Annotated in this window: 59 protein-coding genes, 1 tRNA gene and 2 pseudogenes (1 of these 62 only partly in view); 16 read left to right on the top strand and 46 right to left on the bottom strand. The window is 64.3% G+C overall.

Translation table 11 applies throughout. From position 1 onward, the window contains the following. Positions 1 to 533: the final stretch of a serine hydrolase gene (locus BEN49_RS03805; RefSeq protein ID WP_070740984.1), read on the top strand. The gene continues 1,069 nt to the left of window position 1, outside the view; the window shows 533 of its 1,602 coding nt (coding positions 1,070-1,602); its start codon lies off the left edge, out of view; the stop codon is at positions 531 to 533. Positions 534 to 546: 13 nt separating this feature from the next. Here the strand turns inward: BEN49_RS03805 and BEN49_RS29210 are convergent, their stop codons facing one another. The 3 genes and pseudogenes from BEN49_RS29210 to BEN49_RS03795 all read right to left on the bottom strand — a co-directional run bounded on the left by BEN49_RS29210 (position 547) and on the right by BEN49_RS03795 (position 3,701). Beyond that, positions 547 to 822, bottom strand: a complete 276-nt coding sequence (locus BEN49_RS29210; RefSeq protein ID WP_158022736.1) for a T9SS type A sorting domain-containing protein — start codon at positions 820 to 822, stop codon at positions 547 to 549. Positions 823 to 1,183: 361 nt separating this feature from the next. Next, positions 1,184 to 1,675 (bottom strand): annotated as a pseudogene (locus BEN49_RS30765) (matrixin family metalloprotease); the annotation flags it as partial. A 1,045-nt stretch (positions 1,676 to 2,720) separates the two neighbouring features. Further along, the gene (locus BEN49_RS03795; protein WP_070740977.1) at positions 2,721 to 3,701 is read right to left on the bottom strand and encodes a glycoside hydrolase family 43 protein; all 981 of its coding nucleotides are present in this window, start codon (positions 3,699 to 3,701) and stop codon (positions 2,721 to 2,723) included. Between the two features lie 299 nt (positions 3,702 to 4,000). Here BEN49_RS03795 and BEN49_RS03790 point away from each other — a divergent pair, with 299 nt between their 5' ends. Next, on the top strand, positions 4,001 to 5,815 hold the full coding sequence (locus BEN49_RS03790) for a M61 family metallopeptidase (RefSeq protein ID WP_239691804.1): 1,815 nt from the start codon (positions 4,001 to 4,003) through the stop codon (positions 5,813 to 5,815). Positions 5,816 to 6,358: 543 nt separating this feature from the next. Here BEN49_RS03790 and BEN49_RS03785 read toward each other — a convergent pair. After that, positions 6,359 to 6,640 carry a hypothetical protein gene (locus tag BEN49_RS03785; protein WP_125916486.1) on the bottom strand — a complete coding sequence of 94 codons (282 nt, stop codon included), beginning with the start codon at positions 6,638 to 6,640 and terminating at the stop codon, positions 6,359 to 6,361. 102 nt (positions 6,641 to 6,742) lie between these two features. Between BEN49_RS03785 and BEN49_RS27550 the strand changes: the two genes are divergently transcribed. Next, entirely contained in the window at positions 6,743 to 6,898 is a 156-nt protein-coding gene (locus BEN49_RS27550; RefSeq protein WP_158022735.1) for a hypothetical protein, read from the top strand. A gap of 343 nt (positions 6,899 to 7,241) precedes the next feature. On the opposite strand, the gene BEN49_RS28775 is transcribed toward BEN49_RS27550, so the two are convergent. Then, a complete protein-coding gene (locus tag BEN49_RS28775) occupies positions 7,242 to 7,805 on the bottom strand; it encodes an EamA family transporter (RefSeq protein ID WP_204376045.1) in 564 nt (187 codons plus the stop codon). A 60-nt stretch (positions 7,806 to 7,865) separates the two neighbouring features. Then, positions 7,866 to 8,111, bottom strand: a complete 246-nt coding sequence (locus BEN49_RS28770) for a DMT family transporter (RefSeq protein ID WP_204376044.1) — start codon at positions 8,109 to 8,111, stop codon at positions 7,866 to 7,868. 258 nt (positions 8,112 to 8,369) lie between these two features. Here BEN49_RS28770 and BEN49_RS26550 point away from each other — a divergent pair, with 258 nt between their 5' ends. Beyond that, complete coding sequence (locus BEN49_RS26550; protein ID WP_125916484.1) at positions 8,370 to 8,864, top strand: hypothetical protein; 495 nt, start codon at positions 8,370 to 8,372, stop codon at positions 8,862 to 8,864. 127 nt (positions 8,865 to 8,991) lie between these two features. Here BEN49_RS26550 and BEN49_RS03775 read toward each other — a convergent pair whose 3' ends face one another. Further along, entirely contained in the window at positions 8,992 to 9,441 is a 450-nt protein-coding gene (locus BEN49_RS03775) for a GNAT family N-acetyltransferase (RefSeq protein WP_070740971.1), read from the bottom strand. A 98-nt stretch (positions 9,442 to 9,539) separates the two neighbouring features. Then, on the bottom strand, positions 9,540 to 9,869 hold the full coding sequence (locus BEN49_RS03770) for a hypothetical protein (protein WP_125916482.1): 330 nt from the start codon (positions 9,867 to 9,869) through the stop codon (positions 9,540 to 9,542). Positions 9,870 to 10,498: 629 nt separating this feature from the next. Between BEN49_RS03770 and BEN49_RS03765 the strand changes: the two genes are divergently transcribed. Continuing rightward, positions 10,499 to 11,269, top strand: a complete 771-nt coding sequence (locus BEN49_RS03765) for an SDR family NAD(P)-dependent oxidoreductase (RefSeq protein WP_070740967.1) — start codon at positions 10,499 to 10,501, stop codon at positions 11,267 to 11,269. A 209-nt stretch (positions 11,270 to 11,478) separates the two neighbouring features. Next, positions 11,479 to 12,309, top strand: a complete 831-nt coding sequence (gene kduI, locus BEN49_RS03760) for a 5-dehydro-4-deoxy-D-glucuronate isomerase (protein WP_070740964.1) — start codon at positions 11,479 to 11,481, stop codon at positions 12,307 to 12,309. 90 nt (positions 12,310 to 12,399) lie between these two features. Here the strand turns inward: kduI and BEN49_RS03755 are convergent, their stop codons facing one another. The 19 genes from BEN49_RS03755 to BEN49_RS03665 all read right to left on the bottom strand — a co-directional run bounded on the left by BEN49_RS03755 (position 12,400) and on the right by BEN49_RS03665 (position 30,652). Next, complete coding sequence (locus BEN49_RS03755; protein WP_070740961.1) at positions 12,400 to 12,891, bottom strand: TOBE domain-containing protein; 492 nt, start codon at positions 12,889 to 12,891, stop codon at positions 12,400 to 12,402. After that, complete coding sequence (locus tag BEN49_RS03750) at positions 12,876 to 13,403, bottom strand: ABC transporter ATP-binding protein (protein ID WP_070740958.1); 528 nt, start codon at positions 13,401 to 13,403, stop codon at positions 12,876 to 12,878. Before BEN49_RS03750 ends, BEN49_RS03755 begins: the two co-directional genes overlap by 16 nt. A 499-nt stretch (positions 13,404 to 13,902) precedes the next feature. Continuing rightward, positions 13,903 to 16,290: a multicopper oxidase family protein gene (locus BEN49_RS03745; RefSeq protein WP_070741010.1), complete on the bottom strand. Its 2,388-nt coding sequence runs from the start codon at positions 16,288 to 16,290 to the stop codon at positions 13,903 to 13,905. A 358-nt stretch (positions 16,291 to 16,648) separates the two neighbouring features. Next, a complete protein-coding gene (locus tag BEN49_RS03740; protein WP_070740956.1) occupies positions 16,649 to 16,888 on the bottom strand; it encodes a heavy metal-binding domain-containing protein in 240 nt (79 codons plus the stop codon). A gap of 79 nt (positions 16,889 to 16,967) precedes the next feature. Further along, positions 16,968 to 18,452 carry a heavy metal-binding domain-containing protein gene (locus tag BEN49_RS03735; RefSeq protein WP_070740952.1) on the bottom strand — a complete coding sequence of 495 codons (1,485 nt, stop codon included), beginning with the start codon at positions 18,450 to 18,452 and terminating at the stop codon, positions 16,968 to 16,970. Further along, positions 18,445 to 19,854: a heavy metal-binding domain-containing protein gene (locus BEN49_RS03730; RefSeq protein ID WP_070740949.1), complete on the bottom strand. Its 1,410-nt coding sequence runs from the start codon at positions 19,852 to 19,854 to the stop codon at positions 18,445 to 18,447. The genes BEN49_RS03735 and BEN49_RS03730 overlap by 8 nt, the downstream gene beginning before the upstream one ends. Continuing rightward, positions 19,832 to 20,317, bottom strand: coding sequence for a TolC family protein (locus tag BEN49_RS03725; RefSeq protein ID WP_125916480.1), 486 nt, complete (start codon positions 20,315 to 20,317; stop codon positions 19,832 to 19,834). The genes BEN49_RS03730 and BEN49_RS03725 overlap by 23 nt, the downstream gene beginning before the upstream one ends. Beyond that, positions 20,245 to 21,087 carry a TolC family protein gene (locus BEN49_RS03720; protein ID WP_083325732.1) on the bottom strand — a complete coding sequence of 281 codons (843 nt, stop codon included), beginning with the start codon at positions 21,085 to 21,087 and terminating at the stop codon, positions 20,245 to 20,247. The genes BEN49_RS03725 and BEN49_RS03720 overlap by 73 nt, the downstream gene beginning before the upstream one ends. 13 nt (positions 21,088 to 21,100) lie before the next feature. Beyond that, on the bottom strand, positions 21,101 to 22,993 hold the full coding sequence (locus BEN49_RS30035) for an efflux RND transporter permease subunit (RefSeq protein ID WP_070740940.1): 1,893 nt from the start codon (positions 22,991 to 22,993) through the stop codon (positions 21,101 to 21,103). Beyond that, the gene (locus tag BEN49_RS30030) at positions 22,986 to 24,350 is read right to left on the bottom strand and encodes an efflux RND transporter permease subunit (RefSeq protein ID WP_262490172.1); all 1,365 of its coding nucleotides are present in this window, start codon (positions 24,348 to 24,350) and stop codon (positions 22,986 to 22,988) included. The genes BEN49_RS30035 and BEN49_RS30030 overlap by 8 nt, the downstream gene beginning before the upstream one ends. A gap of 148 nt (positions 24,351 to 24,498) precedes the next feature. Further along, positions 24,499 to 24,885 carry an HYC_CC_PP family protein gene (locus BEN49_RS03705; RefSeq protein ID WP_070740938.1) on the bottom strand — a complete coding sequence of 129 codons (387 nt, stop codon included), beginning with the start codon at positions 24,883 to 24,885 and terminating at the stop codon, positions 24,499 to 24,501. Positions 24,886 to 25,059: 174 nt separating this feature from the next. Continuing rightward, positions 25,060 to 25,530, bottom strand: coding sequence for a DUF305 domain-containing protein (locus BEN49_RS03700; RefSeq protein ID WP_070740935.1), 471 nt, complete (start codon positions 25,528 to 25,530; stop codon positions 25,060 to 25,062). A 35-nt stretch (positions 25,531 to 25,565) separates the two neighbouring features. After that, complete coding sequence (locus tag BEN49_RS03695) at positions 25,566 to 26,087, bottom strand: hypothetical protein (protein ID WP_070740932.1); 522 nt, start codon at positions 26,085 to 26,087, stop codon at positions 25,566 to 25,568. A gap of 45 nt (positions 26,088 to 26,132) precedes the next feature. Further along, entirely contained in the window at positions 26,133 to 26,921 is a 789-nt protein-coding gene (locus tag BEN49_RS03690; protein WP_070740929.1) for a hypothetical protein, read from the bottom strand. Between the two features lie 42 nt (positions 26,922 to 26,963). Further along, positions 26,964 to 28,301 (bottom strand): hypothetical protein, encoded by a 1,338-nt coding sequence (locus BEN49_RS03685; protein ID WP_070740926.1) that lies wholly within the window; start codon positions 28,299 to 28,301, stop codon positions 26,964 to 26,966. A 200-nt stretch (positions 28,302 to 28,501) separates the two neighbouring features. After that, a complete protein-coding gene (locus BEN49_RS03680) occupies positions 28,502 to 28,711 on the bottom strand; it encodes a heavy-metal-associated domain-containing protein (RefSeq protein ID WP_070740923.1) in 210 nt (69 codons plus the stop codon). Between the two features lie 138 nt (positions 28,712 to 28,849). Next, positions 28,850 to 29,182: a four-helix bundle copper-binding protein gene (locus tag BEN49_RS03675; RefSeq protein ID WP_070740920.1), complete on the bottom strand. Its 333-nt coding sequence runs from the start codon at positions 29,180 to 29,182 to the stop codon at positions 28,850 to 28,852. A gap of 48 nt (positions 29,183 to 29,230) precedes the next feature. Beyond that, positions 29,231 to 29,800, bottom strand: coding sequence for a helix-turn-helix transcriptional regulator (locus tag BEN49_RS03670; RefSeq protein WP_070740917.1), 570 nt, complete (start codon positions 29,798 to 29,800; stop codon positions 29,231 to 29,233). Between the two features lie 375 nt (positions 29,801 to 30,175). After that, positions 30,176 to 30,652 (bottom strand): hypothetical protein, encoded by a 477-nt coding sequence (locus BEN49_RS03665; protein WP_070740914.1) that lies wholly within the window; start codon positions 30,650 to 30,652, stop codon positions 30,176 to 30,178. Positions 30,653 to 31,073: 421 nt separating this feature from the next. On the opposite strand from BEN49_RS03665, the gene BEN49_RS03660 reads away from it, so the two are divergent. The 6 genes from BEN49_RS03660 to BEN49_RS03635 all read left to right on the top strand — a co-directional run bounded on the left by BEN49_RS03660 (position 31,074) and on the right by BEN49_RS03635 (position 38,478). Continuing rightward, positions 31,074 to 33,338, top strand: a complete 2,265-nt coding sequence (locus tag BEN49_RS03660) for a heavy metal translocating P-type ATPase (protein WP_070740911.1) — start codon at positions 31,074 to 31,076, stop codon at positions 33,336 to 33,338. A gap of 12 nt (positions 33,339 to 33,350) precedes the next feature. Beyond that, on the top strand, positions 33,351 to 33,728 hold the full coding sequence (locus BEN49_RS03655; RefSeq protein WP_070740908.1) for a cupredoxin domain-containing protein: 378 nt from the start codon (positions 33,351 to 33,353) through the stop codon (positions 33,726 to 33,728). A gap of 11 nt (positions 33,729 to 33,739) precedes the next feature. After that, positions 33,740 to 34,363, top strand: a complete 624-nt coding sequence (locus tag BEN49_RS03650; RefSeq protein WP_070740905.1) for a helix-turn-helix domain-containing protein — start codon at positions 33,740 to 33,742, stop codon at positions 34,361 to 34,363. A gap of 120 nt (positions 34,364 to 34,483) precedes the next feature. After that, on the top strand, positions 34,484 to 34,801 hold the full coding sequence (locus tag BEN49_RS03645) for a hypothetical protein (RefSeq protein ID WP_070740902.1): 318 nt from the start codon (positions 34,484 to 34,486) through the stop codon (positions 34,799 to 34,801). Positions 34,802 to 34,915: 114 nt separating this feature from the next. Beyond that, on the top strand, positions 34,916 to 37,138 hold the full coding sequence (locus BEN49_RS03640) for a TonB-dependent receptor (protein WP_070740899.1): 2,223 nt from the start codon (positions 34,916 to 34,918) through the stop codon (positions 37,136 to 37,138). 89 nt (positions 37,139 to 37,227) lie between these two features. Next, positions 37,228 to 38,478, top strand: coding sequence for a type II restriction enzyme NmeDI-related protein (locus BEN49_RS03635; protein ID WP_070740896.1), 1,251 nt, complete (start codon positions 37,228 to 37,230; stop codon positions 38,476 to 38,478). A 56-nt stretch (positions 38,479 to 38,534) separates the two neighbouring features. On the opposite strand, the gene BEN49_RS26545 is transcribed toward BEN49_RS03635, so the two are convergent. The 11 genes and pseudogenes from BEN49_RS26545 to BEN49_RS03575 form a co-directional block, all read right to left on the bottom strand. Continuing rightward, positions 38,535 to 38,807 (bottom strand): hypothetical protein, encoded by a 273-nt coding sequence (locus tag BEN49_RS26545; RefSeq protein WP_125916474.1) that lies wholly within the window; start codon positions 38,805 to 38,807, stop codon positions 38,535 to 38,537. Positions 38,808 to 38,834: 27 nt separating this feature from the next. Beyond that, entirely contained in the window at positions 38,835 to 39,626 is a 792-nt protein-coding gene (locus BEN49_RS03630) for a ZIP family metal transporter (RefSeq protein ID WP_239691803.1), read from the bottom strand. Between the two features lie 24 nt (positions 39,627 to 39,650). Beyond that, the gene (locus tag BEN49_RS03625; protein WP_083325730.1) at positions 39,651 to 40,328 is read right to left on the bottom strand and encodes a DUF305 domain-containing protein; all 678 of its coding nucleotides are present in this window, start codon (positions 40,326 to 40,328) and stop codon (positions 39,651 to 39,653) included. A gap of 788 nt (positions 40,329 to 41,116) precedes the next feature. Then, positions 41,117 to 42,403 carry a sodium/calcium exchanger protein gene (locus BEN49_RS03615; protein ID WP_070740886.1) on the bottom strand — a complete coding sequence of 429 codons (1,287 nt, stop codon included), beginning with the start codon at positions 42,401 to 42,403 and terminating at the stop codon, positions 41,117 to 41,119. A 55-nt stretch (positions 42,404 to 42,458) separates the two neighbouring features. Further along, the gene (locus BEN49_RS03610) at positions 42,459 to 42,695 is read right to left on the bottom strand and encodes a cation diffusion facilitator family transporter (RefSeq protein ID WP_070740884.1); all 237 of its coding nucleotides are present in this window, start codon (positions 42,693 to 42,695) and stop codon (positions 42,459 to 42,461) included. Continuing rightward, positions 42,695 to 43,687 carry a nucleoside hydrolase gene (locus tag BEN49_RS03605; protein WP_070740881.1) on the bottom strand — a complete coding sequence of 331 codons (993 nt, stop codon included), beginning with the start codon at positions 43,685 to 43,687 and terminating at the stop codon, positions 42,695 to 42,697. Before BEN49_RS03605 ends, BEN49_RS03610 begins: the two co-directional genes overlap by 1 nt. Positions 43,688 to 43,738: 51 nt before the next feature. Beyond that, positions 43,739 to 43,921, bottom strand: a complete 183-nt coding sequence (locus BEN49_RS30025) for a PfkB family carbohydrate kinase (RefSeq protein WP_070740878.1) — start codon at positions 43,919 to 43,921, stop codon at positions 43,739 to 43,741. Next, positions 43,921 to 44,598, bottom strand: a pseudogene (locus BEN49_RS30020) (PfkB family carbohydrate kinase). Before BEN49_RS30020 ends, BEN49_RS30025 begins: the two are co-directional and overlap by 1 nt. Positions 44,599 to 44,689: 91 nt before the next feature. Beyond that, positions 44,690 to 45,094, bottom strand: coding sequence for a response regulator (locus tag BEN49_RS03585; RefSeq protein ID WP_070740868.1), 405 nt, complete (start codon positions 45,092 to 45,094; stop codon positions 44,690 to 44,692). 1 nt (position 45,095) lies between these two features. Then, complete coding sequence (locus tag BEN49_RS03580) at positions 45,096 to 45,620, bottom strand: sensor histidine kinase (RefSeq protein WP_070740865.1); 525 nt, start codon at positions 45,618 to 45,620, stop codon at positions 45,096 to 45,098. Positions 45,621 to 45,644: 24 nt separating this feature from the next. Then, positions 45,645 to 47,309, bottom strand: coding sequence for a PAS domain-containing protein (locus BEN49_RS03575; RefSeq protein WP_070740862.1), 1,665 nt, complete (start codon positions 47,307 to 47,309; stop codon positions 45,645 to 45,647). Positions 47,310 to 47,864: 555 nt separating this feature from the next. Between BEN49_RS03575 and BEN49_RS03565 the strand changes: the two genes are divergently transcribed. Further along, the gene (locus tag BEN49_RS03565) at positions 47,865 to 48,059 is read left to right on the top strand and encodes a transposase (protein ID WP_070740855.1); all 195 of its coding nucleotides are present in this window, start codon (positions 47,865 to 47,867) and stop codon (positions 48,057 to 48,059) included. A gap of 412 nt (positions 48,060 to 48,471) precedes the next feature. Further along, positions 48,472 to 49,035 carry a DDE-type integrase/transposase/recombinase gene (locus BEN49_RS03560; protein WP_070740852.1) on the top strand — a complete coding sequence of 188 codons (564 nt, stop codon included), beginning with the start codon at positions 48,472 to 48,474 and terminating at the stop codon, positions 49,033 to 49,035. A 121-nt stretch (positions 49,036 to 49,156) separates the two neighbouring features. On the opposite strand, the gene BEN49_RS03555 is transcribed toward BEN49_RS03560, so the two are convergent. From BEN49_RS03555 to BEN49_RS03525, 8 genes are all read right to left on the bottom strand, one after another. Further along, positions 49,157 to 49,230: transfer RNA gene (locus BEN49_RS03555), tRNA-Asn, on the bottom strand. 101 nt (positions 49,231 to 49,331) lie between these two features. Further along, complete coding sequence (locus BEN49_RS03550; RefSeq protein ID WP_239691802.1) at positions 49,332 to 49,790, bottom strand: Rieske (2Fe-2S) protein; 459 nt, start codon at positions 49,788 to 49,790, stop codon at positions 49,332 to 49,334. Between the two features lie 54 nt (positions 49,791 to 49,844). After that, entirely contained in the window at positions 49,845 to 50,822 is a 978-nt protein-coding gene (gene ftsY / locus BEN49_RS03545) for a signal recognition particle-docking protein FtsY (protein WP_070740846.1), read from the bottom strand. A gap of 141 nt (positions 50,823 to 50,963) precedes the next feature. After that, positions 50,964 to 51,128, bottom strand: coding sequence for a DUF4295 domain-containing protein (locus BEN49_RS25260; RefSeq protein ID WP_071889711.1), 165 nt, complete (start codon positions 51,126 to 51,128; stop codon positions 50,964 to 50,966). An 8-nt stretch (positions 51,129 to 51,136) separates the two neighbouring features. Continuing rightward, positions 51,137 to 51,319 (bottom strand): 50S ribosomal protein L33, encoded by a 183-nt coding sequence (gene rpmG, locus BEN49_RS03540; protein WP_068227398.1) that lies wholly within the window; start codon positions 51,317 to 51,319, stop codon positions 51,137 to 51,139. 250 nt (positions 51,320 to 51,569) lie between these two features. After that, positions 51,570 to 51,809 carry a 50S ribosomal protein L28 gene (gene rpmB / locus BEN49_RS03535; RefSeq protein ID WP_070740843.1) on the bottom strand — a complete coding sequence of 80 codons (240 nt, stop codon included), beginning with the start codon at positions 51,807 to 51,809 and terminating at the stop codon, positions 51,570 to 51,572. Positions 51,810 to 51,891: 82 nt separating this feature from the next. Next, entirely contained in the window at positions 51,892 to 52,092 is a 201-nt protein-coding gene (locus BEN49_RS03530; RefSeq protein ID WP_070740839.1) for a C1orf53 family protein, read from the bottom strand. Next, on the bottom strand, positions 52,082 to 52,471 hold the full coding sequence (locus tag BEN49_RS03525) for a RidA family protein (RefSeq protein WP_070740836.1): 390 nt from the start codon (positions 52,469 to 52,471) through the stop codon (positions 52,082 to 52,084). Before BEN49_RS03525 ends, BEN49_RS03530 begins: the two co-directional genes overlap by 11 nt. A gap of 159 nt (positions 52,472 to 52,630) precedes the next feature. On the opposite strand from BEN49_RS03525, the gene BEN49_RS03520 reads away from it, so the two are divergent. Together BEN49_RS03520 and rocD are read left to right on the top strand one after the other, a co-directional pair. Next, positions 52,631 to 53,149 carry a DUF2314 domain-containing protein gene (locus BEN49_RS03520; RefSeq protein WP_070740833.1) on the top strand — a complete coding sequence of 173 codons (519 nt, stop codon included), beginning with the start codon at positions 52,631 to 52,633 and terminating at the stop codon, positions 53,147 to 53,149. Positions 53,150 to 53,214: 65 nt separating this feature from the next. Next, complete coding sequence (gene rocD, locus BEN49_RS03515; RefSeq protein WP_070740830.1) at positions 53,215 to 54,471, top strand: ornithine--oxo-acid transaminase; 1,257 nt, start codon at positions 53,215 to 53,217, stop codon at positions 54,469 to 54,471. Positions 54,472 to 54,630 lie beyond the last annotated feature (159 nt).

Here is a 54,630-nt window from a genome sequence, read left to right as displayed (position 1 = left end):
TGGTGCCCGAGCAGCACCTGGGCATCATCGTGCTCACCAACCAGGAAAGCGGGGCCGCTTTCCTGGCCGTCAATAATTTCATTGAGGACCAATACCTGGGCCTGCCCGCCCACGACCCGGTGGCGGAAATGGTTGAGCGCATGAAAGGCTACGGCGGCGGCTACGACCGCGACCTGGCCACCGCCATGAAGCAGGTGGCCCTGGCCCAAAAAGCCACCCCCAAGCGCCCGGACTACAAGCCGTACCTCGGCCGCTACCACGACGCCTGGTTTGGCGACGTGACCCTCGCCGCCCAGGGGCCCCAGCTGTGGCTGCGGGCCGCCCGCTCGCCGCGCCTGGTGGGCCAGCTGCTGCCCTACCGCGGCAATACCTACGTGGTGCGCTGGCGCGACCAAAGCTTCCACGCCGATGCTTTTGCCACCTTCACGCTGGACGAGCAGGGCAAGGCCACGGGCCTGAAAATGAAGCCCGTTTCCGAGCAAACTGACTTCAGCTACGACTTCCAGGACCTGGACTTGCAGCGCGTGCCGTAGGGCCCCGGTGGCCTTACAGCCGCAGGAATTTGCGGCTTTGGTTGTTGCCCTGCCCATCCTGCCAGCGGAAAATGTAGAAGCCCCGCGGCAGGGCCCCCACGTCAAACGTCAGCACGTTGAGGCCGGGCTGCACGGCGGCGGCGGCTAGCCGGTAGCGGCGGCCCAACTCGTCGTAGATGCTGTAAGTGAGGGCCGTAACGTTGGCCGCGGCCGGGTACTGGAGGCTGAGCTGGGTGCCGGTGACGGGGTTCGGGAACAGGTCGGCTACCGGGGCGGCGTCGGGGGCCACGGGCAGGGGCGCGGCGTAGTCGCGGGTGCCGTCGGGGCGCAGCAGGGCCAGGCGGTAGTACACGAGGCGGGTGGCGGGCCGGGCGTCGGTTACCTGATAAATGCCGCCGGGGGCCCCCAGCGCCACGGTGGCCACGGGCTGCCAGCCGGCGGTGGCCGCGGCGGTGTCGAGGCCGGCGCTGCGCTCCACCACGAAGCCGGCGAGGAAGCACTCGGCCTGGGTGGTCCAGCGCAGCACGGGGCCCCGCCGGTTTCCACGGCGGCGCTGAGGGCCGTGAGCGGGGCCGGCAGCAGCGCCGGCCCGCCGCAGCCGCGGTGCGGAAGCTGCGGGTGCGCAGCACCTGGCGGCCGCCGGCCACGTCGCTTTCGGGGGCCAGGCGGCGCGAGTTTTGGCCCCGGGCCACGGCGTAGTGCATGATGGCCCCCGGCCGGATGAGGTGGCTGAGCTGCTGGGCGTGGCCCAACTCGTGCACCGCTACCGTCTCAAAATCAATGGCCAAGCCCACCGCCAGCGCCGGCCCAAACTGAAACGCTGCCGCGGTGCTGAACTGCATGTCCACCTCGCCCACGTAGAACACCACCGAGCGGTCGGCCGCAAAACAGCCCTGGTAGTAGCTGGTGGTGCGGCCCAGCACGCCGGCCGGCAGCGCGGCGCTGGCCAGGTCGAAGGCCACGGTGCTACGGCCGTCGCTGGCGATGTCGTTGGACGGGGCGGCGTCGCCCAGAGCCCAGTTCATGCCGGTTTGGCAGCGCCAGTTGGCCAGGGCCCGCTGCCAGGCCGCGCCGGCGGCGGCGTTGTCGCCAAAGTTGGGGGCGAGGCGGAACGTCAGGCCGCCCAGGCCGTTGGTGGCCACATGGTTGGGGCGCTGCACGGTGGGCACGGCGTCGGTGCTCTTCACGTTGCTAAGGGCGTACACCACCGTGAGCAACTGGGGGCTGGCCCCCACCGTACCCCCGTCGGGCGTGACGCGCACCAGCCCCGAGCCGGCCGGGTGTCCGCCCACCCCCGTCGACGGCACCCGCACTTGGATAACGCCATCGGCCCAGGCCAGGTAGTCGGCGGCCAACGGCTGCTCGAAGGTGCGCCCGCCGTCGTCGGCATTGGCAAACTCCACGAAGCCCGCGCCCCGCGCCTCGCCAAACCCGCTGCCCCGGATGGTGAGCACCGCCCCGGTGCCGGCCGTGAGCTGCGCCGGCTGAATGCCCGAAATGGTGGCCACCGCCGTGCCCTTGGCCGCGGCCAGCTGGTGCCGTTGGGCAGCGGCCAGGGCGGGGTTGGGCTGCAAGGTGTGGCGCACACGGGCCCCCTGCGGGTCGAGGGACTGGTAGAAAGCGGCGTCGATGGCTGGGTAGGCGCGCACCGGGTCGGCGGCGGTGGCGTGGGCCAAATCGTAGGCCACGAAGCCTTGGGTGCTGCCGTAGGCCGCGTAGGTAGGCCCCGCCAAGTCTAGCCCGGGCCACGGAGCAGGCGTTAAAAACAGCACGCCCTGCTGGCCCGGCGCCAGGCGCAGCGTGTTGGTAAGCACTTGCTGATCAAGCCCCAGCTGGCCGCCTTCGGTCACCACCACCAGGCCGGCGGTATCGGCCACGCTGCCCTTTAATAGGCTGAACACCCGCAGCCGGTGCCGGGTGAATAGGTGCCGGTGGCCGCCGTCCCAGAAGCTTTGCGCGGTCAGCACCTGGGCCTCCAAGATGAGCGGGGCCCCGGCGGCCCGGGCGGCGGGCGCCGAGCGCACAGCCCGCAGGCAACCTCAGCAACTTTGGGGGCGGCGGGTCCCCCCGGGTCCTGGGCGGCGGCGGGCCCGGCGAGAGCCCCGGCGGCCAGCGCCAGCAACGCCGCCTGGCGGCAGGCATTCGTAATAGAAAGCGGCATAAATAACGGCGCGGGGGTGGGAAAGCCTAAGGTACGAGGGGCCCGGCGGGCGCGGGTTGCGGCTGCCACGAGGGGCCCCCACCGGCCACGCGCGGCCAGCCGTCGGGGCCATATTCGAGGCGGTCGAGCAGCAGGACGCGGCGGGCGTAGCCTTCCGAATCGTCGATGGCGGCGAAGGTGGGTTGGGCCGGGTCGATGGCGTGGTAGGCCAGCCAGTCGTGCCCGGCGGCATCGGTCACCACGCAGTTGTGGCCCGGCGCCAGCCAGTGCGCGTTGGCCGCCACCACGGGCGCTTGCTGCACCTCGTAGGGCCCCAGGGCGGCGTGGCTGCGGGCCACCAGCACGGCGTAGTGCGCGTGGGGCCCGCAGCAATTATCGCCCGAAAAAAACAGGTAGTACCAGCCGTCGTGCCGGTGCACCCAGCTGCCCTCGATGAGCCGGTGGTAGTTGGCGGCATCATCGGCCGGGCCGCTGGGCCAGATCAGTGCTTGCGGCTCACTATCCGGCGCGAAGCTCACCCGGTCTTCGGCCAGCGCCTGCACCCACAGGGGCCCGAAGCCTGAGCCCCAGTACAGCAGGCGCTGGTTGGTGGCGGGGTCGTCGTAGGCCATCGGGTCGATGCAGGTGAAGCCGGGGCCCCGGCGCAGCGGCTGGCCGGCGTCCACGAACGGGCCGGCGGGATTACCGGCCACGGCTACGGCCAGCGCCAGGGCCCCGTCGGGTGCATCGTCGGGCCGGGCCGAGTAGTACAGGTAGTAGCGGCCGGCGGCGTGGCTCACGTGGGGGGCCCAAAATTTCTGGGTGCCGGCGGCCCAAGTGGGCTTCTGCGGCAGGGCGTCGCCGAGGTGCTCCCAGGCCACCAGGTCGCGCGAGCGGGCCACCTGGATGTTCACAATCTGCCCATCGGCCAGCCGGGTTTGGGTGCCATAGGCGTAGTACCAGCCGTCGGGGGCCCCAATCACGGTGGGGTCGGGAAAGTTGTCGTCGAGGATAGGATTAGTGTACATTTTTGGGAAGCGAGGAGTGGGAAGTGAAGGGCGGGTAGTGGGGCCGGGCTGCCGGCTTTTCGCCGGCTGCCCGGTAATCGTTGAATCGTTGAATCGTTGAAAATTGCTGAATCGCAACCAAACCGTGGCGCGTCCCCGCCCGGCAATTACCGCGGGGAGCAGCAACGATTACCGGGCAGCCGGCGAAAAGCCGGCAGCCCGGATCGGGGGCCCCTGGCCTGCTTACGCAGCCCGCGGCAACCTGCGCCGCCCCTGCCGTTCTTTGTACCTGCATTTTCCCATTCATTCCCGTTTTTTCTTTGAAAACCTCCTTTTTCGGCCTTGCCGCGCTACTGCTGGCGGCGGCCCCCGCCATGGCCGCCCCGGCCCCCAAAGAGCTGACCTACACCGTGAGCATGGACCCCGCCGCGGGGCCCCACCAGTTCCAGGTGCGGCTCGAAACGCCCAAGCTCGGCAAGGAGCAGGCCGTGTACCAGTTTGCCGCCACTGCGCCCGGCACCTACCAAGTGATGGACATGGGCCGCTACGTGCGCCAGTTCGAGGCCTTCGACGCCAAGGGCAAGCCGCTGGGCAGCAAGCAAATCGGCCCCAACCAGTGGGAGCTGGCCCAGCCCACCAAAACCCGCGAAATCCGCTACACCATCGCCGAAACCTGGGCCACGCCCGTGCCCGAGCACAACATCTACCGCATGTGCGGCTCGTCGCTCGAGCCCGACCACGCCCTCGTGAACGGCCAAACGGTGCTCGGCTACCCGCAGGGCTGGCAGGCCAAGCCCCTGCGCCTTAAGCTGAACCACCCCGCCGCCTGGACGGTGGGCACCGTGCTCGTGCCCGACGGCGACGGCTACTTCCACGCCAAAAGCTACGACCAAGCCGTGGACTCGCCCATCCTGCTCGGCAACCTCACGAATGCTAAGACCAAGGTTGGCAACGCCGACGTGGCCCTGTACTGCTACTCGGCCACCGGCTTGGTGCAGGCCACGCCGCTGCTGGCCGACATGCAGAAGATGCTGGGCGCCGCGCAGGTCTTCCTGGGGGGCGACTTGCCGGTGAAGCGCTACGCGTTCCTGTATCTGTTCAGCGACAAAAGCGCCGGGGCCTGGGAGCACTCCTACAGCTCGGAATACATCATCCGCGAAGGGGCCCTGACGCCGGAATTTGCGCAGAACGTGGTGGACATCGCCGCACACGAGTTTTTCCACATCGTGACGCCGCTCAACATCCACTCCGAAATCATCGAGCACTTCAACTTCGTGAACCCCACCGGCTCGCAGCACTTGTGGCTTTACGAGGGCGTAACGGAGTGGGCCTCGCACATGATGCAGCTGCGCGGGGGCCTGGTGCCGCTCAACGACTACCTGGACGTGCTCCACAACGAGGAGCGCTTTGACCGCACCCGCTCCGACACCACGTACTCGCTTAGCAAGCTGGGCCTCAACTCGTTCTCCGACGAAGGGCAGCGCCAGTACGGCAACATTTACCAGCGTGGGGCCCTGACGGCCAGCGCCCTCGACCTGCGCCTGCTGGAGCTGAGCCACGGCACCCGCGGCCTGCGCGACGTGCTGCTGCAGCTGGCCAAGAAGTACGGCCCCGACCGCCCCATCAGCGAGCAGAATTTCTTTCAGGACTTCACGGCCCTCACTTACCCCGAAATCGGCGACTTCTTCCAGCGCTACGTGCAGGGCACCGAGCCGCTGCCGCTCAAGGAGTACTTCGGCCGCATCGGCATCCGTTACGATGCTGTGCTGCACACCGGCCGCCAACTGGCCACCCTGGGGGCCCCCGTGGCCTATCAGGTGCGCGGCGACGAGGTGTACTTCCGCCAAGTGAGCCCGGCCCTGCAAGCCGCCGGAGTAGCCGCCGGCGACCAGCTCACGGCCGTGGACGGCACCGTTATCGACCGCCGCAACTACGCCGCCGCCCTCGACAAAATCAGCGCCCGCCCCGCCGGCGCCGACCTGGCCCTGAGCACCCGCCGCGCCGGGGCCCCCGCCAAAGACGTACGCGTGAAGCTGACCGCCGCCGAGGACATCCAACGCTACCGCTTCGCCCCCGACCCCGCCGCCACCCCCGACCAACTGGCCGCCCGCGCCGCCTGGCTGAAAAACCTGTAGTACCCCAGCCCCGCGCCAGATCCTGAAAAGGCACCCGTCTAGCCGGAATTAGTCCGAGCATTTTTTCTCAAGGCAGGGGCCCACTGGTAGCAACCAGCGGGCCCCTGTTTTTATGGCTTGTGCACGCTCGCCAGCACAAAGGGCGCGGCGCCGCATCCGCGCCGCTTGGCCAAAGCGCCCTTCGGGCCCCGGCCCAATCCTCAAAAAGCCTCAGTCGCGTTAGCAGCCGGGGCTTTTTTGAGGGTTGGGCTTTTGTTATTAAAAGGCATTGGCTGCCATACCGGGCCAAAAGCCAATAGCGCCTGATAGTAGCCGCAGTAAAGAATGAATTGATGGCTCAATATAAGTTTTGCAGGTATGAAGCACACACAATTATTTTATATTTCAGCAAGGCCAACCTTTATCAATTTTATGGGTCGGCTTGTATTGCTCTGCCATTAATTAGCTCAGGCGGTGGGACACACCTGCTAATCCGAGTACCGTTAATAAAAATACCCCCGCTTTATTTAGAAGCGGGGGTATTTTTATTAGAATCCGGTAATGCTATTCTGCCGACTTCTTGGGGCGGCCGGGCTTTTTGCCCGTTACGCTGGAAGCGTCACCTGCGTTTTCGGCTTTAGGAGCCCGGAGCTGGCGCGGCTTGCGCTCTTTTGGGGTGGCCACGTAATCGTCGGCGAGCACGTTTTCCATATCGCCGAGGGCGCCTTGCAACGCATCCAGCGCGCTCGTCACTTTTTTCAGGGCGCGTTTCAGGTCCGCCTTCACTGCGTCGGCCTGCTGGGCAGACTCAACTACTTTCTGAAATTCATCAAAATTTAAAGCCATGTTGTCAAAAAATAAAATTACGCAATTATTGTGGGGCAAAAGTAATGCAAACGCGCACTAAATCGACACTTATTTTTACTACGAGTAAATTACCGCAACTGGTTGAAACTGGATAAAAAATGTGCAGCTTTTGCAAAAGCTGCGCGCAAGTACCGCGCTAATATTGCCACTACCAACTGGCCCGGGCAGTGGAATCAGTTATTCAGCGCCGGTTATTATTTGGGCGGGCGGCGCAACTTATTCAGCAACTACGGCTAAAATCAGAAGCAGATGAACGGCTGGATTTCGGCCAATTTAACTTGAACGACCCGCCAGATAACGGCCGTGACGAGGACGGCCTGGATAACGACCGACTAGGCGCTCGAACTGGAAGGTGAAGCCGTCGGGCACCATGGGTAACAGCCGCCGCCCACCACTGGGCCCAATAGCGTGCGCAATAAAAAGACCGTAACCATAAATAACAACCGTAGTACGGCCCCGAAGTAAGCAGGATGACGCGGAGAAGCTTAGTCGCAGGCGTCGAGGTCCCGCCAACGCCTGCGGGCCGCGAAATAATTTACGCAGGCAACCCGCACCGAATCGTGGCCCGTGGGGCCCTGGCCTATTCGCTGGTGAGCACCGGCTGGGGGTGCTGGGCGGTGAGGGTGGCGCCCGCGCTGGCCACCACAATAAAGCCCACGGCCAGCCACTGCCCCACCGTCAGCCGCTCGCCCAGCAGCAGCCAGCCCGACAAAGCCGCCGCCACCGGCTCCAGGCTCATCAGGATGCTGAACGTGCGGGTGGGCAACGACCGGAGGGCCTGCATTTCCAGGGAGAACGGCAGGACGCTCGAAAACAGCGCCAGCAGCCCGCCCAGCAGCAGCAGGTGCGGCGTGAGCCCCAGCAGGCTGCCGCTGGCCACCCCGAAGGGCAGCACCGGCAGCGTGGCAAACAGCATCCCGACCGCCACGGCCACCGGCCCGGGCAGCACGGCGGCCGTGCGCTTGCCCAGCACAATGTACACGGCCCAGCACCCGCCGGCGGCCAGCGCGAAGCCCAGCCCCAGCAGGTCCACGCCCGCGCCGTGCCACGGGGCAATGAGGGCAATGCCAGCGGCGGCCAGCAGCACCCACACGCCGTCGAGCCAGCGCCGCGAGCCGGCCAGCGCCAGCCCAGGGCCCCACAAACTCCAGCGTCACGGCCAGGCCGAGCGGCACCCGCGCCAGCGCGCAGTAAAATAGGAAGTTCATGGCCCCAGCGCCAGGCCGTAGGGCACCACGGCCCGCCACTGCGGGGCCCCCAGCTGCCCTAGCCGGGGCCGCACCACCGCCAGCAGCACCAGCGCCGACAAGCCGATGCGCAAGCTGGTGGTGCCCGCCGCCCCCAGCACCGGAAACAAGCCCTTGGCAATGGCCGCGCCGCCCTGCACGCTCACAATGGCCAGCAGCACGGCGGGCACAGCCGGCAGCGAAAAACGAACAGAACGCGGCATAACGGAACAAGGCAAACCGCCGCAACCCCGGCGGCGCAAGCGCGGGCAAAGGTCGGCCGCCCGCCGTGCCCCGCCCAAACCCCGTGGGGCCCCACGGTAGCATCACCCCGCAACGGGAGAAGCCCCAGCTGCTGATGCGACCGGGGCTTCTCACGTTACGGAACTCACCAATAAGAACCTGTTAGCTGTATAGTTTCGACTTGCTGAGTAAGTATGATGCCGAGTATTTATTTATGACATTGAATTTATCTTTCTTGCATGAAAGACTCTTTTGCTCAACTCCTTCCTGCAAGTCTGGTAATTTTCTTCTTGCTGCTAGCAAGTTGTGAGCATTCGACCCACCCAACCGAAGTGGTTGAACCACTCAGCACAACGTTAATAGGGCGCTGGCGCTACGATTCTACTGGGGCAGCTTTCTACAATTCCCGACGTGAATTCAGTAACAAATTTATGGCCCCCCTGCCTGCTAATGCTTTGCTCACGATTGGGCCTACTAGGTGGAATTATTCCGGTAGCTTACACGAAGAGCACTCTTACACTCGTCAAGGAAATAATCTCCTAGTTTATCGAATTGGTGACTCTCACTTGGCCGACCTTAAGTATATCCATCAAGAAGAAATTGGCAAGGTGATAGGAAATCCAAGCGAACTTACGATTACTACCCTCTCGGCGCACCAATTAGTCGTCCGAGACAGCACGATGGATTCCGACCGTTCTCTCATCCGTGTTTGGCGGTCTTACTATTCGCGTTAAAAAAGACTTATACCAAAACCTTATTATAGAAGTTCAACACGTATATCCTGTTTCAATAATTCATATACAGCGTATTACAAATCAACTAGCCTTTCTACAACCAACTCAATTTGAACTGTGCGCCCCGCTACGGCCGCAGCATGTGGATGTGTGGGATGTCGTCCTCCAGGTACTCGTCGCCTACTTGCTCGAAGCCGAAGCTGCGGTAGAATTCGCGCAAGTAAAGCTGCGCCCCGATTTGGATGGGCTGGGGGCCCCACTGCGCCGCGCACCGGGCCAGGGCCTCGCCCATGAGCTGCCGGCCCAGGCCGTGGCGGCGAAACGCGAGGGCCACCGCTACCCGCCCGATGCTGGCCTCGGGGTAGCTGCGGCCCACCGGAAACAGCCGGGCGTAGGCCGCCAGCTCGCCAGTTTCGGTGCGGCCCAATAGGTGCAGAGCTTCGGCGTCGTGGCCGTCAATGTCTTGAAAGGCACAGGTTTGCTCCACCACAAACACGGCGCTGCGCAACTGGAGCAGCGCGTAAAGCTCGGGCACCGACAGGGCGGCAAACGGCTGGAGGGTCCAGGCAAGGGTCATGGGCGGGGTGCGGGGTGAGGCGCAAAGATGCGCCGCCAATGGGGCCCCGGGGCCCCATTGGCGGCGCGGCGCGCCCGTTGGCACCCGGCTGGGCCGGCTTAGTGCAGCGAGGCCAGGTACGTCAGGTTGGAGCCCAGCAGCCCGCTGTTCACCAGGTCCTGGAATTTGGCAAACTGGGCCTCCGTGAGCACCGGGCGCAGCAGGGCGGCCAGTTCCTCGGGAGTAGGCGTGCCCAGGGCGCGGGTTTTGAGCACTTGCTGGATGGCCAGCGCCTGGCGGTCGGGCACTCGCAGCGTGGCTACCAGGAAACGCAGCAGCGGCCGGGCACCTTCGCGGTGGGGCCAGGGCCCCGGCAGGGCGCGGGGCGCGGCCACCGCCGCACCCAAAAAAGAAAGTAACAGGCACACAGCAAGTAACGTAGCTTTCATAGACGGCAAAAACGGGGCGTTGAAGAGAAAACGTACCAACTCGGCGGCTGCTTACCGGCCTGTTTCCGCAGCGGTTGGTGTGTTAAAATTGCGCACGAAACCCCACCGGGGCCCGGGTGATTAGACGGGCAGCGGCGAAAACCCGGCCAACGGCGCCCGGGCCCCGGCGAACCAAACCGTGCCCCGGGCCGCCGGCCGCCCCCGGCACGGTACAGCCCGGGCTGAGCATTGTGCAACGGCAGGCGCGCTTACGGCGAGCGATGATTGGGCAGCGCAGCGCACCGGGTGCAGGCTGACAACCTGCCCAAATCAGCACGCATTTTATCTTAACTATTTGGCATTAAACCATATATTGCCTCACCAACAAATGACTGGGGTGTTCTGCATTTCATTTTGGGGATGCGCTGGCAGGGCCCCGGCGCCTTCTTGGCCTGGCCCAGCGGGTTTGGTGGGTTCGCCGGGCCAAGTTTGGGCCTCGCGGCGCGGAGGCGCGGGCCCACGGCCTGGCGGAAGCAAGGATTTGGGCGCGGCCAGGGCCGCGGACTGGTTGGCCCGGCAGCGGGCAATACATTTGCCCAACCCCAGCCGCCGCAGCTGGGGCCCAACGTCCCACCTTTTTCAGCTTTCCTATGTCGCTTTCCGCGGCCTTCGACCTCGCCGGCCAAACTGCCCTCGTCACGGGCTGCAACCGGGGCATTGGCCTGGCAATGGCCGTGGGCCTGGCTGAGGCCGGCGCCAACATCGTGGGCGTGTCGGCCTCGCTGGCCGCCGACGGCGGCGAAGTGGGCCGCCAGGTGCGGGCCCTGGGCCGGCAGTTCAGCACCTACCAGGCCGATTTCAGCCAGCGCGCCAGTGCCGATGCGTTTACCAAGCAGGTGCTGGCCGACTTCCCGGTCCTCGACATTCTGATTAACAACGCCGGCACCATCCGCCGGGCCCCCGCCGCCGAGCACCCCGACGCCGACTGGGACGACGTGCTGGCCATCAACCTCGACGCGCCCTTCCGCCTGGCGCGTGCCGTGGGGGCCCGGATGCTGGCCCGCGGCCGCGGCAAAATCATCTTCACGGCCTCGCTGCTCACGTTTCAAGGCGGCATTAACGTGCCGGGCTACGCGGCCAGCAAGGGCGCCATCGGCAGCCTGGTGAAGGCCCTGGCCAACGAGTGGGCCGGCCGCGGCGTGAACGTGAACGCCATCGCCCCGGGCTACGTCGCCACCGACAACACCGAGGCCCTGCGCCAGGACGCCGACCGCTCGGCCGCCATCCTCAGCCGCATCCCCGCGGGCCGCTGGGGCCAGCCCGACGACTTCAAGGGCCCCACCGTGTTCTTGGCCAGCGCCGCCGCCGACTACGTGCACGGCACCATCCTGACCGTAGACGGCGGCTGGATGGGCCGGTAATTGATTGAATTGTTAATCATTTAATAGATAACAACAGCAGAAAAGGCCGTCATGCCCATCTGGCGTCCGCGCAGCCGAAGCATCTCTACTGCGGCAGTAAACCCTAGTCAGTTACGCGGTAGTGCTGCTTCGCTGCGCGCTACATGACTGCCTTTTTGCACGACGTTACTCTTTCCACCGACTTTCTCTTGCGTTCCTTCCCTACCGAAATGACCCAACGCTATGCCATTGGCCCGCGCGAAACGGCGGCCATGAACACCGCCGAGCTGCGCGAAAATTTCCTCATCGAAACCCTGTTCGTGCCCGGCGAGGTGACGCTCGTGTACACCCACTACGACCGCATGGTGGTGGGCGGCGCCGTGCCCACCGGGGCCCCGCTGGCCTTGTCCTGCCCCGACAACCTGAAGGCCGATTTCTTCCTCCAGCGCCGCGAGCTGGGCATTCTCAACACCGGCGCCGCCGGCACCGTGACGGTAGACGGCACCGCCTACGCGCTGGGGCCCCAGGACTGCCTATACGTGGGCCGCGACGCCCGCGACGTGCAGCTTGCCAGCGCCGACGCGGCCCAGCCGGCCCGCTACTACCTGCTCAGCACGCCCGCCCACCGCGCCTATCCCACCACCCGCCGCACCCAGGCCGAGGCCACGCCCGTGACGCTGGGGGCCCTGGAAACGGCCAACCAGCGCACCATCTACAAATACATTTACAACGAAGGCATTACGAGCTGCCAGCTGGTGATGGGCCTCACGCAGCTGCACCCCGGCAGCGTGTGGAACACCATGCCCGCCCACACCCACGACCGGCGCATGGAGGCATACCTCTACTTCAACCTGCCCGAGGGCCAGCGCGTGCTGCACCTCATGGGCCAGCCCCAGGAAACCCGCCACCTGTGGGTGGGCGAGGGCCAGGCCATCCTCTCGCCGCCGTGGTCCATCCACTCGGGCTGCGGCACGGCGGGCTACACCTTCATCTGGGGCATGGGCGGCGAAAACCTGGAGTACACCGACATGGACCCCGCCGCCATCAGCGAGCTGCGGTAAGCAGTTAACTTTTGAAATTATTATAAAGCCGTTAGGCCATCCTACAGCGTGCTGTAGGATGGCCTAACGGCTTTATTTAGTTATCCTTTTTCACGCAGCAGGCTCGGCGTCGTCCGGTATTTCCCAGCCGGCGCCGGGGGCCAGGGCCACGTACACCGCGGCGCCGGGGGCAGGGGCGGCCGTGGTAGCGAGCAGGCGCACGGCGGTTTCGGCCAACTGAATTTCCAGTTCGTAATGGCTGCCCATGAAGCGCACGGCTCGAACCGTGCCGGCCGCGCCGCTGCCGGGGGCCCCAAGGCACAGGTCTTCGGGGCGCACGAGCAGGGCGGTGCCGGCCGCTGGGGGCCCCGCGTCGGGCGCCAGGGCCCGGCGGTCGGCCCCGCGCACCAGGTAATAGTCACCAAACAACGCGGCGGTGTAGGCGTCGGCCGGCTGGCGGTACAGTTGCGCCGGAGGCCCCTGCTGCACCAGCTGGCCGCGGCGCAGCACCAAAATTTCGTCGGCCCAGGGCAGCGTATCAGCCGCATCGTGCGATACCAGCACGCTCGTGATGCCCAGGCGCGTGCCTACATCGTCGAGCACGGCGCGGAGCTGGCGCTTGTGGGTGCGGTCGAGGTTCGAGAAGGGCTCGTCGAGCAGCAGCAGCTGCGGGGCCCCAGCAGCAGCCGGGCCAGGGCCACCCGCTGCTGCTCGCCGCCCGAAAGCTGGTCGGTGCGGTTGGCCAGCAGGTGGTCGATGCGGCAGAGGGCGAACAGGGCCGGCGCGTCGGCGGCGGGGCGGGCCTGGGCGTAGCGCAGCACCTGCTCCACGCGCAGGTGCTGCGGCAGCTCGGAGCGCTGCGAGAGGTAGGCCACGCCCGGGTGGCCGGCCACCAGCACCTCGGCGGGGCCCCGCACGCGGCGGCCGGCCACGTGCACGGTGCCGCTGCTGGGCTGTACTAGCCCGGCAATGAGCTGGAGGAGCGTGCTTTTGCCAGCTCCGCTCTCACCGGCCAGGGCCAGGCGCTGCCCGGCGCGCTGCCCAAAGCTGAGGGGCGCCAGCACAACCCGGCCGCGCTCCGCAAGGCCGAGGCCCGATACCGTTAGCAAATCCATTCGGGCAACCTGAAAAAGCGAAAAAAGCGAAGTAGCCGGGCAAAGAACGGGCTCCTGGGCCGTAGCGCCCGCCCCAGCCGCGGGAACCAGTGCTCACTAGGGCCCCGCGGGCTACTCGGGTGGTCGACGGCGTTGGCGGTGGCTGGTAGTGGCGGCATGGCCACTCCGGCCCTGCTGGGTACCGCAGCCACGGCCCTTACCAGGCAGGGCAACAGTGCACCGCCCACAATAAGTACCAAGTGCCACTGGTACATTACGGCTGATGCGGCAGCGGCCCAGCAGTTTCTGGATACTAAAGGCACCATTACAAACGGCAGTACTTGCCTGCGGGCGGCCGTTAACACGCCCTAGGAAACCCGGCCGGTTACCCTGCCGCCGGGTACGCGACAGTTGTTTGTGTGCGTGAACAACGACAACTACACTACGGATGCTACGGCTACGCTCAGCGTGAGCGCGTTAATTCAGGCTTGCCGCTAAGCCGATGCAGAGGAAATTGAGGCTAGTAAATGAAGCGCAGGCCCGCCCCCCAGCCGTAATTGCTGTCGTAGTTGCCGGCCAGGGCCACGTACTTGCCCAGAATGTAGCTGCTGCCGAGCCGGTACTCGCGGTCGGAGTTGACCATGAGGTCGGCGCGTAGGTGGCGGGTAATGGGCAGGCCGTCGCGCTCCAGTTGCACGCGCATTTTGCCCTGGTGGTCGAGGCGCAGGTCCGACCACACGAGTAGGGGTAGGAAGTAGCGGATGCCCACGCAGGCCACCTGCCGGAAGTCCTTGGAATTGCCGCTGCGCGTGGGCTGTCCAGGCGCGTCGGTGGCTGTGTTGGCCCCGCCACGCGTGTTGTTGCGAATGTCGGTGCCCGCGTACACGGCCACGAACTGCTTGGGCCCCAGGTAGCGCTGCACGTGGGTTTCGGTTTCGTAGGAGCCGCGGTAGTTGAAGGCCGCATCGGCCCGCAGCAGCCAGTACGAGTTGCGCACACCGCCCTGGGCAAACACGCCCTGGCTGAAAGCATCGACCCGCCCGTAGGGAAACAGGGCCCGGTCTTCGGCCGTGAAGCGGGCCACTTGCCGGGGATTAGCCAGGGGCACGGCCGTGTTGGCGTAGTGCACGATGCGGGCCATGCCCGAGTTGAGGTGGTAAAGCAGGTGGCAGTGGAAAAACCAATCCTTCTCCTCGTTGGCGTCAAACTCGATGGTGACCACATCCATCGGAGCCACGCTGAGCGTGTTTTTGAGCGGCGAGTAGTCGCCCTGCCCGTTCAGCACCCGAAAAAAGTGCCCGTGCAGGTGCATGGGGTGGCTCATCATGGTGGTGTTGTGCATGACGAAGCGCACGGTTTCGCCCTGCTTGATTTCAATCTTATCCGCGTCGGAGAGTGTCTTGTTGTTGATGCTCCACACGTAGCGGAACATGTTGCCGGTGAGGTACAACTGCACCGTGCGCACCGGCCGGTCGGCTGGGATGGCGGTGGGCTGCGGAGCCTTCAGCATTTCGTAATTCAGCAGCGTTTCGTTGGGAAAGGCCGCCTGCAACTGCTTGTGGCCGGTGACGAACGTGCCGAGCGGGGCTTTTTTCATGCCGCCCATCTTCATCCCAGCCATCTGCATTCCGTCGCTGCCGGCCATTGCCATGCCGGGCATGGCGGACTTATCGAGTTGACTGTGAGCGCTACTATCCATGGGCATGTTCAGGCCGGGCATGGCGGCCGGCTGGCTTTTCGGGGCCCCAGCCATGCCCTGGCTATTCATGCCCGGCATATCGGGCATCGGGGCGCTGCCGGCGGCGGCCACGCTGGGCGGGGGCACGTGGGCCGGGGCGCGGCCCATGGTCATGCCTTGCATCTGGCTCATCATGCCGTTCATCTCCTTCACCAGCTGAAAATAGTCGATTTTGGGCAGGTCAGGGGCGGCGTGCAGCGGGCCGGTGCCCAGCAGCAGGCTGGTGTGCTTGGCCATGTCCCAGGAGGTAGCGCGCAGCTCATACTGGCCGGCGGCGGCGGGCAGCGTCACTTCCACGTCGTAGGTTTCGGCCGTGCCGATGAGGAGCTTGTCCACGGGCACGGGCTGCACGTCAACGCCATCGGCGGCCACCACGCGCATTTTGCCGCCCGCAAACTGCACCCAGAAATAAGAAGCTGCCGAACCGTTAATCAGCCGCAGGCGCACCGACTGGCCGGGGGCCAGCGGGGCCGCGCGGGTGGGTTGGCCATTCACCAGGTCGGATTGGTAATACACGTCGGCCAGGTCCATTTCGGGCATGCGCTTCCACTCCTGGCGCAGCTTGGTGCCCAGGTTGCCGGTGGCCAGGGCCAGGCCGTAGCTCTGCACCGAGCCGCGCTGGATGGCGTACCAGTCGGTTTCACGCTTGAGCGAGCGGAGCACTTCCCAGGGGTTTTCCTTGGTCCAGTCCGATAGCAAGACGACCTGGTCGGGCAGGGCCAGCGGCGTGGGCGGGTAGATGACGATGGCCCCGTACTGGCCCAGCTGCTCGTTGAGGCGGGTGTGCGAGTGGTACCAGGAGGTGCCGTGCTGCTTGAGGGCAAACCGGAACTCGTGCACCTGGCCGGGCTCAATCAGCTCCGTGTTGAGCATGGGCACGCCGTCGTAGCGGTTGGGCAGCAGCAGGCCGTGCCAGTGAAACGACACCGTTTTGCGGGTTTGGTTGTGGAGGTAAATCAGGGCCGTGTCGCCTTCGGTGAAAGTGAGCGTGGGCGCGGGAATGGAGCCGTTGGTGGCCAGCGCGTGGTTGCTCACCCCGGCAATGGTCCAGGTGGTGTCGCGCACGTGCAGGTCGTAGCGCACGAGGCGCGGCGCGCGCGCCGCCACGGCGGCGGGGGCCGCGTATAGCGCACTGTAGGCGGCCGGGGCTACGGGGGCCTGGGCTCGCACGGGTAGGCTGTCCCCTACCCCCACAGCCAAGGCCAGAACCCACGAATAAAGAGTCAGTCGGCTAAAGACGGCGGAGAGATAATCAGACATACTAACTAAAAGAGCATTACAGAAAAGTCAGCCAGGCGGCGGTGAGCAGGCAGCGGTTATGACACCCGGTCTCCATCCGGCGACAACCTATTGTGTGCCAGCAGAATGTACCGAGTAACCGGGGCCCTGTCAGCACACGTTAGCAATACAGCGAGCCGGTAGCCGAATGCCGCTGGATTGAGTAGCAAAAAGGGAGAGTAGTCTACTACCGTGCGAGGGAGCTGTTTTGCTAATTCGCCCCCTCGGCTGGTATAATTCGGGCCGGCGGCTACTTTTTTACCACCAGGTCCATGCCGCACTTCGGGCACTTGCCGGGCTGGTCGGCCACTACTTCGGGGTGCATGGGGCAGGTGTACTGCGTAGCTAGGCCGGCGGGGGCGGCCGCACTGTCGGGAGTTGCCGCCGTGGTGGGGGTAGTCGTGGTGGTTTCGGCGCTCTTGTTGCCCGAGCAGCTGGTGGCGAAGGTGAGGCTGGCCAGGGCCAGGGCGTAGGGGAGGAACTTGTTCATGGGAGTAAGGAAAAAATGAAAAAAGAGAAAAATGATTGATTAACAGCTTGAAATGGGGTTGAGAAAATAGGTTGAGGCGCTACATGGCCATGCCGCTCATGTGGTCGTCGCCGGCTCCCTGGCGCAGGGTGAACTCGCTTTCCAGCAGGTAGGCCCCGGCGGTCACCACCGCGTCGCCGGCTTGCAGGCCCGCCAGCACCGGCAGGGCGGTGGCGGTGCCCTCGCCGAGGCGCACCCGCACCCGCCGAAACTGCCGCTCGCCGGTTTGCTTCCACACGTAGCTCAGGGCCCCGTTGTGAATAATGGCGGCCGGGGGTACGCGAAGCGTCGTGCTGGCGGGGGTGGCGGTTGGAAGGGCGGCGGGGGCCGGGGCGGCGTCCAGCAGTACGTTGGCCTGGGCCCCCGGCTGGAGGCGGCCGGCGGGGTTGGGCACCTCGATGCGGGCCAGCGTCAGCTGGCTGCTACCGCTCAGCTCGGGGCTCAGGAACACGACTTTGCCCCGCACCGGGTTGGCCTGGCCGGCCACCTGCACGGCCACCGTCTGGCCGAGGGGCAGCCGGCCGGCCTCGGCCGGGTAGAGCTGCGCTTCTACCCACACACTGCTTAAGTCCGTGAGGGTGAGCAGCGGGGAGCCCTCGGTTACGTACTGGCCCTGCACGACAGCGAGGGTTTGCACCGTGCCGGTGCGGGGGCTGTAGTAGGTCACCAGGGAGGTAGGCTTGCCACTGCGGGCCAGCTGGCGCAGCTGCGCGCCCGACACGCCCAGCAGCCGCAGCTTCTGGGCAGTGGCCTCCGCGAAGTGGCGGTAGGTGGGCTCGGCTACCTGTAAGTCCTGGGCCAGGGCCAGCAGGTACTCGTGCTGCAAGGTTTGCAGCTGCTCGCTGTAGACCGCAAACAAGGGCGCGCCCCGCCGCAGCACCTGCCCGGTCTGGCGCACGTACAGCTGCTCGACGCGGCCCGCCACCCGGCTGCTGATGCTTTCGGTGCGCTGGGTATTGGCCGTTACGGTGCCCGTCAGCACGGCCTGGGGCGCGGGTGCAGTTGGGGCAGTAGCGCTGCGCGGGGCGCTAGAACCAATTTGCTGCGTTTGAATATTGCCCAACGCGACCTGCTGGGCGGTGAGCACGAGGTCGGTGCCCGCGGCCGGGCCGCCGGGCATAGCGGCCATTTCGGCGGCGGTCATCTTTTGGGCCGCGGGGCGGGCCGAGGTTTTTACCAGGGCCATGCCGCAGATGGGACAGTCCCCCGGCTTGTCGGCGTGAATTTGCGCATGCATTGGGCAAGTGTAGCTGGCCGCCGCCGGGGTCCCGGCCGTCGGCTTTTGGTCGGCTAGCGGCGACACCGCCACCAGGTGCATTTGGCAGATGGGGCAGTCCCCCGGCGCGTCGGCGTGGATTTGCGAATGCATCGGGCAGGTGAAATAAGCCACCGGCCCAGTAGTTTGGTCGGGGTCGGGCTTGGCCTGCTGGCAGGCCGCCGCACTGAGCAGCAGCCCGGCCAGCAGCAGCGTCAGCCACGGCCGCCGTCGGGTTTGCCGGGGCTTTCCGGGAAGTAGCTTAGTCATGAGCAGCGGGGGTAGGGGCAGCGTCGGCAGTTCGAATAAAGCCTTCGCTGTCAATGAGATATTGGCCGTTGGCGGCCACGTCTTCGGGGCCGGCGAGGCCGCGCAGCACCTGCACCTGGCTGGCGGTGCGCTGGCCGACCTGCACGGCCACCGGCACAAACGTGGCCCCGCGCCGCACGAAGGCCACTTGCCGGGTGCCTAGGTCCACCACGGCGGCGCGGGGCAGCCAGAAGCTCCCGGTGCCGGCCGGGGCGGCGGTGGGCACCAGATGCCCGGTCAGACGCTGGCCGCGCCGGAGCCGGCCCTGCGGGTTGGGCAGGTACACCCGCACGGCCGCCACGCTGGCCCCGGCACGAAACTCGGGCTCCACCAAACCGAGGCGGGCCGTGCGGGGCGGCAGGCCGGTGCCTTCGGCCACTACGCGCAGCGGCTGGCCGGGGCGTAGCTGGGCCAGCTCAGCCGGGGTGGGCTGAAAGAGGCCCCACACCTGGTCGGTGTTCACCACCTGAAACAGGGTCTGGCCGGTGCTCACGTAGGCCCCTTCCGTGAGGGTGAGCGGCTGGGGCTGCACCGGCCCGGCCGCCGAGTTGCCCGTTGGTTCGCTGGGTCCGCCGGCATTCATGCCCGGTTCGGGGCTGGCATTCATTCCCCCGGCGGTAGCGGCGGCCGGAATAGATACGGCAGCTGCTAGCGTTTCCACCACGTAGCCATCGTAAGGGCTGAAAATAGCTACCCGGTAGCTGGCCCGGTGGGTGCGGGCCAGCGCGCGCAGCTGCGGGTCGGTCAGGCCCAGCAGGCGCAGTTTTTGGCGGGCACCGTTTACCAGCGGCGCGTTATCAGCGTCGTTTTCCAGCAGGAAAAGTAGCTCCTGCTCGGCCGTGACCAGCTCGGGGCTGTAGAGTTCGAGTAGCTTCTGCCCCCGCCGCACGGGTTGGTAGTTGAAGCGCACCGCCAGCTGCTCGATGCGCCCGCCGAAGCGGGCCGCCACCGCCCGGCTGCGGCGCGGGTCGTAGTCCACCACGCCCGGCAGGGTGAGCGTGTCGGCCGCCGTGCCGTCGGCCACGAGGCGCACCGTGGCCACGGCCGCCAGCACGGCCGCGTTGGGGGCCTGGCTGACCGTGCCCAGGTCGGTGGGCGAAACGGCGGCGGCGGCATTATCGAGCACCTTGGGCACCAGGTCCATGCCGCAGATGGGGCAGCTGCCGGGGGCCTCGCGCACAATCTGGGCGTGCATAGGGCAGGTGTACTGCATGGCCACGTTGGTGGCCACTGGCGGGGTTTGGGCCACGTTGGCGGGACCGTGGGCCTGGCCGTGGCAGCCCACCAGCAGGGCCCCTAGGGCCCCCAGCAGGGCGGCGGCTACCCGCCGGCGCACGGGCTTATTGCTCAAGTTCCTGGTCATAGCGCACGGTGAGGGCAAGGAGTTCATTTTGGGTATCGAGTGCTTGCAGGCGGGTCCGCAGCCATGTATCGAGGGCTTCGACCACGGCGGGCAGCTGGGCGGTGTTCTGCTGGTAGGCCAGCAGCGTTACCTGATAGCTTTTGCGCAGGGCGGGCAGGATGCCCCGGTCGTAGTTATCAACCAGCTCGCGCTGGGTGAGCAGGTCCGATTGCAGGGTGCTGAGGCGGCCAGCCGCGTCGTTGAGCAGGCTGGCCCGCTGCTGCTGCACGGCCCGCGCTTCCAGCCCTAGGGCAGCGGTGTTGGCTTTGTACTCGCGGGCGGCCCAGGGCACGAAGGGCAGCGTGACCATCCCCATGACGGTGAACTGATTGGGCGTGCTGCCGAGGCCGTTCATGTGGTCGTAGCGCACCCCAAAATCGGGCCGGCGGCGGCTGGCCTCGACCTGCTGGCTGAGGCGCACCACGCCAGCGACTGGTCGAGGCCGCGCACGTCGGAGCGGCGGGCGGCCAGGGCGGCCGTGTCGGCGGGGCCCGTGCCAGGGGGGGTAGGCAACAGCGTATCCACGGCAAACTCGGTGGCGGGGTCGCGGGCCATGAGCGCGTTCAGGGCGATGGTGCGCTGGCGCAGCTGGCCGTAGAGCGCGGCGTGGTCGTTGGCGTGCATCGCCACCCGCGCCTGCACCTGGTAGATGCTGGCCAGCGTGGTCTGGTTGTAGGGGTAGCGGGCCTGGGCGATTTTCAGCAGGAAATCCAGCAGGTAGGCGCTCTGGTCCAGCACCCGCAGCTTTTTTTCCAGCACTATCCGCTCGTAGTACAGCGTGCGGGCCCGGGCGCGCAGCTCGTTGAAGCTGGCGGCCTGGTCGGCCTGCACCACGGCGGCCTGGCCGGCCAGGTAGTCGCGCTGGGCGCGCTGCTTGGCCGGGTTGGGCAGCATCTGCTCCACCGACACCATCTGCATCCCCATCCCCTGCCCGTTATTCAGCTCCTTGATGGGGCGCTGGTTGTAGGGCGTCATCCAGTAGCCGGCGCTCACCTTGGGCGCTTCCCAGGTGGTGGCCCCGGCCACGGCGGCCTGCTTGGCCTGGGCGCGGTAGTCGTACTGGCGCAGGGCGGGGTTGCGCTGGCGCACGGCCCGCAGCACCGAGTCGAGGGGCAGTACGCGCTGGGCAGAGGCGGGCACCGCCAGTAGCTCCAGCAGCCCCGTAGCGAACATCATCCGAAAGAAATAAGCCATAGAAGCTAGAAGATTAATGGGTTATCGCCAGCACGTCCAACTTGCCAAACTTGCGCAGCTCGTACTCTTTGGTCATCAGGAAAATCAGCGGCGTAACCAGTAGAATGTGGGTCGAGGACGTGAAAACCCCGCCAATCATGGGCAGCACGATGGGCAGCATCACGTCGGAGCCCGTGCCGGTGGCCCAAAGCACCGGCACGAGCCCGAACAGCGCCACCGAGACGGTCATCAGCTTGGGGCGCAGCCGCTTGGCCGCGCCGTGAAACACGGCATCGCGCAAATCCTGCTTGCTGATGGTCTCGCTCGAATTGCCCTTGGCGGCCACCAGCTGCTGCATGGCGTCGTTGAGGTAGATGACCATGATAACGCCTGTTTCCACGGCCAGCCCGAACAGGGCGATGAAGCCCACGGCCACCGCCACCGACAGGTGCACCCCGTAGAAATACACCATGTAGGCCCCGCCGATGAGGGCGAACGGGATGGTAACTAGACTCAGCAGCGCCTCGCGCACCGAGTGGAAAGCGAAGTACAGGCAGCCGAAAATTACCACCAGCACAATAGGCAGAATGAAGAGCAGCGTGCGCTGCGAGCTGATGAGGTTTTCGTACTGCCCGCTCCATTCCAGGTAGTAGCCGGCGGGCAGCTTGCCCTGCATGGCTTGTACCTTTTTCATGGCCTCGCTCACGGTGCCGCCCAGGTCGCGGCCCCGCACGTTGAAGAGCACCGCCCCGCGCAACTGGGCATTTTCGGAGTTAATCATGGGCGGGCCGTTTTCGAAGCGCAGGGTGGCCACGGCCGACAGGGGCACCGGCCCGTAGGCGGTGGTCTGAATCGGGATGCGGCCCAGCGCGGACAGGCTGTTGCGGTAGTCTTCGGCCAGGCGCACGCCGATGGCGAAGCGCCGCCGGCCCTCCACGGTGCTGGCCACCGGGGCCCCGCCGATGGCCATTTCCACCACCTCGTTCACTTGGTCCACGGTGAGACCGTAGCGGGCCAGCTGGTCGCGCTTCAGGTCAATTTGCAGGTACTTGCCGCCCGTGATGGGGTCCACGTACAGGTCCTGCACGCCGGGTACGCCGGTTAGCGCCGCCCGCACCCGCTGCGACACGTTGTAAATCGTGTCGAGCTGCTGGCCATAGACTTTCACACCCACGTCGGTGCGGATGCCGGTGCTCAGCATGTTGATGCGGTTGATGATGGGCTGGGTCCAGCCGTTTACTACCCCCGGTATTTGCAGCTTGCCGTTCAGCTCCTCAATGAGCTTGGCCTTGGTCAGGCCTGGCCGCCATTCGGCGCGGGGCTTGAGTTGGATGATGGTTTCAATCATGCTCAGCGGGGCGTTGTCGGTGGCGGTGCTGGCCCGGCCGGCCTTGCCGAGTACGCCCTTCACCTCGGGCACCTGCATGATAATCTTGTCCTGCACCTGCAAAATGCGCTTCACCTCCGTGTTCGATACGTCGGGCTGGGTGATGGGCATGAACAGAATCGAGCCCTCGTCGAGCGGCGGCATGAACTCGGTGCCCAGGCTCAGCAGCAGCGGAATGCTGATGGCCAGCAGCAGTAGGTTGATACCGATGGTGGTTTTGCGCCAGGTCAGGCACCAGTTGATGAGCGGCGCGTACACCCGCTCCAGGCCCCGGTTGATGGGGTTCTGCTCCTCGGTTTTGAATTTGCCCTTCATAAAAAAGGACAGCAGCACCGGGGCCAGCGTCACGGCCAGCACCGCGTCGATGAGCAGGATAAAGGTCTTGGTGTAGGCCAGCGGGTGAAACAGCTTGCCCTCCTGCCCGGTGAGCAAAAACACGGGCAGAAACGAGGCTACGATGATAATCGTGGAGAAGAAAATGCCCCGCGACACCTGCTGGCTGGACTTCTCAATAATGGCGAGGCGCTCGTCGTTAGTCATGGTGAACGGGTTCAGGCGTGGAAAGAGGAACAGCTTGCTTGGGCGAAAAACCAGGCGACGAACCGGGTGGCGCACCCGCCGCGGCTTCTTCGGCGGCCTGGTGCAGGGCTAGGTTGCGGTAGGCATTCTCGGCCATCACGATGCCATTATCGACAATGACCCCAATGGCCAGGGCAATGCCGGTGAGCGACATGATGTTGGACGAGATGCCAAAAGCGTTGAGTAGAATGAAGCTGGCGGCGATGGTAATCGGAATCTGGAGCAGGATGCTCAGGGCACTGCGCCAGTGGAAGAGGAACACCAGCACGACCAGCGACACCACGGCCATTTCTTCGAGCAGCGTGTGCTTGATGTTGGCCACCGACTCTTCGATGAGGCCGCTGCGGTCGTACACGATGTCGAACGAGACGCCCGCCGGCAGGCCCTTGGCCACCTCGGTCATCTTGGCCTTCACGCGGGTGATGACCTCGTCGGCGTTCTCGCCGTAGCGCATCACCACGATGCCACCCACGGCCTCCCCCTGCCCATTGTGGTCGAAGATGCCGAGGCGGCTCTCGCCCGTCATCTGCACCGTGCCGAGGTCGCGTAGGCGCAGCGGCACGCCGCCAGGGCGGGTGAGGACCGGCACGTTTTCCAGGGTGGCCACGTCCTGGATGTAGCCGCTCGTTTTGATGATGTAGCCCGTGCCACCCTGCTCGAATTTGCGGCCGCCGGCCTCGTTGTTGTTGCTGCGCACGGCGGCCAGCACCTGCGGCAAACTCACGTTATAATAGGTGAGCTTGGTGGGGTCTACCGTCACCTGGTACTCGGGCTGGAAGCCGCCGAAGCTGGCCACCTCGCTCACGCCGGGCACGGTTTGGAGGCCGAACTTCACGTACCAGTCCTGCAACGCACGCTGCTCGCCCAGGTCCAGCTTGGGCGCGTTGAGCGTGTACCAGAGCACGTGGCCCACGCCCGTGCCGTCGGGGCCCAGGGTGGGCGTGAGGCCGGTGGGCAGCAGGCGCTGGGCGTAGTTGAGGCGCTCCAGCACCCGCTCGCGGGCCCAGTAGATGTCGGTGTTGTCGTTGAAAATGACGTACACGAAGCTCATCCCGAACATGGAGGCGGCGCGCACGGCCCGTACCTGGGCCAGCCCTTGCAGGTTGGTGACGAGGGGGTAGGTCACCTGGTCCTCAATAATCTGCGGCCCGCGCCCCGCCCACTCGGTGAACACGATTACCTGGTTTTCCGACAGGTCGGGAATCGCGTCAATCTTGCTGGCCCGGATGGAGAAGATGCCCCAGACCAGCAGCCCCGCCGCCAGCAGCAGCACCACGCCCCGGTTGCGCAGGGAGAGGGAAATAAGTCGTTCAATCATTTGATTAGCAGCTAACAGGCGCGGTATCCCGGTGAGGGAATGGCGTGCTTTTTCGAGCATTACCGGCCGGCAGCCAGTTGCTCAAGAAACGACACGCGCGAAAGCCCCACGGCCAAAAAGGCCGGGGGCACCAGGTAACACCCAGAAGCTAAATCAGGAAGGCATGGCCCCGCACGTAGGGGGGGCAGGCGGGCGGCGGGGCAGCAGTAGCCCGTAGCAGCGCAGCCGGCTCATCGGCCGGGTAGGTGGGGGTAGGCAGGCGGTAGGCCAGCCGTAGTGCGGGCGGCGCGGGCACTACCAGGAGCACCGGCAGCTTGAGCTGTGCGGTGCTGAGCTTCACGTCCTTGAGAGTGCTGCTCAGCTTTTTGTCGTGGCAGCAGCCGGCCGGCTTTTTGGGCACCGGGCAGCAGCAAGCCGCCTCGCTGGTCACCGAAACTTCCGTCAGGGTTGGCCCACAGAAGTGCATGCTGTACACCAACCCAGGGCTGGACAGCAGGTAACTTAGCAGTAGGAACAGGCTGAGGAAACGTTTCAAGTCAGCAGAACAACGAGTTAGCAGAATAAATTGCCGCCTGCAAAGGTACGGCGGCTGACCAGCGCAGGATTTACAGAATTCAGCCGCGAGGCTTGCATAATTTGCGCCCCTACCCCCGGCCCAAGCGGCCGGCCGTGACGCGCGGGCATGGGCGCCCCAGCCGGTGCCCGCGCCTTACTGCGCGGCCCGTTCCCGTTCTAGCCGGGCGAGCATTCGCTTCATCTGCTTGATTTCGCGCTCCTGCGCCGCAATAATGCTGTCGGCCAGCTGGCGCACTTCGGGGTCCTTGATATCGGCGCGCTTGCTGACCATGATGGCGATGGAGTGGTGCGGAATCATGGCCTTCATCCAGAGCTTATCGCCAATGAAGGTTTGGGAGCGCACCATGACGAGGGCCACCACGAACAGCACCAGGCTACCCCCCATAATCAGGGTATTGCGCTGCTTGTTGGGGTACATGCTCCACATGAAGCCCATCATAATCAGCGTCATGGGCACCAGCATAAGCAGGGCCATGTACACGCGGGTGAGGCTGAAATACACGTGGTCCCACTCGTAGACGTTGAGGTACATCACGGCGTACATGGCCACCAGGGAGGTGCCCAGCATCAAAAAAAAGCGCGAATAAGGTTTTTTGTGCTCCATAATAAAGGGGGAGGATATGAAAATCGGCGTGGGCCCTACCCCACCTGCGCTTCGTGCTGCCGACGCAGCGGCACGTCCAGTAGCATGGGCACGCCCTGAATGAGGGCCAGCAGGATGAACTCGTACCCTTCCAGCAACTCGTGGTTGACCAGCATCAGCCCCGCCCCGACCAGATTAAGCAGCGCGGACCCGGCGTAGAGCCCCTTACGGGAGCTGCCATCCACCACGGCGGCCGTATAGGCAAACCCGGCCGCGCCGAACAGGAACCACAGCGTATGAAAGCTGAAGTGCATTAGCGGCTTGGACTCGGCGGCGTGGGCCCCGAAGTTTTCGACCATCGCCAGCACCGTGGCCCCGGCCCACACCCAAACCAGGGCGTTGGCCCGGCGCCCGAGTAGCAGCGACAACACCACCGGCACGAGCATGGCCCCGGCCCAGGTCCAGAGGATGGCGGCGTGCGCGTGGTGCAGCGCCCGGCCGAAGTATTCGGTGAGCAGGTAGGCCCCGGTGACGGTGAGTCCCCACCACAGCAGCAAGGATTGGCGAGTAATGTTCATGAGGAGAAGGTTGAAGCAGGAGAGTGCCCCGCCGGCCGGGCCGGATTAAAATGCGTGCTGCAAGCCCAGGGTGGCCGTGAACTTGTCAGCGTCGGTGCCCAGGCCCGCGGCAGCCCCGGCGCTGAGGACCATTCGCGGATTCATCTGGCGGCGGATGCCGGCCTCCACGGACGACCCCATCTCGCCCCGGAAGCGGCGCTGTTCCCGCACAAAGTCCACGACCAGCGACGACTGCGGCGCAATGCGTGTGGAGTAGCCCACCAGCAGGGCGAAGCGGTCGAGGCGCTCCTCTTTCAGTTGGCCGCCTTCGGCCTGCACGCCGGGCTGGCTGTTGTGGAAGTAGGCCAGGTTGAGGTGCAGGCGGTTGAGGGTGCCCAAAAAGCTTTTGGTGAGGATGAAGCGCCCGTTGTAGTCGGTGCCCGCGCTGCGCAGGCCGGTGGGCAGCGTGAGGGTGCCGGCCAGGGCCACGGCGGGCAGGTACTTGCCTTCGGTGTTGAAGTTGTAGAGGCCTGACACCTGCACGTTGCCACTGCCCGAACGGTCGCCGTTGCCCGAGTACACGGGCACGGCCACGGCCAGCTGGGTATTGCGGAAAGGGCCAAACTCCAGCGTGGGCGTGTACTGCACCAGATTATCGCCCTGCCGGCTGCGCTGGTAGCGCACGGGCAGTTGCAGTTCGCGGTTACCGTAGGCCGTGGGGTAGGCGTCTTCGAGGCGGGTGGGCAGGCCGGCATCGAGGTTTATCTGGTCGGATTGGGCGTGGGCCAGCGGGGCCAGGCCCAGCAGGCAGAGCGCTGCCAGCAGCAGGCCGCGCAGGGTAATAGACTTGTTCATAAGAAGATAACTCGGGAGATGAAAAGGAAAACGACGTCGGCACTAGCGGGCCAGCGGGGCCAGCGTGGGCTCTTGGCTCATGTCGAGCGGCGGCACGTCGGGCATCGAGCCGTGCTTCTCCTGCCAGCCCTTAAGCATGGCGTCGCGCATCATGTCGGGCGTTTTGCCGGGTTCCAGGGCCCCCGGCATCATCTTCATGCCAGGCATCATTTTCATCATGGCGTCGTGCAGCGAGCCTTCGATTTCACCGGGCTCCATGCCGGGGCGCATCTTCATCTGAAACTGCGCCATCATCTTCTCTTTCATATCCGGGGCCATATCGGGCATCATCAGGGGCATCATTTCCATCATCATCTCCATCATAATTTTCGACATTGCCCCTTCCGGGCCGGCCATCCAGGCGGGGTACTGGCGCGGGTCCACGTCGGGGTAGGGCAGGTCGAACTTGCGCACGTACTTTTCGTCGCCCGGCTGGTAGCTCATCGCATCAATAACGCGGTACAGCTCGTCGCGCTGCTGCTGCTCGGTCCAGCCCTCGTAGCTGAGGATGTCGTAGGCCAAGCCGTGCAGCATGTGCAGGTTGTCGAAGATGTTGGCCGACTCGGGCGACATGCGCGCATAGCGCGGCATCAGCTCCCGGCTGAGAATCATGCGCTGGGGACGGTTCTTGTACACCTCGTTAAACATGAGGTCGTTCACCGCTTTCAGTGCGGCCTCCTGGCCGCCGCTGGCGTTGCCGCTCAGCATTTGGGCCTCGTAGATGGCCGGGTGCCACCAGTGCGCCACCCAGGCCTGGGAGTTGGACTTGGGGTAGAAGTTGCGGTAGTAGGTGAAGTAGGGCTTCATCATGCAGGCCGCCCGGCGCATGGTGATGTCGAGCGGGGCCACCGAGCGGGCCACGTCTTTATTGCGGGCCAAGTAGAGCTTCACGGCGCGGTCGGTCCACTGCTTTTTCTTGTCCCAGGCCACGCGCTGGCTGGCCATGATGTCGTAGGTCTGCTCGTGGTGCTGGTGGGTCCAGTCGATGGTGCGAAACAGCTTCCAGGCCACCCGCGCCGTGTAGGGCCCGAACAGCTCCATCGAGGGACCCACTTTTGACTTCTTGTTTTTCACAAAGTCGAACACCGCCGCATCAAAGTCGGCATCAACCTTTTCGCGGTCGGCCAGCTTGGTTTGCAGTAGCACGTCGTGCTCGCGGCCGTGGTGGAAGTGGAAGCCCGCCGACAGGACTTCGGATTCGCCGTGCCGGCGGAAGAACGCGGCGTTGTAGGGCCCCCGAATGTAGCTGACCTCCTTGCGGGGCTCGGTGGTGGTGTGGCTGGCCGAGCACGCCGCCAGCAGCAGCCCTAGTCCCGCCCCGGTAATAAACTTGAATGCCATAGTAGTGAGCTTATTAATCTGGTGCCCGTGAGGGCAGTTGGTTGAAAAGAGTTGATTTTACGGCCCTGGGCAGGGGTAGATTTGTCGCAGTTTCCACGGCTGGTTGCATAATTTCGAGCACGCTTCAGCTTATCACTACCCCCCGTATAAAACAAAAAACGCCCGGTAGCACCGGGCGTTTTTTGTTTTATACGGGGGACCTAGGCCGCCTGAATCCTGAAGCCGGCATTCTCAACGGCCTGCACAACTTGCTCCGAAGTAAGCTGGTCGGAACTGACCGTGAGAATCTTGTCGGGGTTAGCGGTATCTACCTGCCAATTGCCAGCTCCGGCCTGCTGGTTAAGGGTAGGCGTAACGGATTTAATGCAGCCGCCGCAGTTGATATTGGTTTTGAATTGAAGCGTTTTCATGACGAATGGAGCTAGGGGGACACCGGTGGTCCGTGTAAATAGAACACGCGAAGCCCGGCCGGGTGCTGCCAAAACGTGTAGGATTGCGCTGCTGGCTAGCATGATTTCCCGGCCAAGACTATTCCTTGCGCCGTTGCACTAAGCGGCCAGGCCCGCCCGGCATGCTTCTTCGCAGCGGCGGCAGGCCGCGGCGCACTCCTGGCAGTGCTGCATGTGGGTATGCTGGGCGCATTCGTCGCCGCAGGCTTTGCAGATTTCGGCACACTCCTGTAGTAGGTGTTGGGCATGGGCAGAATCGCGGGCCACGAAGCGGGCCGTGAGGGCGCAGATGTCGGCGCAGTCCCGGTCGAGGCGGATGCAGCCAACCATCATTTTTACATCGTCTTCCTGCAAGCAGGCGGTGGCGCAGTGTTCGCAGGCGGCCACGCAGGCGTTGAGGGCGTCGAGTAGCGATTTATTTTGGGTAGGCATGGGAAAGGCAGTTAGCGATGAATGATTTCCCTTCGGTATACACGGCCCCTAGCTACCCGGTTTTGCGTTATTCGCCCGTCCGCTTGCACTATTTAGCAACTCCGCGTCCAGCGCAGCCGCTTTGGCGGTGGAAAGCAGCTGCTGCCGGTATGCGGACGGGGCGCACTGCGCAAACCGCCGAAACTGCCCGGAAAAATGCGCCAGGCTGCCGTAGCCCAGTAGCCGGGCCAGCCGGCCGATGCCCAGCGGGGAAGCGCCCAGCAGCTCCTGCGCGTAAGCCAGCCGCTGGTGCGTGACGTAGCTGAGCAGGCTCTCGTGGCCGGGCAGCCGGGCAAACAGGCGGTGCAGCTGGCGTGCATTTACGCCCAGCTCCTGCGCCAGCGTGGAAATGAAGTCGTGGTGCCGCAACGTGCCGGGGCGGCGCAGCAACTCATTAACCAGCTTTTTCACCTGCGCGGCCAGCACGTGTTGCGGGTTTTCTAGTAGCGCAAACCCGGCCGCCGCTAGCGCGGCCTGAATGCGCACCCAGTCCAACTCCTGGGCCTGGCCAGCCACCGTAGCTGCCCCCAGGCGCACAGCAAGCACCCGCAGCCCCAGGCTTTCTAATTCGCGCCGCACGACGCGAATACCACGCGAGCAAACCATGTGCTTAATGTAAAGCACACAGCGGCCACTGCCGGGCATAAGGGAATGGTCAGAAGCCATGATTGATTTTTAGGGGCGGGCGCCACCGGATTCCGGCCGGCTTAGTGGCTGCGAGGCTTACGCTACCTTGGCCGCGTGGGCATTTAGCGGTAAAGACTAGGCATCCCATTGCTGCCTGAGCACGAAACTCATGGCGACCGCAACGTGGCGTAGGCCTGACAGCGCGGAGGGAAGACCCAGAAAATGCGAGGGAGGAAGCGTGGTCAGGCCACGCCGACGAGCAAACGAAAAGGCTCGCGCCGGCCATAGCGTAGCTATGCCGACGCGAGCCTCAGCGCGTCAGAAAAATCAGATAGTCAGCGACTGAACAAAAATGCGGATGTCGGGTATTTTGGGCTTCAAGTGCCGAGGTGGCACCAACGTAACCGCCTGAGTGCGGTCCCACTGACTGGCCTGGGGCCGGAAATGAAACGCAATAGCCGCTGGTAACACGGCTGGGGCGGGCATAAGCAGTTGCTTCTGCCCAGGCGAGTTCAAAGACGAAAGCAGTGAGGCCGACTTGTCCTTGCAACAGTCGTGGCGGGTGGTCGATTTAGACGAATGGCCCTTGTGCTTGCCGGGGTGTTCCGCTGGGTCGCCGTGGCCGTGGCAGCCCGGATGCGCGGGCTTTTCAGCGGCTTTGTGGTGCGCCAGGCCCGCCGCGTGCGGGGCCACTGCCACCGGGTTTACCGTGGCGCACCAGCACTGCCCCACGAACACGTTGACGAAGACGAGCAGGAAGCTCGTCGCCAGCAAACGGCGGAAGGGGAACAGGGTACGGAACATAACGGGCACGAAGCAACCGCAAAAATAGGCCTGGCTCCGGTGAGGAGTTGGCTCATTTAGTCAACTACAAACCCCGCAAAGGGTTTCGCGCCCGGCCACCAGGGGGAGTAAGCCGAAAGAAAATGCGGCACTGGGTTGTTTTTTAGGCTATTCCGCAAGGGTAGTGGGCTGTTGCCAAACACTATTCGTTGCCAGGATTATGCAAGTGCGCAGCCGGAATTTATGAGTTCGCAGGGGCTAGCAACGACAAATAAACCGGGAATTAGCTAGCTGCAAACGGCGCTACTATCCGTCAAATTATGCAATTCTGCGGCGGTATTCAGTACCAACTTCGCCGGGGGAGCGCCGTTCCTTTACAACGTGGTTGTGGGCTTGCTCTGCTGAGGGCTTGGGCCCAGCAGCCACGTAGTAACCTGCTGTTATGGAACCAACTACCAAAACCGAAACCCTCGACATCGAAGGCATGACCTGTGCCTCGTGCGCCTCGGCCGTAGAAAAGTCGCTGAGCCGGGCTCCCGGCGTGCAGCGCGCACTGGTCAATTTTGCCACCGAAAAGGCCACCGTGCAGTACGTGCCCGGCCAGGCCAGCCCGGCCACCCTGAAAGAAGCCGTCGTTAATGCCGGCTACGGCGTGACCGAGCGGGCCCCCAACACCAGTGCCGCCGAGCGTAGCGCCGAAATCGACCGCCAGAAGGCCCTGGCTTACCAGCAGCTCAAACGCCGCTTCTGGGTGGCCGTGGGCTTGGTCGTGGCCATTATGCCGCTGAGTATGCTGATGCTCTGGCCCGCCCTGATGCAGCGCGTGAATACGCAGTGGCTCAACTACCTGCTGCTGCTGCTCACGCTGCCCGTGCTGGGCTACAGCGGGCGCGAGTTCTACGTGTCGGCTTGGAACGGCTTCAAGCACCGGTCGGCCAACATGGATACGCTCATTGCCGTGGGCACCGGCGCGGCGTTTGGCTACAGCCTGGCGGCAACTGTCGTACCGGGTTTCTTCACCAGCCGGGGTATCGTGCCGGAAGTGTACTACGATACTACGGCTACTATCATTGCCCTGATTCTGCTGGGCAAGGTGCTGGAGCTGCGCGCCAAAACCCAGACCTCGGCCGCCATGAAGTCGCTCATCGGCCTGCAAGCCAAAACGGCCCGCGTGGTACGGCCCGGTGGCCAGGAAATAGACGTACCCATTGAGCAGGTGCAGCTCGGCGACATCGTGGTGGTGCGCCCCGGCGAAAAGGTGGCTACCGATGGCCGCATCACCGAAGGCCAGTCGTCGCTCGACGAAGCCATGCTCACCGGTGAGAGCCTGCCGGTGGCAAAGCGCACCGGTGACCCGGTGTTCGGGGCCACCCTCAATAAGACCGGCTCCTTCCGCTTTGAAGTAACCAAAGTGGGGGCCGACACCATGCTTTCGCAGATTGTGCAGCTGGTGGAAGACGCCCAAGGCAGCCGGGCCCCCATTCAGCGGCTGGCCGACAAGGTGAGCGCCATTTTCGTGCCCACGGTGGTCGTCATTGCCATTCTGACGTTTGTGCTCTGGTTTGATTTGGCCCCGGCGGGCACGCGCCTGCCGCTGGCGCTGGTCAACTTCGTGGCCGTGCTCATCATTGCCTGCCCCTGCGCGCTGGGACTGGCTACGCCCACGGCCATCATGGTCAGCACTGGCAAAGGCGCCGAGCACGGGGTGCTGATTCGCAACGCCGAAGCGCTGGAAAAAGCTTACCAGGTGAACACCGTGCTGCTGGACAAAACCGGCACCATCACCCGCGGCGAGCCGGCCGTGACGGACTTTGTAGCCCCCGGTCAGGACGTACCGCGCCTGTTGCAGCTGGTAGCCGCCGTGGAGCGGCAGAGCGAACACCCGCTGGCCGAGGCCGTGGTGCGTCACGCCGAGGCCCAGGGCAGTGGTAACCTAGCCGCCACTGGCTTCCGGGCCGTGGAGGGCAAAGGAGCGGCGGCCACCGTGGACGGCCAGGCCGTACTCATCGGCAACCGGCGCCTGCTCACCGACGAGGGCGTTACCCTTTCGCCTGAACTGACAGCACAGGCCGAACAGCTGCTAAGCCAGGCCAAAACGGTGCTCTACGTGGCCGTGGCCGGGCAGGCCGTAGGCTTGGTGGGCGTGGCCGACACCGTGCGCGACACTTCGGCCGCTGCTATCAAAAAGCTGCAATCCCTGGGTATCGAGGTGGTAATGATGACGGGTGACAACCCCCAGACGGCCGCCCAGGTGGCGGGCCAGGTGGGCATCACGCGCTACTTCGCCGAAGTGCTCCCGGCCGATAAGGCCGGCAAGGTGAAGGAGCTGCAAGGCGAGGGGCGCGTCGTGGCTATGGTCGGCGACGGCATCAACGACGCGCCCGCGCTGGCCCAGGCCGACATCGGCCTGGCCATCGGCTCGGGCACCGACGTGGCGATGGAAGCGGCCGGCATCACCCTCATGCGCTCCGACCTGCATGGCGTGGTCACGGCCATCGAGCTGAGCCGCCAGACCATCCGCACCATCAAGCAGAACCTGTTTTTTGCCTTCATCTACAACACGCTGGGCATTCCCATCGCGGCCGGGCTGCTCTACCCCTTCTTCGGCATCCTGCTCTCGCCCATGCTGGCGGCGGGCGCGATGGCCCTCAGCTCGGTATCGGTGCTGACCAATTCCTTGCGCCTGCGTTCTTTCGACAACCACTAACCTTTACTAGCCATGGATACGACCGCCCTCCTTGTTACCGTAGTCGGCCTGGGCCTGGCCGCCTTCGTGCTGTGGTACTTCTTCTTTTCGGCCCGCCAGACGGCCAGCGCCGTTTCCTCCTCCAGCGGCGTGCAGGAAGTGGCCATCACCGTAAAAGGGGGCTACTCGCCCGACATCATTGAAGTAGAAAAAGGCAAGCCCGTGCAGCTGAGCTTCTATCGGGACGAAGAAAATAGCTGCTCGGAGGAGCTGCTGATGCCCGATTTTAGCGTCCGCCGCGACCTGCCGGCTTTCAAAACGACGCTGGTGGAGTTACTGCCCGAAAAGGCCGGCACGTTTCCGTTTACTTGCGGGATGGGCATGCTGCGGGGTAGTTTGGTGGTGAAATAATGACGCATCCCATGAAAGCCGACGTCAGCATTGCGCACGTTATACCGCCGCCGGGCTCGCACCGGCTGCTGATTAAGAACATGGTCTGCCCCCAGTGCATCCGGGTGGTGGGCGAAGACCTGGCAGCCCTGGGCTTGCAGGTGCACCGCGTGGCGCTGGGCGAGGCCGACGTATCCATGCCCGACGGCACGTCCCTCGATTGGGCCGCCATCCGCAGCCGCCTGCACGACGCGGGGTTTGAGTTGCTGGAGGATGCGCGCGACCAGCTGGTGGACCGCATCAAAACCTTACTGGTCGTCCTGATTCACTACCCCCCGCCCGGCCCGCGCCTGCTCAACTACTCCGATTACCTGGTCGAGCACCTAGGCAAGGACTACCACTACCTTTCCCACCTGTTCTCCGCTGCCGAAGGCCTGACGATTGAGAAGTTTATCATTCGCCAGAAGGTGGAGCGCGCCAAGGAGTTGATTGGCTACGACGAGCTGCCCATTGCCGGCGTGGCCGAGTTGCTGGGCTACAGCAGCCCGGCCCACCTCTCACGGCAATTCCGGCAGGTGACGGGCATCACCCCCACCGAGTTTCAGCGCCTGGGGCCCGCTAGCCACGCCCGCCGCAGCCTGGACTCGCTGATTTAGGGTTCCGTCGGCTTCCGGTTACTTACGGTTTTTTGGCTGGTTCTTTCTGGTAAACCACCGGGAAATCCCCTGTCTAGGGGTTGAAAGGACTATTTTTGCCCAGTATTTCACTGGCTGCCTGTGCCTGTCCGTTCTCTGCTTCGTCTGCTTACGCTGTTGTTGGGTATTTTTTACCTCGATACCGTATGCCAGACCGACGCGGAAGATGCCCGGGCATACTATGCGCGCGGCATTCAGGAGTACGTAGCCGCTCCCGATGCGGTCGTGGTGGCGGCCCCAACACAGCTACCGGCGGTGTCCGTGCCCCGTAGTTCGGGCGGGTACTGTCCGCAGGTGTTCTTCTGGCAGCGCCGGCTGGCGGCCCGGGCGTCGCGCGGTTTGTTGCCCCTGCCCCCGCTGCTCCGCCGCTGGCTAAGGTGCGGGGTGCAGCAAGTCTGAAAATTGGTAGATGCCTGAAGTCCGGCGCTGGAAAATCCCGCCGGGTAGTGCCTGCCAGTTCTTCCGCTTTCTGGACGCAGTGCGTCCTGTTCTCTTGTGAAATCTCTCGTTTTTATGGCGTTGCTGCTGAGCAGCGCCGGCACCGCCGTGGCCCAAAGCCCACTGCGCGTGCGCGTACGCGATGCGCGTACCCATTTGCCGTTACCGGGGGTAACGATCACTATACCAGATCTTAAGTTAGGGACGGCTACCGATGTGGTGGGCCAGGCCACTTTGCCGGGGCTGCCCGCTGGCCGCCACCGGGCAGTATTTTCCAGTCTGGGGTATACCCCGCGCACCTTGTCGCTGGTGCTCCCGCAACCCACAACCGAGCCCCTGGTGGTAGAGCTTGCGGCCAGTGCGGCCGCAATCGAAGAAGTTGTTGTGACGGCCACCCGCACGAACTCCCGCATCGAAGACCAGCCTGAGCGCATCGAGGTGCTGGGCGAGGAGGAGATGCGTGAAGAGGGCGGCATCAAGCCCGGCAACATTGCCAGCTTGCTCGGCGACATTGCCGGCACCCAAGTGCAGCCAACCTCCCCGACTACCGGCAATGCCGACCTGCGCATTCAGGGCCTGCAAGGGCAGTACACCCAGATTCTGCGCGACGGCCTGCCGCTCTACGGAGGCTTCGCGGGCAGCTTTGGCCTACTGGCCATTCCACCGCTCGACTTGCGTCAGGTCGAGCTGCTCAAAGGCTCGAACTCCACCCTCTACGGCGGTGGGGCCATCGGGGGCTTGGTGAACTTGGTGAGCAAAACCCCTACGCTTGGCACCCCCCAGTTTACGGCCACTCTCAACCAAACCACGCTGCGCGAAACCAACCTCACCGGCTTTGCCGCGCAGCGGGGCGCGCGCTGGGGCTACTCGTTCTTCGGCGGCCTCACCCAGCAGCAGGCCGTGGACGTGGACGGCGACGGCTTCGTGGACATGCCCCGCGTGCGGAGCCTCACCCTGCACCCGCGGCTGTTTTACTACCCCACCGCCCATAGCCAGTTGGCCGTGGGCTACACGGGCACCTTCGACAACCGGCAGGGCGGCGACCAAACCGTCTTGCGCGACGGGCCCGACCCGGCCCTGGGCCACGCCTATTTCGTCACCAATACCAGTCAGCGCCACACTCTCGACGCCGTTTACACCCAGGATAGCCTCGGCGCGGGACGGCTCACACTCAAGGGTACCGGTACCAGCTTTAACCGCACCGTGACCACCAATACGGTTGGTTTCCGGGCCCAACAAACCAGCTATTACACGGAGGCCAGCTACCTGCACCCGCTGGGGCAGCGGCACACGCTGGTAGTTGGCCTGAATGCCAACGGCGAACAGCTACGGGCCGCCGCCGGTAGCCCTACCCCGTTGCGGAGCCCGTATACCTACGCCACGCTTGGCGCGTTTGCGCAGGACGACTGGCACCCGGCCGCCCGGCTCAACGTGCAGGCCGGCTTCCGCCTCGACCGCCACACCGCCTACGGCACGTTTCCCTTGCCGCGGCTGGCCATCCTTTATAAGCTAACCGATGCGCTGACGGCGCGCCTCAACGGCGGCCTGGGCTACCGGGTACCCGTGCCCTACGTGAATAGCCTCGACGAGCGGGAGTACCCGCAGATTCAGCCGCTGAAAGGGCTACGGGCCGAAACGTCGCAGGGGCTCAACGGCGACCTGAATTACCAGCGCGTCATTCCGGGGTTTGATGACGAGGGTGAATCGCTGGTTATCAGCCTCAACCAATCGTTCTTCTACACCCACCTGCAACACCCGCTGGTGTTGCCCGACGGCACGGCCGGCAGTGGTACCTACCTGCCTGGCAGTGGCCCGCTGATTTGGCAGAACGCGGCGGCCCCCGTCGTGACCCAGGGCCTGGAGACTTACCTGCGCCTGCGCGTCGATGAAACGGAACTCTACCTGGGCTACGTCTTTACCGATGCCCGCCGGCAGTACGACCCAGTGAATCCCCACCTTGAACTGGCGGCCCGCCACAAGTTTGCCGCCGTGGGCACGGTGGAGGTGACCGACAATTTCGGGGCGGGCTTGGAGGCTTCCTACACCGGCCAGCAGTACCGCGCCGACGGCACCCCGACGCCGGGCTACCCCATCCTGGCCGCATTGCTGCGCTACCGGCTGGGCCCCTGGACGCTGGTGCTCAACGGGGAAAACCTGCTGGATTACCGTCAGACCCGCCAGGAGCAGGTGGTTCTGCCTCCCGCTGGTAACCCGGTTTTTCGCGAGTTGTGGGCCCCGGTGGAGGGCCGAGTAGTCAATCTGTCGCTGAACTGGCGGTTTGGGTCCACGGGATTTTAACTACCTGTGGCTTGCCGGACTTGGCCGGCCGGGTGGCAGACCCCAGGGTTCTGCGCATCTTAGTGGTTTTATTTATCCCACCCCACTTTATGTCTGCCGCGCTGTCGCCGCTTATCCAGCAATACAAGGCTGATTCCGAGTCTGTTTACAACACTTGGTTCATCAACAACGAGGAGCGTTTGAAGGCCTTCCGCTCCATTCGGCGCGGGGTGCAGCAGGTAGTGAAGGACATCAAGGCGGGCAGTTTTGGCAACGATTTCAAGGGTACCTCGCTCGAATTCGTGCTCAGCGTTATCAGCGAGCAAAAGCAGGTGTTTCAGGGCGCGGCTCACCCCTTCTACTGGAAGCCCAAGCTGCGCATCCCCGACATCTACGAGCACGAGGATAACAAGCGAGCCTTCGGGCAATTCCTGGAAAGCTGCCTGGCGGCCACCACCGAGCAGCAGCTGCTGCGCGAGATTGACATTCTGGACCGCCGCAAAATCAAGGGGTTGGGGCCGGCCGTGGCCAGCATCCTCTACTTTCTGCACCCTACCCTGATGCCGCCCTGCAACACGGCCATCGTCAACGGGTTCAACGCCCTGTTTGGGGAGAAAATCAAGCTCGGGTCTTGGTCCGAATACCTGCGGATGCGCGCCCAGCTGCGCGACCTTAACCAGGAACACCGCCAGAATTTAAGCCTCGATTACGGGGCCCTGAGCGGTCTGCTCTTCGACGTGGGCGTGAAGAAGATGATTGCCGGCGACCAGCAGTTTGCCACCGATGAGGACCGCGACAAGTACCAGCAGCAGGCCCAGAAGCGCCACAAAGAGGTCCAGACCGAAGCCCAGGAGGAAAACCAGCACACCGAGATGCAGCACCACCTGCTGCGTGTTGGCAAGGCCCTGGGCTGCGACGTGACGACGGCCATCAACGACCGCAACCGCCTCTGCGGCGGCCAGAAGCTCTCGTTTCTGTGCCTCGACAAGCACCCTGAGCTGCCCGTGCCGGCCGAGGTAGCCAGCACCATTCGCCTGATTGACATCGTGTGGTTTTCCCCCGGCACCAGCCGTGTCGTCGCGGCCTTTGAGGTGGAGAAAAGCACCAGCATCTACAGCGGTATTCTGCGGCTGACGGATTTGGCCTTCTCCATGCCCGAGCATGAAACGGCCCTGTACCTGGTGGTGCCCGATGCCCGCGAGAAGGAAGTGCAGGCCCAGCTTTCGCGCCCCGCCATTCGGGCCGCGGGCGCACCTATCCGCTACATCCTGTTTTCGGGGCTGCGCCAGCACTGCGAGGCCCTGTGCAAGTTTGGCGACTCGCCGGCGGCGATGCGGAAGATTGCGCGGTCGGTTTCTTAGTGCAGGCAGTTGTGCATTAAGCGTTTGCATTCTGTCTTAGTACGTTCGAACGGCTACTAAAGTATTCCCGTACTCGTACTTACAATATGGCTGCGGGCTTCTTCCTCGCCCTGTTGAGTGTCGTGCTGCACATAGTATCCCAGTTGCGTGCCCGGTGCGAAGGCATCAGTATCGAAATAGGGCGAACGGGCGTACACGGCCAGGCGCACCCAAGGTTTACCCTCACCGCCCACATGGCGGAAGATGTGGGCGACATCCAGTAGTTCTTTGCTGAACGCCAAGTGGCGACCGGATGCTGAGAGGGTCAGTTCAATTTTGGCGGGGTGCATGAGCACAATAGGTTATAAATGAACGCGCTAGGCCACCATGCCAAGCAGCAGAAATAATAAAAAGCCGACAAAGAAGGCCAGCGTGAGCAGCGGAGTTTCGGTTTCCTCGTGGGCCTCGGTCAGCAGCTCCTCCGTAACCAGGAAGAGTAGCGCCGCCAGGCCAAAAGAGAGCACAATTTCGAGCAGGTTGCCGGTGGCCCCGCGCAGCACGGTGGTGCCGATGCCGGCCCCGAGAAGCAGCATCAGGGACGTGCCGGCCACGATGGCCACCGCCCGGCCCTTGCCGTGGCCGCCCTCCCGCAGCTCCACGGCCGTGGCCAGGCCCAGCGACAGCAACTCAATGGTCAGGGCAATGGCCAGCAGGGTGCCCTCCTTCGCGCCGGTAGCAAAGCCGATGCCGAGCAGCAGCCCATCAATAAGGATGTCGATGCCGATGGCCACCAGCAGGCCCCACGGCAGGGTTGCAGCAGTTGGCCTGGCGACCGCAGGGGCGGTCGCCAGGCCAACTGCCGCGCTAGGCTGCTTTTCGAGGCGTTGGGTGAAGTAGCGCAGCCCCAGCATGACGGCCACGCCGAGGCCAAAGCCCAGGGCCACTTCGTAGGGGGCGTGGTGCTGCACAATGTCGGGCAGCAGCTCGACGGCCACTACGGAGAAGATGACGCCGGCCGCGAAGTGCAGAATGGCACTGCGCAGCTGGGGGCCGGGGGCGCGCCAAACGGCCAGGGCCGCGCCGGCAATCATCACGACGGCCGGCAGCAGCGAAAAGCCCAGCATCGTGGTCCAGGGGGGGGTACTGGCCGGGGAAATGAGGAGAAACATGGGGGTAAGTAGAACAGGGCAGGGTCAATTGGCCGGGACCGCCGCGTGGGCTTTGAGCCAGCGCTGGTACTGCCAGACTTCGGCTTGCTCGTCGCGGACAATGCGTCGGGCGGCGTCCTTCAGTTCAGCATCCTTGCCAAAGGCCAACTCGGTTTGCGCCAGGGCGACGCCACTTCGGTGGTGCACCTGCATGAGGGTAGCAAAGTCCGTATCGAGGGGCCCCGGCGTGGGGGGTGGCTGGCGCAGCGGAGCTAGCGCCGCCGCAATGCGTCGAACGAAGGGGTCCTTGGCATTGCCAGGCCGATATTCCTGGCCGCTGGGGGGTTGCCGGGCCAGGGCGAGGGTGAGCACATCATTGTCCCGCTCGTGGCCTTTGAGCACGTGCTGGGCCAGGGCGCGCAGGGTGGAGTCCTGGCCTCGCGAAACTTCGACGGCCGCCAGGCGCTGGGCCCCGGCGTGGTGCACGGTCATGAGGCGGGCAAAGTCCTCGTCCCAACACCCCCGGCGGCGCACGGTGTCGAGCTGGTGTGCCAATAGCTGCAAAGTGTCGCGCAGGCTGGGCGGGGTGGCGACGGGGGCTGGTTTGGGCTGACCGGCGTGCACCTCTTGCTCGTGGGCGTCGGTATCAGGCTTGGAATTACAACTGCTGAGCGCTAGGCTGATACTGAGCAGCAGCGCGCCGTACATGTGGGGAAGTTTCATCGTAAAAATAATTTGAAAGCGGGGACTTGACGCCAGGACCCCGGTGCAGCCCGCTCGCCGTTGCCGAGCGTGGCGCTGGGTGCTGATAACAGGGGTTATCAGGTGAGCGAAGTACTTAAACGGACCTGGGCAAGATAGAGGGCCACGCCCAAGGCGAAGGCGGTGGCCAGTCCAAATGGTAGGGCCGGCGCACGGTTTCGCCCCGTGTTCGAACAGTTTGCCACCAACCACGCCTACGCCGGCATCGCGTTCGTGTGGCTGCCCGCGGCTGACGCTGCCCCAGCCGGCCCTTTGTTAGCGGCCCCGTTCTTTTGCACCTTTGCCCAGGGACAGTTGGTTACGGCAACATGCTCACCACAGAGCAGCAGGTACGCGGGGTGCTTCACGCGCTGCATGCCCATGCCTAGGTGCCGGGCTGCGGCTGTCACCCAAGCGTTCCCGCTCAAGGGGTGCCCCGCGCCGAAGCACTGGTCCGGGGCCGGCCCTGAGAATCTGCGGGCCGCGACGTGGACGGTTAGCTCAGCTGCGGAAGAGGTAGCGCTTTTGCTACTTATCTTACCTGAACAGAACCTGTCATCTCGACAGCGGTTCAAGTATTGTTAGCAAACATTATGATGTCTAAACTCTATTAAAAGTCCCGTCGGCAGACTGCTAGACAAGCAAGGAAATTTTAAAACAAAAGTTTCTTCCTGGTGAGAAAAGGAACGTTGAAGAAGTACCCCCCGAACTTCCTGTGCTAACTACTGCTGCTTGTTTGACAGCGCGCGCTCTTTGGGTACCACACGCGGTCACTCTGCTTCCAGGGATTCCGCTTTGTGCAACTCGGCCGGCACCGGGCGGGCTAGCAGGCCAACCCGGAGGTAGTGCCGCAAGCCCTGGCGGTTCCAGAGGAAGAGGCTCCCGGCCAAAGCCAGGTAGAGCCAGCCCATGCTGGTGAGCATCTGAATGGTGCGGGCCTCGTCGTGCTGAAACACGAAGGCTAGCCCAAACTGTATCACAAAAAGGACCAGCAACGTGACGGCGCTGGCTAGGCTCAACCGCAGGCGCAGCAGCAGCGCCACGGCGAACAGAGACTGGGACGCCGTGAGAAAGAATTCCTCGTGCTGGCGGGCATCGAGCGGAAAGCCGGTCAGGTGGCCGGCCCCAATGGCGTACACCACCGGAATCATGCCCACGAGCAGCGTCCACTGGTTGATTTTGTCGCTGACCAGGGCCCCGAGGGCGGCCGTGGGGCGGTTGTTGAGCACGAAGAGCACGACCAGCACCACCTCCGGCACCTCGCTGGCGAAGGGAGCCACCCACTGCACCAGCAGGAACTGGTTGACGCCTAAGTCGCGGCCGGCGGCGAGCAGGGCTTCGGCGAAGGGCTCGGCCGCCATGACGATGACGGCGACGGCCACTATGGTCAGCACACCCATAATCAACCACTGCTGCAGGACGGGCAGGGTCACCAGGGCCGCTGCGGGGCCTACTTCGTCGTCATCGTCATCGGCTTCCGCCTCTTTGGCCGCGCCGTGGTCGGCTTTGGGCAGCTTGCTCAGGCGCCAGAGGTAGGCGGCGAAGATGCCCACCAGCACCCCGCAATCGATAAAGCTGATGCTACCCCGCCACACGATGACAAAGGAATAGAGGCTGGCCAGGGCTAGGTAGGCGATTTCGGCGGCGTTATCCCAATTCAACGCTACCGCTTTTTTGCCGCTGTGCCACCAGTAGAGCCCCACAATAAGCGGCCAACCCGCGCCGATGAGCAGGCGGTTGGCCCCGGTCATGTTGGCGGCGGCGAAGCCGGCGTAGGCCGAACCCGGGTGCAAGCCCGCTTGGTAGGTGTAGTACAAATCCATAGCGTACTCGGGCAGTACCGTCACCAGGGCCAATACTCCGATGACCAGGCCCTGCGAGACGTGCTCCTCGGCGGCTTCGGCACCCCACGAAAGCAGGAAGCCCGCCCCGAGGATGGCCACGAAGAATATAGCGGCTTCGAGCATGGGGGCTACGTGGGTGCCGGTCAGGTGCAGATAGAAACCGGGTAGGGTAGCGGCTACGGCCAGGGCCACGTAGAGGGAGAATTTTCTCATCGAGCGAGTGAAATCGGGTAAAAGGATACGGCTTTTGGTTTTACCGGCAAGGAGGTTACAGGGTACTGGCTTCGTGCCAGGCGTGGCGGGCTTCCCAGAGGCAGTAGCCGGCCAGCAGCAATCCCACCGCACCATCGGCCCACCACCAGCCCAGGGCGGCGTTCAGGCCCAGGCCCAGCAGCACGGCCCCGGCCAGGGCAGCATCGACCAGCGTCACGCGGCCCTCGGTTTGCAGCACGGGGTTGTTCAGCTGCCGGCCCACCCGCTGCTTGCCCCAGGCCAGGGCCAGCATCACGGCGCAGGTGAGGCCCAGCCAGGCCAGGCCAGGCCCAGCGCCGAGGACTGCGGTCGCACCGCGTGGCCCTGTACCCCGACAGCAATCTTCACGGCCGGGCGGCCGTGCCAGGGCCGCAGGGCGGGGCGTTGCAGCTGGGCGGGGCCGCCGGGGGCCGGCCAGGTTTTGCCCCGGCCGATGCCCGGGGGCGTATCCACGCGCACCGGGTGGTGCACGAAGCGGAACAGCTCCGGCGCCAGCAGGTAGGCCAGCGGGGTCGCGTCGTGGACGTAGATGCCGTCAATCTGGCGCACGCGCTCGCAAAAGCGGCGGTAAAACGGTACCCCCTGGCCCACGTAGGCGCTGAGCGGGCCGGTGAGGCGGGCCAGCTCGTCCAGCACCGCGCCGGGCAGGTTGACCTGCTGCGTCACGTCGAGCCCAAACAGGGTCAGGGGCCAGCCCGCCCCGAGCACGACGTCCGCCGCGTCCGGGTCGGACAGCACGTTGGCTTCCGCCGCGGGGGTGGCGTTGCCGGCGCAAAAGGCGTTGCCGCCCATGACCACGACTTCGGCCACTTCGTGCACCAGACTGGGCCGCACGCGCAGGGCGTGCGCCAGGTTGGTGAGCGGGCCCAGCGCGACGAGCGTGACCTGCCCGGGGTGGCGGCCGACCACCTCGGCCAGCAGCTCAGCGGCGGGCTGGGCAACGGCCTGCGTCGGCGCCGGGGGATGGTTGGTGTTGCCCTGGCCGTCGTCGCCGTGCACAAAGGGGGCGCCCCCGTCGAAGGCGCCGGCCAAGGGGTGGGCGGCGCCTTGGGCCACGGGAATGTCGGCGCGGCCGGCCAGGTGCAGCAGCCGCAGCGCGTTGGTGGTAGCCAGTTCCACTGCCACGTTGCCAAACACGGTGGTCAGGGCCCGCACGTCGAACTGGGGCAGACCCAGGGCAAACTGAAGGGCCAGGGCGTCGTCCACGCCGGGGTCGGTGTCGATCATAAGAAGGCGCTTGTCCATGAACAGAAGGGGAAACTAGCCGGCAAGTTCGGCCCGGGTCGGTAAACTGGCCTAGGCGCCGGGCCGGGTGACGGCGAGCGCCGCCGCCCAGCAAGCAAACGCCACGGCTGCGGGCAACGCGTGGCCCTCGGCCAAGGCTACCACCAGCGCCCCGGTGAAGCAGTCGCCGGCGGCCGTGGTATCGACCGACGGCACGGGGGCCGCGACCAGCGCCGCCCCCGTGCGTCGGACCATTAGGCGCCCTGCGCGCTGAGCGTGAGGACGCCCCGGCCGAACCCGGCCGCGTGCAGGCGGGCAGCGGCGCGGGTGGCCGTGGCCGCATCGGTTACCCGCACGCCGGTCAGCGTTTCGGCCTCGGTTTGGTTGGGCGTCAGCGCGTAGAGGTCCGCACCCAGGCTAGCGGGTAAGGGCTGGGCCGGGGCCGGGTTCAGGACCACGCGCAACCCGCGCGCCGCGGCCTGCCGGGCCGCGTGGAGGACCGTCGGCAGGGGTGTTTAGAGTTGGAGCACCACCACCGTGCCGGGGGCGGCGTCGGCCAACGCCGCTTCGACGTCGGCCGGGCCCAGGTACTCGTTGGCTCCAGCGGCGACGCTGATGCTGTTTTCGCCCGTTCCCGTCGCGACATTAATCAGGGCCCCCGAAGGCTGCCCGGGGGCCACAGTCACGCCAGCGGTGTCCATTCCTTCGGCCCGCAACTGCGTCAGCACCTGCCGGCCGAAGGCATCGTCGCCTACTTTAACCTTGGTTAAAAGTTTGGTACCGAAGTCGCATTTGGCAGCTGGCAGACTCGTATGGCGTACCGGAAAGCCAGTAAGAGTGCCTAAACGGTGCTTTGATTGGATAAACCTGTTTTGGGCACCACTTTTTGCTAGGTGAGAGCCTGAGCCAACAATAAGCTCGTTAGTACCCAAAAACGATCTTTTTCGTGCTTAAGCCTCTAAATCAAGGTGGTGTGCGCATTTGGACCAAACTTTTAACCGAGGCCCTACTAGTAAATCCTAACTAGCATCGGCCGGTGATTTGCCCTGGTATATTGGCCCAGATGGCCTCTGCCTCGTCCTGATCCAAAGGCTTGTGGATGATACCCGACACGAGGGGGTAGGCCCCAGCGCTGGCCGTATCGGCCGGCGCCAGCGAGGAAGTCAGCAGGTAAATCCGGCAGCGGCCTGCCAGCGCGGGCGCGTGCGGCGCCAAGGCGTCGAGAAAGTCCCAGCCTGTGAGTTCGGGCATGTTCAGGTCGAGGAAAATGAGCGCCGGCACCTCCGTGGCCAGGCGCGGCAGCAGGTACGCTAGGGCCGCGGCGGCCCCCGGGAAGGTCCGCAGGTGGCTATCCGCCCCTTCCAGGCGCAGCACCTGCGTGGTCAGAAACAGGGCAATAGGGTCGTCGTCGATGAGGTACGTGTCCATCTTAGGCCGCCGGTAGGGAAAGCAAAAAGCGCGTGCCCACCCCCACGGTGCTCGTGACGTTGATGTGGCCGTGCATGGCCTCCACGTGGGCTTTGACCAGAAACAAGCCGATGCCCCGGCCCGGCGGGCGGCTGTGAAAGCGCTGGTAGAGCTGAAACACCTTGACCCCGGCCTGCTGGGCATCAAAGCCTACCCCATTGTCGGTTACCGAAATCGTGATGCCTCCAGCCCCATCGGCCACCGCCCACAGGCTCACTTCCAGGGGCCGTTCCGCGGCGCGGTACTTGAGCGCGTTGGAAAATAGATTATCGAAAATACTGTAGAGGTAGGCGCGCGTACCGCGCACGGCCAAGCCCGGGGCAATAGCGAGCCGTACTTGCCCGCCGCACTGCGCCAGCGCCGGCGCCAAGCTCGCCACAGCTTGCGTGCAGACCTCGGCCAGGTCCACCGGCTCTGGCACTACTTGCTTGTCGCGAATGGCCAGCACCTGGTTGAGGTCAGTAATTACGGCGTCGGCCTGGCTCATGCTCTGGCGCAGGTGGCCCAGAGCTTAGTCGAAGCTATCAGTGTCTTTACCGAGCTTGGTCAGCAGCGTAGCCAGGCCCAAGGCGTTGGCCAGCGGGGCGCGCAGGTTATGGGAAATCATGTACGTAAACTGCTGCAAGTCCCGGTTGTGCGCATACAGGTCCTGGGTCATTTGGCCCTGGCGGGCTTCCGTTTCCTTGCGAAAATTAATGTTTTGCAGCAGGGCGATGTACTGCGTCAACTCGCCGGCTTGGTTATGAATCGGGGTCACGTCAATGGTTAACCACAGCTTCTGCCCGGCCTTGGTATAGTTGAGGAGGGTGACTGAGAAGGGCACCGTCTGTTGCAGCCCCACCCGGAACAGCTGTACGGCCGCCGGGTCCGTTTCCGGGCCTTGCAGCACGTGGCCGCCCTTGCGGCCCACCATCTCGGCCAGGGTATAGCCGGTGTGCTTAGTGAAGCTGGCATTCACCCATTCGATGCCCCCATCAGCTCCGGCGATGACCACGCCGTTGTCGGTGCCTTCGGCCACCAGGGCCAGCAGCTTCAGTTGCTTGGCACTTTTTATCAGGTCCGTGATGTCCAGAATGTATACCAGCAGGCCACTGGGTGAGGGGAACAGCTTCACGTCGAGCCAGCGCCCCAGGTGGGGCGCGTACGTTTCGAACTGCGTGACGCAGCCGGTGGCAAAAGCCTCTTCGCATTTCGCCCGGTATACGCCCGTCAGCGCTTCGGGAAAAACCTGCCCGGCGGACCGGCCCACGTGCGCGGCCCGGTCGAGGCCGAAGAGCTGCTCCGCCTCCCGGTTGAGGTAAATCAGGTGACAGTGGATATCAAACGAGAGGAAGGCGCCCGAGATGCTCTCCAAAATGGTGAGGTGTTGTTCAGCCAGGTGCGCCAGCTCTTCCTGCGCCGCCGAAAAGGCCGTGGTATCCAGCGCCGCGACGTGGATGCCCACCAGCAGCCCATTCACCAGCAGTGGGGTTTTGGTTACGCGCAGCGTTAATTTCCGGCCCGCGGCGTCAAGCGCCACCGCATCGTAGTGCACCGTGCGGCCGCTCAGCGCTTCCGCAAACTTTTCGATGAACAACGCACGGAACTCCAGGGCCAGAAAATCGGTCAGCGGCCGCTGGAGCACCCGCTGCTTGGGCTGCCGCAAAAAGCCCAGAAAGGCGGCGTTGATGTCCAGGGTCCGGCCTTGCATATCCAGAAAGGCCGACAGCGAAAGGGTTTTTTCGAACAGTAGCCGAAACCGCTGCTCGCTTTCGGTGCGTCCCGGCGCGTCGGCCCGGTAGGCCGCCGTGCGCCCGCCGACGGCGCTCGACCACCGGCCGCGCCGGGCACCCGGCACGGGCTTGCCAAAGCACAACAGCACGCCAGAGTCCGGGGCGCGGCTCACCGACCACCCCATAGCCACGGGCTGGCCCGCCCGGTTCAGGCAGCGGCAGTGAAAGTGCACGGGCTCGTTTGCCGCGGCTTGGCGCAGTTGGGCGGCCACGGCGGCCCGGTCGTCGGGGTGCAGCAGCTCGGCGAAGGGTCGGCCCAGCAGCTCGGCGGGCTCGAAGCCCAAGGCAACCCGGCACGCGGTGCTCATGCGTTCGAGGGTGCCTTCTAGGTCCACCGCGCAGAGCACATCGGGCGAACAGGTCATTAAGTCTTCCAAAAACTGGAAGTCGCTGATAGGGCCCATGCTGGTGAGGGTTAAGCAACTAGCACCGAGCTAGCGTGAAGGAAACGGCGAGCGCATCGCACCCTACCCACAGTAAGGGGAATACTACGACTGCTAATAGGCAGAAAATCAATAATTTTACTTTGTCAGAAGCCGATGTAATATAGGCACATATAAATTAGATAATTAGTTTATAGTTGGGCCGGCATTCCTTCAATGACCGGCTGCGCGGCCAGACCGTCGCGGAGTGGCACCAGCGCACCAACTCCGTGGCCAGCGCAGAGGGTAAAGGCACCACCTTTGCACTCGCAATACTCCAGGTCGAACTCGTAGGCAAGGGCTCGGTAGTAACCTGGAGCGGGCGCGCTGAAAAGTCCTTATCGGCGTGGATGAGGTGGTTGAGTGAACGGGGCGGGTTGAAGACCTACTTTTCCTCAATTGTTTGAATGAGCCAGTTCAAAAAGGTGGACCATACGGAGCCACCCCTCTCTTACCCCATTCAGAAGTAAAAAGGCCCATTCTAGCGGTGAGGTGGTCGGGTAAAATTGGACAGGGCGAAAGTAACTTTCCCTTGTCATGGAAGTAGAAAAACCAGCCGCTAAACGGCACCGAACCAAGTATGATGCGGCCTTTCGGACCGAGGCAGTCCGTCGCGTGACGCAGGACGGGCAAGCGACGACACGCGTAGCGCAGGCGCTGGGCATGAGCAAGGCCGTGTTGGGCAAGTGGGTGCGGGCAGCCCGCCCGCCCAGCGGCCCGCCCAGCGGGTAGCGAAGCGCTGGAGCAGGAAAACAAACACTTGCGGGCCCAATTGGCCCGTGCGGAGACGGAGCGTGATATTTTAAAAAAAGCGCTGACCATCGCCCAACTGCTGGATGCGCAGTCTCACAAAAGACGGGCCGATGAAACGCTTCGCTTTCATTGCTTTACACGCTCGCTACTGGCCCGTGCGGCAGCAGTGCCAGCGGCTGGGCGTCAGTGCCAGCGGCTACGATGCCTGGTGCAAGCGCGCACCTGTGCCGACGGCCGAACAAGTGCTGCCCGCCTGGCAAGTGGCGGCCCAGCGCGTTTTCGCCGCCCACGCCGGCCGCTATGGTCAGCGTCGGCGGCGCGCTCAGCTGCGGCGCGAAGGCCACGCGGTGGGCCGCCAGCGTTTGCGCGGCTGGCTCAGTAGCAGCGCTCGGTGCGCCCTCTGCACCCGCGCCAGTTCCCGGCCGCCGCGCACCACCCAGCCGACCCACAGGCCGTGGCGGCCGCCAACAAGCTCGCCACCTGGCCCGCGGCGACGGCTCCTAACCAAATCTGGGTCGGCGACATCACCTACTTAGCCCTGGCCACCGGCCACTGGGCGTACCTGGCCTGCTGGCGCGATGCCTTCCCCCGGCGCGTGGTGGGCTGGCAGGTGAGCGGGTCACTGCATACCGACTTGATTCTGACCGCCTTTGAGCGGGCCGTGGCCATCTGCCAGCCCCCGCCCGGCCTGCTCGTGCATGCTGACCGCGGCAGCCAGTACACCAGCGACACTTTTACCCAGTTCCTGGACCGCACCCAGGCCATTGCCAGCCTGAGCCGACCCGGCAATCCCTATGATAACGCCAGAAAGCAACGCTGCGGAAGAAAAGTAGCGCCACAAAAAACTGATTCTTATCCCGCGCAAAGCCCAGTTATTCCCAGCCAGTGTATATTAACCGCACGAATGCGGACACCGGCCCCCAGCCAAGCCGACGCCCAGAAACTGGAGCCATAAAAGAAGGGGCCCCGACCAACTAGGTCGGCCCCTTCTTTTATTTTATGGATCACAGTTGACCAAAAATCCTAAGCAAAACGCCCCGCAAACACGAGGTTTGCGGGGCGTTCCAGACTTGTAGCGCTCCCTCCTGGGCTCGAACCAGGGACCCTCTGATTAACAGTCAGATGCTCTAACCGGCTGAGCTAAGGAAGCATTTCGTCCCGAAACCGGCGTTTTCGGACTGCAAACTTACGGCGCCGTGCCGGTTAGTGCAAGATGAGCGCAGAAAAAGGTTAAAAAAATGCGCCGGCCGTTTAGTTCACGATGCTTAATTGCGTGCCTTGCAGGCTGGTAGCATATGCACGCAGGGGCCGCACCGCGGGGCCCCCAATGACCTGGCCGGTGAGACTGAAGCGCGAACCGCAGCACGAGTCGCCTAAGAAAAGGCGCGTCGGGCGGTCGATGCTTACCAGCGAGCAGGCATCGTAGGGCTGGTAGGGGCAGTTGCGCTCAAAGGCCAGGTAGCTGCTGGCGTTCTGGCGCACCACCAGTATGCCCTTCACGCCGCCGGTGCCGGCGGGGCCCTGCACGGGCAAGGCCACCACGCCGTTGTCGAAGCGCAGGGCCCGGTATTGCTGGTTGGTGAGGTCGATGACGATATTCACCGGCGCGGAGGGAATCAGCGGCTCGGCGTTGCTACCGCCGGAGCTGCACGAGGCCAGGCCCCCCATAAACAGGGCCGGCGCAAGGAGCGAAGCAAAAAGAGGGCGCATGGCAAGAAGGCTTTGCGGCCGCAACGGCCGGCCGGGGCAGTTTAGTGCCCGCGGCTACTTGCGAAACAGCGAATTGACGTAGGTGTGCTTGTCGAAGAGCTGCAAATCGGTCATCTTCTCCCCCACCCCGATGTAGCGCACCGGAATGCTGAACTGATCCGAAATGCCAATCACCACCCCGCCCCGTGCCGTGCCGTCGAGCTTGGTGATGGCCAGGGCCGACACCTCGGTGGCCTTCGTGAACTCCTTGGCTTGCAAAAAGGCGTTCTGGCCTGTACTGCCGTCCAGCACCAACAGCACTTCGTGCGGTGCGTCGGGAATCACCTTCTGCATCACGCGCTTGATTTTGGTGAGCTCGTTCATCAAGTTCACCTTGTTGTGCAGGCGCCCGGCGGTATCGATGATGACTACGTCGGCCCCTAGCTCCACGCCCTTGCGCACGGCGTCGTAAGCCACCGAAGCGGGGTCGGTGTTCATGCCGTGGCTCACCACGGGCACGCCCACGCGCTGGCCCCAGATGATGAGCTGATCCACGGCCGCGGCCCGGAACGTATCGGCGGCGCCCAGCACCACCTTTTTGCCCGCGCTGTGGAAGCGGTGGGCCAGCTTGCCGATGGTCGTGGTTTTGCCCACGCCGTTCACGCCCACCACCATAATCACGAAAGGCCCCGCGCCCTGCGCAGCGTCGCCGCGCTCGAGCACGGCCGTCGAACCGGTGTTGTTGTCTTCGAGCAGACCGGCAATCTCTTCGCGCAGGATACGGTCCAGCTCGTTGGTGCTCACGTACTTGTCGCGGGCCACGCGCTGCTCGATGCGGTCAATCACCTTCACCGTCGTGTCGATACCCACGTCGGCATGCACCAGCAGGGCCTCCAGGTCGTCGAGCACGGCCTCGTCAACCGTGTTCTTGCCAACCACGGCCTTGCTGAGCTGGTTGAAAAAGTTGGTCTTGGTTTTCTCCAGGCCCGCGTCGAGCGAGGCCTGTTGCTCCTTGCTGTCCTTGTCTTTCTTAAAAAAATCGAAGAGGCCCATGCGGTGCGGCGGTGCGCCCGGCTGGGGCCGGGCAACGTAGAAGGGTGAGAATTAGGGCCCCAGGGGCCCAAAAATGGCCGGGCCTGACACGAAAAAAGTCCCACGAAGGCGGGACTTTTTCATTGTTCAGCGGCCGGCGGCTTACTTGTTGCCGGTGGTGATGAACTCCTGCACTTTGTCGAGGAGCACCATTTCCTCCTTGAAGGTGTAGGCACCCGTCTTCTCCGATTTCACGGCGCGAATGACTTTTGCCCAGTTCTTGGCGTTCTCCGTGGTTTTCAGAGTTGCTACTACTTTCTTAGCCATAACGCAGGTTATTTAATCTCTTTGTGAACGGTCATTTTGCGCATGATCGGGTTGAATTTCTTCAGCTCAATGCGCTCGGGGGTATTCTTGCGGTTCTTGGTGGTGATGTAGCGCGAGGTGCCCGGCAGCCCCGAATTTTTATGCTCGGTGCATTCCATGATAACCTGCACCCGGTTTCCTTTCTTGGCCATCTCGACGGGGGTTGTTTTTGGTTTTAGGATTGCAAAGGTACGGGCTTTTGGGGAAACCGCAAAAGCCTAAGCTCCTATTGCTTATTTATAGTCTTATCAGCCAGGGTATTTCCGGCTATGCCGGGGCCCCGGGGCCCACCAAAGCCAGCGCCGATGCCCGGCCCGGGGGCTGGCGCATCGGCGCTGGCTTTGGCAGTAAGCGGCGCTGCGGGCCGGCAAGTAGTTGCCCAGCCCGCAGCGCCGCACTCAGTTAATACACAACGAAACCCTGGTCTTTGGCTTTCTTCAGCACGGCCGTGATGCCGTTTTTGCTGATGGTGCGGATGGTGGAAGTAGCCACTTTTAGCGTCACCCAGGCGTCTTGCTCGGGGATGTAGAAGCGCTTCTTCTGCAGGTTCGGGTAGAACTTGCGCTTGGTTTTGTTATTAGCGTGCGACACGTTGTTGCCAACGCGGGTGCGCTTGCCGGTCAAATCACAAACTCGGGCCATGATATCGGGGGATTAGAAATTACAAAGCAGGGAAACGGGCCGCAAATATCGGTAAAAGTCTGCCAATTACCAACTACCCGTTTCATTTTCCTGCCGGCGCAGGCCCCGGGGCCCTAAAATTCCAGGGGCAATGGCGGCATCCATTGCGGCAGCAGAAGCCCCGCCGCTGGTGGTACTGCGCCGTGAACACGAGGTAGCCTTCGGGCGTGGTGTAGTAATCGCCGGGCAGCAGGGGCCGGGCGGCAAACTCTTCCAGCGTGGGGCGCTTGGGCTCAGCAGGCATCGGGGGGCAGCACGGCGATGCACTCGATTTCAACCAGCGCCTCCAGTGGCAGGCGCGACACCTCGACGGTGGTGCGGGCCGGGCGGTGGTCCCCGAACACCTCGGCGTACACGGCGTTCATGCGGGCAAATTCGGCGAAGTTTTTCAGAAATACCGACGTTTTCACGACGTCGGCCAGGCCCAGGCCCTGCGCCGAAAGCACCGTGGCTAGGTTGGCCAGCACTTGCCGGGTCTGGTCCTCGATGGTGAGGGCCTCGATGCGCATGGTGGCGGGCACGAGCGGCGTTTGGCCGGAGCAAAACACGAAGCCGCCGGCCACGATGGCCTGCGCGTAGGGCCCCACGGCGGCGGGCGCGTCGGGGTGGTGAAGGGCTTGCATGCAGGCAAAGGTAGCGGCGTCAGGCGCGGCCTACCCGAACGACTAGGGCTTTAGAATAGCTGTATTTTTGAGCGCCCTACCTTTTGCTCTACTTGCCTGCCAGCGCCGTCATCCATATCATTGGTTGGAATGAACGGCTGACATAAAACTCCGACGACTATGCTACGCCTATTCTTGTTGATTGCTTCGTTTGCCCAACTGCTCGCTTTTCAGGCAACCGCTCAGCAAAACGCGCCCGTCAACTCTGCCCCGCTAGCCCCCAATGCCCCTGCTGACCGGCCTATGAGCGTAGTAGTGGCTGATAAGGCTGATTCAGAAGCGGCTTCGGCGGCGTTTGAGCAACACATTGCACCCGCCATAAAAAAGGCGCGAGCCACCTTGCCCCAAGCCAAAAACCGCTTTTTGCAAGGGTTGCCCAGCGGGCAGGCATTTTACGTCACCACGCGTATCTCGGACCCGAACGGCCCCTATGAACAAGTATTCGTGCGCGTCAAACAATGGCAAGGAACGCGAGTACAAGGCTTCATTGCCAGCCAGCTCGACGTAGTTAAAACCTACCAACAAAATCAACTCATTACTTTCTCTACGTCGGACATATTCGACTGGACCATCAGCCGCCCCGATGGCTCCGAGGAAGGTAATTTCATCGGGAAATTAATCGATGCCGATAGCCAATAAACTTCACTTGTTCAGCGCGCTTCTTCTAACAAGTGCGTAAGATTCCCACCGCTCATTCCCTTCCCATGCAATTTCCCGCCCCTGCCCTGCCCACCACCAATAGCCGCGCCGCGCAGCTCATGGCCCTCGAAAACCGCTACGGGGCCCACAATTACCACCCGCTGCCGGTGGTGCTGGCCCGCGGCGAGGGCGTGCATTTGTGGGACGTGGACGGCAAGCGGTACTACGATTTCCTCTCGGCCTACTCGGCCGTGAACCAGGGGCACTGCCACCCGCGCATCGTCGGGGCCCTGGCGGCGCAGGCACAAACGCTGACGCTGACCTCGCGGGCGTTTTTCAACGACCAGCTTGGGCCGGCTGAGCAGCAGCTGTGCGAGCTATTTAAGTACGACAAAGCGCTGCTGATGAACTCCGGGGCGGAGGCCGTGGAAACGGCCCTCAAGCTGGCCCGCAAGTGGGGATACCAGGAAAAGGGCATTTCCCCCAACCAGGCGCGCATTGTGGTAGCCGAGCACAACTTCCACGGGCGCACCACGGGCATCATCTCCTTCAGCACCGATGGCGAGAGTACGGGCGGCTTTGGGCCCTTCGTGCCGGGCTACCAGGTGGTGCCCTACAACGACATTGAGGCCCTGGGCGCGGCTCTGCAAGACCCGCACGTGTGCGGCTTCCTGATCGAGCCCATCCAGGGCGAGGCGGGCGTGGTGCTGCCCGCCGTGGGCTACCTGGCGCAGGCCGCCGCGCTCTGCAAGGCGCACAACGTGCTGCTGATTACCGACGAAATTCAGACCGGCCTGGGGCGCACAGGCAAGCTGCTCGCCTCCGACCACGAGGCGGTGCGCGGCGACATCCTCATCCTCGGCAAGGCCCTGAGCGGTGGCGTATTGCCCGTGTCGGCGGTGCTGGCTGATGATGCTATTATGCTCACGATTCAGCCCGGGCAGCACGGCTCCACGTTTGGCGGCAACCCGCTGGCCTGCGCCGTAATGCGGGCAGCGCTGGACGTGCTCATCGACGAGAAGCTGGCCGAGAATGCGGCCCGACTGGGCGAGGTTTTCCGGCAGCGGATGCGCCAGGTGCAGGCCGAATGCCCCGCTACGGTGACGCTGGTGCGCGGCCGCGGCCTGCTTAATGCGGTGGTTATCCGGCCTGCCGATGACGGCCGCACGGCCTGGGATGTGTGCGTGAGCCTGATGGAGCGCGGCGTGCTGGCCAAGCCCACCCACGGCGACATCATCCGCTTCGCCCCGCCCCTCGTCATCACCGAAGCACAACTACACGAGGCTTGCGACGTAATTGCGGACGTAATCCGGGAATTCTAGCCCGGCTCCGCCCTATGATGCCTACTCGTTTACGCCCGGTTACCTTACTATTCACGCTGAGCCTATTGGCCGGCTGCCGGAGCGAGCAGGTCGCCTTTCAGTTCACTACGCCGGTTGGCCAGGGCCCCGGGGCCCTGGCGCGCCCCCCGCGCCCCCGCG

Source organism: Hymenobacter coccineus, assembly GCF_001816125.1.
GTDB lineage: Bacteria > Bacteroidota > Bacteroidia > Cytophagales > Hymenobacteraceae > Hymenobacter > Hymenobacter coccineus.
Note: the sequence above shows the minus strand (reverse complement) of the source record. Positions and strands in the feature narration are given on the sequence as shown.

Bases quoted from the DNA above. Each gene is read 5' to 3' on its own strand.
- BEN49_RS03795 (WP_070740977.1), bottom strand. From the start codon at position 3,701: ATGTACACTAATCCTATCCTCGACGACAACTTTCCCGACCCCACCGTG.
- BEN49_RS03785 (WP_125916486.1), bottom strand. From the start codon at position 6,640: ATGGCTTTAAATTTTGATGAATTTCAGAAAGTAGTTGAGTCTGCCCAG.
- BEN49_RS28770 (WP_204376044.1), bottom strand. From the start codon at position 8,111: ATGCCGCGTTCTGTTCGTTTTTCGCTGCCGGCTGTGCCCGCCGTGCTG.
- BEN49_RS26550 (WP_125916484.1), top strand. From the start codon at position 8,370: ATGAAAGACTCTTTTGCTCAACTCCTTCCTGCAAGTCTGGTAATTTTC.
- BEN49_RS03775 (WP_070740971.1), bottom strand. From the start codon at position 9,441: ATGACCCTTGCCTGGACCCTCCAGCCGTTTGCCGCCCTGTCGGTGCCC.
- BEN49_RS03770 (WP_125916482.1), bottom strand. From the start codon at position 9,869: ATGAAAGCTACGTTACTTGCTGTGTGCCTGTTACTTTCTTTTTTGGGT.
- BEN49_RS03765 (WP_070740967.1), top strand. From the start codon at position 10,499: ATGTCGCTTTCCGCGGCCTTCGACCTCGCCGGCCAAACTGCCCTCGTC.
- kduI (WP_070740964.1), top strand. From the start codon at position 11,479: ATGACCCAACGCTATGCCATTGGCCCGCGCGAAACGGCGGCCATGAAC.
- BEN49_RS03750 (WP_070740958.1), bottom strand. From the start codon at position 13,403: ATGGATTTGCTAACGGTATCGGGCCTCGGCCTTGCGGAGCGCGGCCGG.
- BEN49_RS03740 (WP_070740956.1), bottom strand. From the start codon at position 16,888: ATGAACAAGTTCCTCCCCTACGCCCTGGCCCTGGCCAGCCTCACCTTC.
- BEN49_RS03735 (WP_070740952.1), bottom strand. From the start codon at position 18,452: ATGACTAAGCTACTTCCCGGAAAGCCCCGGCAAACCCGACGGCGGCCG.
- BEN49_RS03730 (WP_070740949.1), bottom strand. From the start codon at position 19,854: ATGACCAGGAACTTGAGCAATAAGCCCGTGCGCCGGCGGGTAGCCGCC.
- BEN49_RS03720 (WP_083325732.1), bottom strand. From the start codon at position 21,087: ATGGCTTATTTCTTTCGGATGATGTTCGCTACGGGGCTGCTGGAGCTA.
- BEN49_RS30035 (WP_070740940.1), bottom strand. From the start codon at position 22,993: ATGACTAACGACGAGCGCCTCGCCATTATTGAGAAGTCCAGCCAGCAG.
- BEN49_RS30030 (WP_262490172.1), bottom strand. From the start codon at position 24,350: ATGATTGAACGACTTATTTCCCTCTCCCTGCGCAACCGGGGCGTGGTG.
- BEN49_RS03700 (WP_070740935.1), bottom strand. From the start codon at position 25,530: ATGGAGCACAAAAAACCTTATTCGCGCTTTTTTTTGATGCTGGGCACC.
- BEN49_RS03695 (WP_070740932.1), bottom strand. From the start codon at position 26,087: ATGAACATTACTCGCCAATCCTTGCTGCTGTGGTGGGGACTCACCGTC.
- BEN49_RS03690 (WP_070740929.1), bottom strand. From the start codon at position 26,921: ATGAACAAGTCTATTACCCTGCGCGGCCTGCTGCTGGCAGCGCTCTGC.
- BEN49_RS03685 (WP_070740926.1), bottom strand. From the start codon at position 28,301: ATGGCATTCAAGTTTATTACCGGGGCGGGACTAGGGCTGCTGCTGGCG.
- BEN49_RS03680 (WP_070740923.1), bottom strand. From the start codon at position 28,711: ATGAAAACGCTTCAATTCAAAACCAATATCAACTGCGGCGGCTGCATT.
- BEN49_RS03675 (WP_070740920.1), bottom strand. From the start codon at position 29,182: ATGCCTACCCAAAATAAATCGCTACTCGACGCCCTCAACGCCTGCGTG.
- BEN49_RS03665 (WP_070740914.1), bottom strand. From the start codon at position 30,652: ATGTTCCGTACCCTGTTCCCCTTCCGCCGTTTGCTGGCGACGAGCTTC.
- BEN49_RS03660 (WP_070740911.1), top strand. From the start codon at position 31,074: ATGGAACCAACTACCAAAACCGAAACCCTCGACATCGAAGGCATGACC.
- BEN49_RS03655 (WP_070740908.1), top strand. From the start codon at position 33,351: ATGGATACGACCGCCCTCCTTGTTACCGTAGTCGGCCTGGGCCTGGCC.
- BEN49_RS03650 (WP_070740905.1), top strand. From the start codon at position 33,740: ATGAAAGCCGACGTCAGCATTGCGCACGTTATACCGCCGCCGGGCTCG.
- BEN49_RS03640 (WP_070740899.1), top strand. From the start codon at position 34,916: ATGGCGTTGCTGCTGAGCAGCGCCGGCACCGCCGTGGCCCAAAGCCCA.
- BEN49_RS03635 (WP_070740896.1), top strand. From the start codon at position 37,228: ATGTCTGCCGCGCTGTCGCCGCTTATCCAGCAATACAAGGCTGATTCC.
- BEN49_RS26545 (WP_125916474.1), bottom strand. From the start codon at position 38,807: ATGCACCCCGCCAAAATTGAACTGACCCTCTCAGCATCCGGTCGCCAC.
- BEN49_RS03630 (WP_239691803.1), bottom strand. From the start codon at position 39,626: ATGTTTCTCCTCATTTCCCCGGCCAGTACCCCCCCCTGGACCACGATG.
- BEN49_RS03625 (WP_083325730.1), bottom strand. From the start codon at position 40,328: ATGAAACTTCCCCACATGTACGGCGCGCTGCTGCTCAGTATCAGCCTA.
- BEN49_RS03615 (WP_070740886.1), bottom strand. From the start codon at position 42,403: ATGAGAAAATTCTCCCTCTACGTGGCCCTGGCCGTAGCCGCTACCCTA.
- BEN49_RS03610 (WP_070740884.1), bottom strand. From the start codon at position 42,695: ATGCTGGCCCTGGCCTGGGGCAAGCAGCGGGTGGGCCGGCAGCTGAAC.
- BEN49_RS03605 (WP_070740881.1), bottom strand. From the start codon at position 43,687: ATGGACAAGCGCCTTCTTATGATCGACACCGACCCCGGCGTGGACGAC.
- BEN49_RS30025 (WP_070740878.1), bottom strand. From the start codon at position 43,921: ATGGTCCGACGCACGGGGGCGGCGCTGGTCGCGGCCCCCGTGCCGTCG.
- BEN49_RS03585 (WP_070740868.1), bottom strand. From the start codon at position 45,094: ATGGACACGTACCTCATCGACGACGACCCTATTGCCCTGTTTCTGACC.
- BEN49_RS03580 (WP_070740865.1), bottom strand. From the start codon at position 45,620: ATGAGCCAGGCCGACGCCGTAATTACTGACCTCAACCAGGTGCTGGCC.
- BEN49_RS03575 (WP_070740862.1), bottom strand. From the start codon at position 47,309: ATGGGCCCTATCAGCGACTTCCAGTTTTTGGAAGACTTAATGACCTGT.
- BEN49_RS03565 (WP_070740855.1), top strand. From the start codon at position 47,865: ATGGAAGTAGAAAAACCAGCCGCTAAACGGCACCGAACCAAGTATGAT.
- BEN49_RS03550 (WP_239691802.1), bottom strand. From the start codon at position 49,790: ATGCGCCCTCTTTTTGCTTCGCTCCTTGCGCCGGCCCTGTTTATGGGG.
- ftsY (WP_070740846.1), bottom strand. From the start codon at position 50,822: ATGGGCCTCTTCGATTTTTTTAAGAAAGACAAGGACAGCAAGGAGCAA.
- BEN49_RS25260 (WP_071889711.1), bottom strand. From the start codon at position 51,128: ATGGCTAAGAAAGTAGTAGCAACTCTGAAAACCACGGAGAACGCCAAG.
- rpmG (WP_068227398.1), bottom strand. From the start codon at position 51,319: ATGGCCAAGAAAGGAAACCGGGTGCAGGTTATCATGGAATGCACCGAG.
- rpmB (WP_070740843.1), bottom strand. From the start codon at position 51,809: ATGGCCCGAGTTTGTGATTTGACCGGCAAGCGCACCCGCGTTGGCAAC.
- BEN49_RS03530 (WP_070740839.1), bottom strand. From the start codon at position 52,092: ATGCCTGCTGAGCCCAAGCGCCCCACGCTGGAAGAGTTTGCCGCCCGG.
- BEN49_RS03525 (WP_070740836.1), bottom strand. From the start codon at position 52,471: ATGCAAGCCCTTCACCACCCCGACGCGCCCGCCGCCGTGGGGCCCTAC.
- BEN49_RS03520 (WP_070740833.1), top strand. From the start codon at position 52,631: ATGCTACGCCTATTCTTGTTGATTGCTTCGTTTGCCCAACTGCTCGCT.
- rocD (WP_070740830.1), top strand. From the start codon at position 53,215: ATGCAATTTCCCGCCCCTGCCCTGCCCACCACCAATAGCCGCGCCGCG.